The sequence below is a fragment of the Ruegeria sp. YTSC230 genome, assembly GCF_059609665.1.
This window is the reverse complement of the sequence record NZ_JBXWMC010000007.1, coordinates 1-56,621: the sequence shown is the minus strand read 5'-3', so window position 1 is coordinate 56,621 and position 56,621 is coordinate 1. Positions and strand designations below refer to the sequence as shown.

The 56,621-nt window shown below is 56.6% G+C and carries 53 protein-coding genes and 1 tRNA gene; 35 read left to right on the top strand and 19 right to left on the bottom strand.

Annotated features, from left to right (window positions below; genetic code table 11):
* The first annotated feature begins 93 nt into the window (after positions 1–93).
* From AC2FD9_RS14775 to AC2FD9_RS14765, 3 genes are all read left to right on the top strand, one after another.
* On the top strand, positions 94–1,080 hold the full coding sequence (locus AC2FD9_RS14775) for an NAD(P)-dependent oxidoreductase (protein WP_282120198.1): 987 nt from the start codon (positions 94–96) through the stop codon (positions 1,078–1,080).
* Between the two features lie 15 nt (positions 1,081–1,095).
* The gene (locus AC2FD9_RS14770; protein WP_496837563.1) at positions 1,096–1,932 is read left to right on the top strand and encodes a 3-methyl-2-oxobutanoate hydroxymethyltransferase; all 837 of its coding nucleotides are present in this window, start codon (positions 1,096–1,098) and stop codon (positions 1,930–1,932) included.
* Between the two features lie 101 nt (positions 1,933–2,033).
* Entirely contained in the window at positions 2,034–3,071 is a 1,038-nt protein-coding gene (locus tag AC2FD9_RS14765) for a sterol desaturase family protein (RefSeq protein WP_496837562.1), read from the top strand.
* A gap of 110 nt (positions 3,072–3,181) precedes the next feature.
* Here the strand turns inward: AC2FD9_RS14765 and AC2FD9_RS14760 are convergent, their stop codons facing one another.
* Both AC2FD9_RS14760 and AC2FD9_RS14755 read right to left on the bottom strand, forming a co-directional pair.
* Entirely contained in the window at positions 3,182–4,054 is an 873-nt protein-coding gene (locus AC2FD9_RS14760) for an amidohydrolase family protein (protein WP_496837560.1), read from the bottom strand.
* Complete coding sequence (locus AC2FD9_RS14755; RefSeq protein ID WP_496837558.1) at positions 4,051–5,064, bottom strand: nuclear transport factor 2 family protein; 1,014 nt, start codon at positions 5,062–5,064, stop codon at positions 4,051–4,053. Before AC2FD9_RS14755 ends, AC2FD9_RS14760 begins: the two co-directional genes overlap by 4 nt.
* 152 nt (positions 5,065–5,216) lie before the next feature.
* Between AC2FD9_RS14755 and AC2FD9_RS14750 the strand changes: the two genes are divergently transcribed.
* From AC2FD9_RS14750 to AC2FD9_RS14680, 15 genes are all read left to right on the top strand, one after another.
* Positions 5,217–6,290 carry an ABC transporter ATP-binding protein gene (locus AC2FD9_RS14750; RefSeq protein WP_108859137.1) on the top strand — a complete coding sequence of 358 codons (1,074 nt, stop codon included), beginning with the start codon at positions 5,217–5,219 and terminating at the stop codon, positions 6,288–6,290.
* 48 nt (positions 6,291–6,338) lie between these two features.
* On the top strand, positions 6,339–7,550 hold the full coding sequence (locus AC2FD9_RS14745) for an ABC transporter substrate-binding protein (RefSeq protein WP_282153301.1): 1,212 nt from the start codon (positions 6,339–6,341) through the stop codon (positions 7,548–7,550).
* A 66-nt stretch (positions 7,551–7,616) separates the two neighbouring features.
* Entirely contained in the window at positions 7,617–8,639 is a 1,023-nt protein-coding gene (locus AC2FD9_RS14740; protein WP_058273413.1) for a carbohydrate ABC transporter permease, read from the top strand.
* A 1-nt stretch (position 8,640) separates the two neighbouring features.
* Positions 8,641–9,795: a carbohydrate ABC transporter permease gene (locus AC2FD9_RS14735; protein WP_282169729.1), complete on the top strand. Its 1,155-nt coding sequence runs from the start codon at positions 8,641–8,643 to the stop codon at positions 9,793–9,795.
* A 127-nt stretch (positions 9,796–9,922) separates the two neighbouring features.
* Positions 9,923–10,453 carry an ester cyclase gene (locus AC2FD9_RS14730; RefSeq protein ID WP_108859141.1) on the top strand — a complete coding sequence of 177 codons (531 nt, stop codon included), beginning with the start codon at positions 9,923–9,925 and terminating at the stop codon, positions 10,451–10,453.
* 11 nt (positions 10,454–10,464) lie between these two features.
* Positions 10,465–11,796, top strand: a complete 1,332-nt coding sequence (gene hisD / locus AC2FD9_RS14725; RefSeq protein WP_496737666.1) for a histidinol dehydrogenase — start codon at positions 10,465–10,467, stop codon at positions 11,794–11,796.
* Positions 11,793–12,845 (top strand): ester cyclase, encoded by a 1,053-nt coding sequence (locus AC2FD9_RS14720; protein WP_496837554.1) that lies wholly within the window; start codon positions 11,793–11,795, stop codon positions 12,843–12,845. The genes hisD and AC2FD9_RS14720 overlap by 4 nt, the downstream gene beginning before the upstream one ends.
* Entirely contained in the window at positions 12,845–13,609 is a 765-nt protein-coding gene (locus AC2FD9_RS14715; protein ID WP_496837552.1) for an SDR family NAD(P)-dependent oxidoreductase, read from the top strand. The genes AC2FD9_RS14720 and AC2FD9_RS14715 overlap by 1 nt, the downstream gene beginning before the upstream one ends.
* On the top strand, positions 13,609–14,652 hold the full coding sequence (locus AC2FD9_RS14710; RefSeq protein WP_200833237.1) for a LacI family DNA-binding transcriptional regulator: 1,044 nt from the start codon (positions 13,609–13,611) through the stop codon (positions 14,650–14,652). Before AC2FD9_RS14715 ends, AC2FD9_RS14710 begins: the two co-directional genes overlap by 1 nt.
* Positions 14,649–15,638, top strand: a complete 990-nt coding sequence (locus AC2FD9_RS14705; RefSeq protein ID WP_496837550.1) for a nuclear transport factor 2 family protein — start codon at positions 14,649–14,651, stop codon at positions 15,636–15,638. The genes AC2FD9_RS14710 and AC2FD9_RS14705 overlap by 4 nt, the downstream gene beginning before the upstream one ends.
* Positions 15,639–15,830: 192 nt before the next feature.
* Positions 15,831–16,796, top strand: coding sequence for a cupin domain-containing protein (locus AC2FD9_RS14700; RefSeq protein ID WP_496837548.1), 966 nt, complete (start codon positions 15,831–15,833; stop codon positions 16,794–16,796).
* Positions 16,793–17,395 carry a class I SAM-dependent DNA methyltransferase gene (locus AC2FD9_RS14695; RefSeq protein ID WP_282153311.1) on the top strand — a complete coding sequence of 201 codons (603 nt, stop codon included), beginning with the start codon at positions 16,793–16,795 and terminating at the stop codon, positions 17,393–17,395. Before AC2FD9_RS14700 ends, AC2FD9_RS14695 begins: the two co-directional genes overlap by 4 nt.
* Before the next feature lie 10 nt (positions 17,396–17,405).
* Positions 17,406–18,530, top strand: coding sequence for a cobalamin-independent methionine synthase II family protein (locus AC2FD9_RS14690; RefSeq protein ID WP_496837546.1), 1,125 nt, complete (start codon positions 17,406–17,408; stop codon positions 18,528–18,530).
* Positions 18,527–19,222, top strand: a complete 696-nt coding sequence (locus tag AC2FD9_RS14685; protein WP_496698936.1) for an alpha/beta fold hydrolase — start codon at positions 18,527–18,529, stop codon at positions 19,220–19,222. Before AC2FD9_RS14690 ends, AC2FD9_RS14685 begins: the two co-directional genes overlap by 4 nt.
* Complete coding sequence (locus AC2FD9_RS14680; RefSeq protein ID WP_472722927.1) at positions 19,219–19,914, top strand: RraA family protein; 696 nt, start codon at positions 19,219–19,221, stop codon at positions 19,912–19,914. Before AC2FD9_RS14685 ends, AC2FD9_RS14680 begins: the two co-directional genes overlap by 4 nt.
* A 34-nt stretch (positions 19,915–19,948) precedes the next feature.
* On the opposite strand, the gene AC2FD9_RS14675 is transcribed toward AC2FD9_RS14680, so the two are convergent.
* A complete protein-coding gene (locus AC2FD9_RS14675; RefSeq protein WP_496698938.1) occupies positions 19,949–21,121 on the bottom strand; it encodes an adenylate/guanylate cyclase domain-containing protein in 1,173 nt (390 codons plus the stop codon).
* A gap of 282 nt (positions 21,122–21,403) precedes the next feature.
* A complete protein-coding gene (locus AC2FD9_RS14670; protein WP_496837544.1) occupies positions 21,404–22,273 on the bottom strand; it encodes a LysR family transcriptional regulator in 870 nt (289 codons plus the stop codon).
* Positions 22,274–22,392: 119 nt separating this feature from the next.
* On the opposite strand from AC2FD9_RS14670, the gene AC2FD9_RS14665 reads away from it, so the two are divergent.
* The 3 genes from AC2FD9_RS14665 to AC2FD9_RS14655 are packed head-to-tail and all read left to right on the top strand — an operon-like array spanning position 22,393 to position 24,761.
* On the top strand, positions 22,393–23,259 hold the full coding sequence (locus AC2FD9_RS14665) for a HalD/BesD family halogenase (RefSeq protein ID WP_496837542.1): 867 nt from the start codon (positions 22,393–22,395) through the stop codon (positions 23,257–23,259).
* 11 nt (positions 23,260–23,270) lie between these two features.
* Complete coding sequence (locus tag AC2FD9_RS14660; RefSeq protein ID WP_282169715.1) at positions 23,271–23,819, top strand: isochorismatase family protein; 549 nt, start codon at positions 23,271–23,273, stop codon at positions 23,817–23,819.
* Between the two features lie 30 nt (positions 23,820–23,849).
* Positions 23,850–24,761 carry an NAD(P)-dependent oxidoreductase gene (locus AC2FD9_RS14655; protein WP_282169714.1) on the top strand — a complete coding sequence of 304 codons (912 nt, stop codon included), beginning with the start codon at positions 23,850–23,852 and terminating at the stop codon, positions 24,759–24,761.
* 120 nt (positions 24,762–24,881) lie between these two features.
* Here the strand turns inward: AC2FD9_RS14655 and AC2FD9_RS14650 are convergent, their stop codons facing one another.
* On the bottom strand, positions 24,882–25,358 hold the full coding sequence (locus AC2FD9_RS14650) for an Lrp/AsnC family transcriptional regulator (protein WP_348774906.1): 477 nt from the start codon (positions 25,356–25,358) through the stop codon (positions 24,882–24,884).
* A gap of 88 nt (positions 25,359–25,446) precedes the next feature.
* On the opposite strand from AC2FD9_RS14650, the gene AC2FD9_RS14645 reads away from it, so the two are divergent.
* The 4 genes from AC2FD9_RS14645 (at position 25,447) to AC2FD9_RS14630 (ending at position 29,457) form a co-directional block, all read left to right on the top strand.
* A complete protein-coding gene (locus AC2FD9_RS14645) occupies positions 25,447–26,457 on the top strand; it encodes a pyridoxal-phosphate dependent enzyme (RefSeq protein ID WP_496837540.1) in 1,011 nt (336 codons plus the stop codon).
* Positions 26,450–27,574 carry an amidohydrolase gene (locus tag AC2FD9_RS14640; RefSeq protein WP_496837538.1) on the top strand — a complete coding sequence of 375 codons (1,125 nt, stop codon included), beginning with the start codon at positions 26,450–26,452 and terminating at the stop codon, positions 27,572–27,574. Before AC2FD9_RS14645 ends, AC2FD9_RS14640 begins: the two co-directional genes overlap by 8 nt.
* 474 nt (positions 27,575–28,048) lie before the next feature.
* Positions 28,049–28,525: a hypothetical protein gene (locus tag AC2FD9_RS14635; RefSeq protein ID WP_058273394.1), complete on the top strand. Its 477-nt coding sequence runs from the start codon at positions 28,049–28,051 to the stop codon at positions 28,523–28,525.
* Positions 28,522–29,457, top strand: coding sequence for a polyprenyl synthetase family protein (locus AC2FD9_RS14630; RefSeq protein ID WP_496837536.1), 936 nt, complete (start codon positions 28,522–28,524; stop codon positions 29,455–29,457). The genes AC2FD9_RS14635 and AC2FD9_RS14630 overlap by 4 nt, the downstream gene beginning before the upstream one ends.
* Here AC2FD9_RS14630 and AC2FD9_RS14625 read toward each other — a convergent pair whose 3' ends face one another.
* From AC2FD9_RS14625 to AC2FD9_RS14615, 3 genes are all read right to left on the bottom strand, one after another.
* Positions 29,458–32,739, bottom strand: a complete 3,282-nt coding sequence (locus AC2FD9_RS14625; RefSeq protein WP_496837534.1) for an adenylate/guanylate cyclase domain-containing protein — start codon at positions 32,737–32,739, stop codon at positions 29,458–29,460.
* A gap of 33 nt (positions 32,740–32,772) precedes the next feature.
* Positions 32,773–34,560 carry an FAD-dependent oxidoreductase gene (locus AC2FD9_RS14620; protein WP_282120224.1) on the bottom strand — a complete coding sequence of 596 codons (1,788 nt, stop codon included), beginning with the start codon at positions 34,558–34,560 and terminating at the stop codon, positions 32,773–32,775.
* A 614-nt stretch (positions 34,561–35,174) separates the two neighbouring features.
* Positions 35,175–36,179, bottom strand: a complete 1,005-nt coding sequence (locus AC2FD9_RS14615; protein WP_496837532.1) for a helix-turn-helix domain-containing protein — start codon at positions 36,177–36,179, stop codon at positions 35,175–35,177.
* Between AC2FD9_RS14615 and AC2FD9_RS14610 the strand changes: the two genes are divergently transcribed.
* From AC2FD9_RS14610 to AC2FD9_RS14595, 4 genes are all read left to right on the top strand, one after another.
* Positions 36,169–37,719, top strand: coding sequence for a metal-dependent hydrolase family protein (locus AC2FD9_RS14610; RefSeq protein ID WP_496837530.1), 1,551 nt, complete (start codon positions 36,169–36,171; stop codon positions 37,717–37,719). The two genes, AC2FD9_RS14615 and AC2FD9_RS14610, sit on opposite strands and share 11 nt — an antisense overlap.
* 26 nt (positions 37,720–37,745) lie before the next feature.
* Positions 37,746–38,510 carry a DUF3299 domain-containing protein gene (locus tag AC2FD9_RS14605; RefSeq protein ID WP_496837528.1) on the top strand — a complete coding sequence of 255 codons (765 nt, stop codon included), beginning with the start codon at positions 37,746–37,748 and terminating at the stop codon, positions 38,508–38,510.
* A complete protein-coding gene (locus tag AC2FD9_RS14600) occupies positions 38,507–39,685 on the top strand; it encodes a carbohydrate porin (RefSeq protein WP_496837526.1) in 1,179 nt (392 codons plus the stop codon). Before AC2FD9_RS14605 ends, AC2FD9_RS14600 begins: the two co-directional genes overlap by 4 nt.
* 69 nt (positions 39,686–39,754) lie before the next feature.
* Positions 39,755–41,605 carry an amidohydrolase family protein gene (locus tag AC2FD9_RS14595; protein ID WP_496837525.1) on the top strand — a complete coding sequence of 617 codons (1,851 nt, stop codon included), beginning with the start codon at positions 39,755–39,757 and terminating at the stop codon, positions 41,603–41,605.
* 134 nt (positions 41,606–41,739) lie between these two features.
* Here the strand turns inward: AC2FD9_RS14595 and AC2FD9_RS14590 are convergent.
* Positions 41,740–41,815, bottom strand: a tRNA-Val gene (locus AC2FD9_RS14590).
* A 262-nt stretch (positions 41,816–42,077) separates the two neighbouring features.
* Between AC2FD9_RS14590 and modA the strand changes: the two genes are divergently transcribed.
* The 3 genes from modA to modC are packed head-to-tail and all read left to right on the top strand — an operon-like array spanning position 42,078 to position 44,642.
* Entirely contained in the window at positions 42,078–42,851 is a 774-nt protein-coding gene (gene modA / locus AC2FD9_RS14585; protein WP_496837813.1) for a molybdate ABC transporter substrate-binding protein, read from the top strand.
* A gap of 4 nt (positions 42,852–42,855) precedes the next feature.
* Positions 42,856–43,548 (top strand): molybdate ABC transporter permease subunit, encoded by a 693-nt coding sequence (gene modB / locus AC2FD9_RS14580; RefSeq protein ID WP_496837523.1) that lies wholly within the window; start codon positions 42,856–42,858, stop codon positions 43,546–43,548.
* Positions 43,545–44,642: a molybdenum ABC transporter ATP-binding protein gene (gene modC / locus AC2FD9_RS14575; protein WP_496837521.1), complete on the top strand. Its 1,098-nt coding sequence runs from the start codon at positions 43,545–43,547 to the stop codon at positions 44,640–44,642. The genes modB and modC overlap by 4 nt, the downstream gene beginning before the upstream one ends.
* On the opposite strand, the gene AC2FD9_RS14570 is transcribed toward modC, so the two are convergent.
* Both AC2FD9_RS14570 and AC2FD9_RS14565 read right to left on the bottom strand, forming a co-directional pair.
* Positions 44,639–45,544, bottom strand: coding sequence for a Hint domain-containing protein (locus tag AC2FD9_RS14570; RefSeq protein WP_496837519.1), 906 nt, complete (start codon positions 45,542–45,544; stop codon positions 44,639–44,641). The genes modC and AC2FD9_RS14570 overlap by 4 nt on opposite strands.
* A gap of 1 nt (position 45,545) precedes the next feature.
* Positions 45,546–46,058: a toxin-activating lysine-acyltransferase gene (locus AC2FD9_RS14565; protein WP_496837518.1), complete on the bottom strand. Its 513-nt coding sequence runs from the start codon at positions 46,056–46,058 to the stop codon at positions 45,546–45,548.
* A 141-nt stretch (positions 46,059–46,199) separates the two neighbouring features.
* Here AC2FD9_RS14565 and AC2FD9_RS14560 point away from each other — a divergent pair, with 141 nt between their 5' ends.
* Positions 46,200–46,649, top strand: coding sequence for a hypothetical protein (locus tag AC2FD9_RS14560; protein ID WP_234416761.1), 450 nt, complete (start codon positions 46,200–46,202; stop codon positions 46,647–46,649).
* Between the two features lie 4 nt (positions 46,650–46,653).
* Here the strand turns inward: AC2FD9_RS14560 and hemF are convergent, their stop codons facing one another.
* The 4 genes from hemF to clpS are packed head-to-tail and all read right to left on the bottom strand — an operon-like array spanning position 46,654 to position 49,721.
* Positions 46,654–47,538, bottom strand: a complete 885-nt coding sequence (hemF, locus tag AC2FD9_RS14555; RefSeq protein WP_496698969.1) for an oxygen-dependent coproporphyrinogen oxidase — start codon at positions 47,536–47,538, stop codon at positions 46,654–46,656.
* 5 nt (positions 47,539–47,543) lie between these two features.
* A complete protein-coding gene (locus AC2FD9_RS14550) occupies positions 47,544–48,344 on the bottom strand; it encodes an SDR family NAD(P)-dependent oxidoreductase (protein ID WP_058271963.1) in 801 nt (266 codons plus the stop codon).
* 37 nt (positions 48,345–48,381) lie between these two features.
* The gene (locus tag AC2FD9_RS14545) at positions 48,382–49,347 is read right to left on the bottom strand and encodes a class I SAM-dependent methyltransferase (protein WP_496837517.1); all 966 of its coding nucleotides are present in this window, start codon (positions 49,345–49,347) and stop codon (positions 48,382–48,384) included.
* A gap of 32 nt (positions 49,348–49,379) precedes the next feature.
* On the bottom strand, positions 49,380–49,721 hold the full coding sequence (gene clpS / locus AC2FD9_RS14540) for an ATP-dependent Clp protease adapter ClpS (protein ID WP_058271961.1): 342 nt from the start codon (positions 49,719–49,721) through the stop codon (positions 49,380–49,382).
* A 91-nt stretch (positions 49,722–49,812) separates the two neighbouring features.
* Between clpS and AC2FD9_RS14535 the strand changes: the two genes are divergently transcribed.
* Positions 49,813–50,514 carry an HAD family hydrolase gene (locus tag AC2FD9_RS14535; protein ID WP_496837812.1) on the top strand — a complete coding sequence of 234 codons (702 nt, stop codon included), beginning with the start codon at positions 49,813–49,815 and terminating at the stop codon, positions 50,512–50,514.
* Positions 50,515–50,795: 281 nt separating this feature from the next.
* Positions 50,796–52,181 carry a D-alanyl-D-alanine carboxypeptidase family protein gene (locus tag AC2FD9_RS14530; protein ID WP_496837516.1) on the top strand — a complete coding sequence of 462 codons (1,386 nt, stop codon included), beginning with the start codon at positions 50,796–50,798 and terminating at the stop codon, positions 52,179–52,181.
* A gap of 59 nt (positions 52,182–52,240) precedes the next feature.
* Here the strand turns inward: AC2FD9_RS14530 and AC2FD9_RS14525 are convergent, their stop codons facing one another.
* The 4 genes from AC2FD9_RS14525 to AC2FD9_RS14510 form a co-directional block, all read right to left on the bottom strand.
* Positions 52,241–53,488: a hypothetical protein gene (locus tag AC2FD9_RS14525; protein WP_058271958.1), complete on the bottom strand. Its 1,248-nt coding sequence runs from the start codon at positions 53,486–53,488 to the stop codon at positions 52,241–52,243.
* 145 nt (positions 53,489–53,633) lie between these two features.
* Positions 53,634–54,395, bottom strand: a complete 762-nt coding sequence (locus AC2FD9_RS14520) for a LamB/YcsF family protein (protein ID WP_282120239.1) — start codon at positions 54,393–54,395, stop codon at positions 53,634–53,636.
* A 12-nt stretch (positions 54,396–54,407) separates the two neighbouring features.
* Positions 54,408–55,406 (bottom strand): 5-oxoprolinase subunit C family protein, encoded by a 999-nt coding sequence (locus AC2FD9_RS14515; RefSeq protein ID WP_496837445.1) that lies wholly within the window; start codon positions 55,404–55,406, stop codon positions 54,408–54,410.
* Positions 55,403–56,158: a 5-oxoprolinase subunit B family protein gene (locus AC2FD9_RS14510; protein WP_496837447.1), complete on the bottom strand. Its 756-nt coding sequence runs from the start codon at positions 56,156–56,158 to the stop codon at positions 55,403–55,405. Before AC2FD9_RS14510 ends, AC2FD9_RS14515 begins: the two co-directional genes overlap by 4 nt.
* Positions 56,159–56,621 lie beyond the last annotated feature (463 nt).

The following is a 56,621-nucleotide window of genomic DNA, read 5'->3' as shown; positions in this document are numbered from 1 at the left end:
CGCTGATACCTGCCGGTTTTATTCGTTTTACACAATGCCATCAACGTTTGTACTTTTTGCGAAGTAAAATCTTTGCCGATCATCCGGCGGGAAATGAAACAGGGAACCACTCGCATGAAAGTTGGATTTATTGGTCTTGGAAATGTCGGCGGGAAACTCAGTGGCAGTTTGCTGCGGAACGGCATTGATCTAACGGTGCATGACCTCAACACCGAACTTGTGGATGATTTCGTTTCGCGCGGGGCAACCAGGGGGGAGAGCCCGGCCCAACTGATGCGCGATTGCGATACGGTAATCACCTGTTTGCCATCGCCCGCTGCTTCTGATGCCGTCATGCAACAGATGCTGTCCGAGGTGAAGCCGGGCAAAATCTGGATGGAGATGTCCACCACTGACGAAGCCGAGGTCAAACGCTTGGGCGCAATGGTGATGGAGGCAGGAGGCGCAGCCGTGGATTGCCCGGTTTCGGGCGGATGCCACCGTGCGGCGACGGGCAATATCTCGATCTTTGCGGGCTGCGACCGTGCCACGTTTGACCGCATCGCGCCTTTCCTGAAAACCATGGGTCGACGCATTTTGCACACTGGCGATTTGGGCTCGGCTTCGGTTTTGAAAGTGGTGACGAACTATCTGGCCACGGCCAATCTTGTCACTTGCTGCGAAGCGCTTGTCACCGCCAAGGCGGCCGGTATGGACCTCAACACGACCTATGAGGCGATGAAGATTAGCTCCGGCACGTCATTCGTACATGAAACCGAAAGTCAGGTGATCCTGAACGGTAGCCGGGACATTTCTTTCACCATGGATCTGGTCAAAAAGGATGCCGGTCTGTTCCAGCAGGTGGCTGACCGTCACAATGTGCCGCTGGAAATCTCGCCTATGCTGGTTCAGATCTTTGAGGATGGCATCGAACGCTATGGCGAGCGTTGTTTTTCGCCCAACATCATCAAACGTCTGGAAGAGGCCACCGGTCTGGACATTCTCGCCCCCGGTTTCCCGCCGGAAATGACGGATGATGAGCCGGAAGAACCCGGTTACGAGGTGATCCCGCAAGGCTCTGAACGCAAAGCCGCTGAATAAAAAAGGACAGCGGTTTTGAAACGGATCTATACTTTTGGTGGGCATCCGGCGACGCGTAACTTGACGGTGGCGGATATCAAGGCAGGCAAGGGCAGGCGTAAATTCGTGCAGACGACCGCCGTGAGCCGCACCGAGGCTGCTGCGGCTCAGGCCGCGGGCATTGATCATCTATCAATCGTCGATCACGATCTGGCCGAAGTACGCGCCGGTGCGCCTGACACGTTCACCACTGCCGCGTTGATGGCCGGCGATTATGAGACCCACCAGGACATCCTGCGTGCCGGTATACGTGCGGCAACCGCCGGGGCAGACGCGGTTTACACATTGCGCAGTCTCAAAGCCGTGGAACTGCTGGCCGACGAAGGGTTGGCCGTTCAGGGTCATCTGGGCCTGGTGCCCCGCCTGTCCACCCAGATCGGCGGATTGCGTGCCTATGGGCGCACCGCTGATGAAGCAATACAACTGGCCGAGGATCTGCGACGGTTGGAAGACGCTGGTGCTTATGCAGTCGAGTTGGAATGTGTCGCCAACGAGGCGATTGCAGAGATCAGCCCGCGTACCGGACTGATCACCCACTCAATCGGTTCTGGCGGGGCTGCCGATGTGATCTTCCTTTTCCAGGAAGACGCTTGCGGCGACACCCCAAACCCTCCGCGACATGCCAAAGCCTTTGCCGATATGGCAGGTGCCCGTACAAAACTGGAGGCCGAAAGGATGAAGGGTTTGACCGCCTATCGTACCGCGGTTCTGGACGGTAGTTATCCCGACATTGCGACGAGCATCGGCATGAAGCCCGGTGAGCATGAAAAACTACGTGAAGCGCTGGACAAGCGCCGCCCGTTTCACGAGTAGGCCCCACGATGACTTGCCGTCCGTCACGGAAATACCCGTATGAGCCGCCTCCGGCCTCATCCTGATCAAAAAAGGTACATTTGCTCAGGAAAGGACACCCCGTGACGACTGCAGATACGAACGCTCGGAAAACAGCTCATACCTCCGAAGATCCCGCCCCCATGAGCCGCGAATGGCACTGGCACCCGGAACTTCCGGTAAAGCACGCCCCCTATTGGCACTGGCCACCCAAATTCGGCGTCATGGGGAAATGGGCCTGGCAGAACTGGCTGCAATTTTCGGATCGTTCGATCTATCTTGCGCTGGCATTTCTGGTGGCGTTCTGGTTGCAGCCCGTCGGATCCGATCAGGCCATTTTTGCCATTGGCTGGATGTCATGGGTGTTCATTCGCAACTGGGTGTTGCTGTTGGTCGTCGCCGGTGGGCTGCATATGTGGTTTTACGGTGTCGACGGGCAAGGCAAGTTGCTGAAATACGACCCCCGACCGTACATGAAGCGCAAGAATGCGCTGTATAAATTCGGCTGTCAGACCTGGGACAACATCTACTACTCGATGGTCTTTGGTGCGACCATCTTGTCGATGTTTGAATGCTTCCTGCGCTGGATGTACGCTAACACTTATATCGGCACGCTTAGCTTTGTTGCGCATCCTGTGTGGTTCATTCTGCTGTTCCCGATATTGGCGCTTTGGCAAAGCTTTCACTTTTATGCCGTTCATCTATTTCTGCATCAGCCGTTCATATACAGGCACGTACACGCCGTGCACCACCGCAACGTCAACACCGGCCCCTGGTCCGGCATGTCGATGCATCCGGTCGAATCCTTCGGGTATCTCAGTGCTATTCTGATCGTGCTGATCTTACCCAGCCATCCCGTTCACATGATTTTCCTCGGCTACTGGCTGATGCTGGGCGCAGCGTCGTCTCACTCTGGATACGAAGCGATTTGGGCGCGCGATCGTCAGGCTTTGCTGATAGGTGCATTTTTCCACCAGCTTCATCATCGCTATTACGAGTGCAATTATGGCAATGCCGAAATGCCCTGGGATAAGTGGTTCGGAACATATCATGATGGTTCCGAGGACGCCACAAAGCGTACTCGGAACCGTAAGCGTGAAATGAACGCTAGCGGCAGATAACCAAAGCTCCAAATACAGAAGTTTGTTTGCAATGCGTTGGTCGGATTGGGCTCACTTTCGGGAACCTCCGTCGGGAAGACTTCGCTAAAATAGGACTGAAAAAATTGTTCCTATTTAAAGAGATAGAAGCGTTTTGCCGTGCCGTGGAACACATCGTCCTGGTTTGATGCCGGGACGAGTTCCTGGTGCCTGGAAACAACTTCTTTGTAAGTTGAACTGAGGCTGTCGACCGGAAAATTCGACCCGAACATGCAACGGTCGGCACCAAACTTTGACAGGCAGGTGGCAACGATTGGTGAGACGCTTTCAGCGCTCCAGTTATGATCAAACATTCCGAGGCCGGAGAGCTTGCAACAGACTTGAGGGAGGTTTGATAACGTTTTTAACCCGTCCGCCCATCTCTGCAAGCCTTGTGCGGTTCGGTCGTGGGGGGACCCTGCATGGCAAAGAGCAACCTGGGTTTCTGAGGCATGCGACAACACATCTGCGGTCATTTCCATTAACTCAGGCAGCAGTTGAAGATCGAAGGATAGCCCGCGTGAGCCCAGTTGTTTCAGACCAGCCAAGAACTTTGGATCTTCAAGCAGCGTGTTTGTGCCGGTGATTGCATCCTCGCCCGGAGCGCGGCCGATGATCTGACGAACGCCGCGTACAGACGGCAGGGTTTGAAGGCGGTCGAGTTGTTTGTCCAGATCATCAGCGGTCAGATCGCAGAACGCCACTTGCACCAAGGGCCAGTCCGGGAACTGGTCGGCCACTGATTGCACCCATTGCGCTTCGGCCCAGGGGTCAGCCGCGCCCACCTGAATATGTACCGAAGCGCCGAAACCCTCGGCTTCGGCGTCTGCGCGAAATTCCGGCAGCAAATAGTTTCGTTGGATGGGGGAAGGGTCGCCAAAGAACCGAGCGACGCCCTTTTCCATGAGCCAGGGGTAGGTCACGGCAGACAGGTCCCACAGGTGGTGATGCGCATCTATCCTCATGGCGTTTCGACCGCTGTGGTTCGGGCCAGAATGTCGACGCCTTGCCCATTCCAGAAGTGCAGCAAGTCGATGAAGACCCAGTTTTCCGCCAGTTTGTCACCCGCGCGGCGATAGATATCGATCACCCTGAATTCGCCGGGTTTACCAGTTGCGGGCATACCCATGAACCCGCCGGACGGAGTGGCCGTGAAATTGGGCCAGCCAAAGAACCCGCCATAATGCCCCTCGGCCATGCGGCAGACATGATTGGTTTTAGATCGGTCTGAGAAGGCGGCCCGGAACGGTCCAGAGTGTTGTTTTGCATAACGTTCTATCGTGTAGGTCGCGCCGATCCCTTCGGGTCCCCACCAGATCATGTCTTGATGCCAGGTTTGGGCCAATTCATCCTCAAGCGACAACCCACTGTCCCATTGCCCGAGATCCGAGATCATCGCATTGATGATCGCCAGGGTCTTTTCGCCTTCTTCAGCAGGTTGTGCGTTCAGCAGCAGGCCGTCATGGGGTCTTGGTCCGGGTTGCACCAAATGCGCCGCTGTTTGTGGGGGGAACGGATTCTGCCCGGCTTGCACCATCAGGTGCGGTATGTCGAAATACATCGCTGTTTCTACAATCCTGTCACCGGCGACCTTGTAGAACGCGCAATAGCGCAGGAATGCCAGCTTGCCAGTTGGGCGAATGCCCAGCCACGGACGGTCGAACAGCCCCATCAAATGCCCCATAGATACGACCCAGACGTCGGGCTCGTCCCGCAGCGAGTTTTGCCCCGCAAACAGGATATCTACACGGTTCTGCTGGCGGGTCAGGCTGCTCTTTAGTGGTTGCCAGAACTGCCGGGCAACCTGTTCGGCGCCATTAATTTCGTTGAATGGGTGAAAGCCGCGCCACTTCAGTTCCGGGGCGCAGTATTGGCTCATTACCTTCGGGATTTCTTGTTCTGTCGCGGAATCCAGCGCGGTGTGAAACGCAGAGACGAGTTTTTTTTCTGTCTGAAAGGTCACGGTATTTGCCATTGTGATCAAATTTTTACGAGAGGCACGAAGCCGGGTTGAGTCGGGTATTTGTGTCAGTTTTGCATACGTATGCAAAAAAGTCTTGCCTGAATTGACGTATGCGAATTACAGTTTTGCAAACGTATGCAAAATGATTCCTTGCAGGGGGCACCATGGCGGAAATTCAATTGCGGAACGTCGGCAAGCGATGGGGCTCATTCGTTGGGGTTCACAATTTCGACCTGACCATTGCTGATCGCGAGTTTCTGGTCCTGCTCGGCCCCTCGGGTTGCGGCAAGACAACGACGATGCGGATGATCGCAGGGCTTGAGGACGTGACCGAGGGCGAAATCCTGGTCGATGGCAATGTGATCAACGATCTGGAGCCGAAGGACCGCGACGTTGCGATGGTGTTCCAGAGCTACGCGCTTTATCCCAACATGAACGTCTATGAAAACATCCGCTTTCCGCTGAAGGTGCGCGGCATCGACCCGTCGACCCACGACGAGAAGGTACGCCGCGCCAGCGCGATGGTAGAGCTGGACGATTTTCTGCATCGCAAACCCGCCGAGCTCTCAGGTGGTCAGCGACAGCGTGTAGCACTCGCCCGTGCCATTGTGCGCGAACCAAACGTGTTTCTGATGGACGAGCCGCTGTCGAATCTTGACGCCAAACTGCGGGTCTCGACCCGGGCGCAGATCAAGAACCTCAGCCATGAGCTGGCGGTGACGACGATCTATGTGACCCATGACCAGATCGAAGCGATGACACTGGCCGACCGCGTTGTGGTGATGAAACAGGGCGTGGTGCAGCAGGTTGGCAGCCCCACGGAAATCTATGACATGCCGGCAAACACGTTTGTGGCCAGCTTCATTGGTTCACCCGCGATGAATTTAATGGATGGCGACGTTTCAGGTGGAATGTTCCGTGCCGAACACGTCGAAATCCCAGTGGATGCCCCAGACGGTCCTATGACGCTGGGCTTCCGCGCCGAGGATGCCAGCCTTGCCGAAGGGCAGGGCCAGATCACAGCGCCGATCTACACGCTGGAATTGCTGGGCGACGCGACCATGATCTCGGTCCGGGTCGGCGGTGCTCTGGTATCGGTCAAAGCCGATAAAGCCTACCGCGCCGAGATTGGCGAGACAGTCTCGTTCTCGGTGCCGAAAGAAATCTGTCACCTCTTTGAAGCTGAAAGCGGTGCGCGGATTGGGGAACACCCCCACAAACAGCCCAAACGGGCTTAACACCGGTCCGGACGTCGACGACGGACCGATCCTGACAGGGAGAAACGCATGAAACTCAAGACGATCCTAATGGCAGGTGCCATGTCCATCGCCGCCACCGGCGCATGGGCGGAATGCGCCTTTGAAAATGATGTGCCACTGAAATCGCTGTCCGCCGGGTTTGAAGCCTGGAAAGCGGTCACCGATGCAATGGCGGAATGCGGAAACTTCAGTGCTTCGCTGGACCAGGAATTCCGTGAAAAGCAACCCGAAGCCTTTGCGGCCGATCCAGCGCTTTATCAGATCGGCGGTGTTTCGAATGCAACTCTGGTGCCTTTGCTCAACGCCGGTACGATCCGTCCGCTGGACGATCTGGTCGAGAAGTACGGTCAGGATTTGCTGCCCAATCAGTTGATCAAAGTGGACGGCAAGACCATGGCCATCGCGATGATGGTGAATGCGCAGCACCTGATGTACCGCGACGATGTTCTGGCCGAACTGGGCATCGAAGAGCCCAAGACTTATGGCGATGTTCTTTCCGCAGCTGCCAAGATCAAGGAAGCCGGCGTCATGGACTATCCCATTGGTGGGACGTTCAAGACCGGTTGGAATCTCGGCCAGGAATTCGTCAACATGTATTTGGGCGAGGGCGGTTCGTTTTTTGGTGACGGCAACATGCCTGCCATCAATAACGAGCAAGGCGTAGCAGCGCTTGAGACATTGAAGGCCATGACCGAGTATATGGACCCGGAATATCTGGTCTCTGACTCGACCTATGTGCAACAGCAGTTCCAGCAGGGCAAGATTGCAATGGCGAACCTGTGGGCCAGCCGTGCCGCTGCGATGAACGATGAGGCCGAAAGCCAGGTCGTTGGCAAGGTGACCATGGCCGCGGCTCCAATGGGATCGGCGGTTCCGGCGACCACAATCTGGTGGGACGGTATTGTTCTGGCTTCGAACATGAGCGACGAAGAAGCGGATGCTGCCTTCCGCGTCGCACTTGAGGGCATGGACACCGATACGGTCAGTGCGAACAACGATGTCGCAGTATGGCTCAGCACGGCCTATTCGGCAGGTCCTTTGGCTGCAGGTGCTGCAGCGTCCGCTGAAGGCGGTGCCAAGGCTTACCCGGCTTCCGGTCCTATGGGCATCATGCACACCTCGTTGGGTAACGGATTGGCCGACTACCTGACCGGTGCCAAAGACGCGCAGACGACTCTGGCCGATATCGAGGCAGACTACGTCACTGCCGCGAAAGAAGCGGGTCTGATCAGCAACTGATCCTCCCTTGGGAGGGCTATGGCCCTCCCATCCCTTTCCCCCGAGAACCATTAGAAAGGCAGAGCCATGAATTTCCGGACATTTGCTGCTTTTGTCGGTCCCTCTGTCTTTATGATGCTTCTCTTCATCGCGTTCCCGCTGGTCAGCGTGTTCAAGCAGAGTTTCTATATCACCCAGCCGATCTATGAGACGGTTGAAAAAGAAACCTGTACCCCTGGTTTCCTGACCCAGACCTGTGTGACCGAAAAGGTGTCGCAGCCAAAGCTGGACGAGCATGGAGAGATCATCACGCAAACCCAGTATGTGGGGTTGCAAAGCTATCGCAATGTTCTGGAACCTGACCGCGCATGGCGCGCCATAAGTGACGGCAGCTGGCATGTGCTGTCGACGATCAATTTCTGGAAGGCCCTGCGATTCACGCTGACGTTTACTTTGATCACTCTGCCGCTGGTGGTCGGTTGCGGGTTAGGGATCGCGATCCTGATAAACAATGCTGCGCGTTCTATCCGCGGTCCGGTGATATTCGTCTCTCTACTGCCTTTCATCATCACGCCGGTGATCGGAGTTCTGTCAATCAATTGGCTGTTTCGCGGCGACGGTATCCTGACTGCGATGATGGAATGGTGGCTGAACCGTGACATAGCCCTGTTCGCGCAGGCTTGGACGATTGAAGTCCTGATGATGATCTACCGAGTCTGGCACGTGGCGCCCTTTGCGGCCATCATCTTTTACGCCGGTCTGCAAACGGTCAATCAGGACAGTCTGGAAAGCGCGGTTATTGACGGGGCGACCCGCTGGCAGCGGCTGAAATACATCGTCATTCCGCATCTGATGCCGCTTATCATCTTCGTCTCGATGATTCACCTAATGGACAGCTACCGCGTGTTCGAAGAGATCGTTGGCTTCTCAAGCCAAGGCTATGTGATCTCGCTACAGTGGTTGACGTTTGACTACCTGACGCCGGATCAGGCGGGCAACCGGTCGATCAGCCGGGCCTCAGCCAACTCAATGCTGACCATGATTGGTGTTGTCATCCTGCTTATCCTTCCGCTGCGCCGCACATGGCGCGATCATAAAGGAGGCCACTGACATGTCCTCGCGCGCGCTTCGCCAACCGCTCAGCCTGCGGCTAACCTCGAACATCTTTCTGGCGCTTTGGTGCCTGATCGCGGCCTTCCCGATCTTCTGGATCGTGGTGATGAGCTTCAAATCGCCGGTCGATGCGTTCGACAGTAACGCGCTGAACGTGATTTTTGGCCCGGCCACGCTGGGCGTCGGCAAGGGGCTGTCGCTGCTGGATATCATTCTGGGCGTCGCGGTGATCTGGGCGACGATAGTCATCGCCACCAAAACACTGCCGTCGATGGTAAAATCCTACTCGAAACCCGGACAGGAATGGTTCGGCTGGATCATTGGTGTGCTGGTCGTTTTAGTGGGCTTTCTTTTGGTGTTCTTTGTTGTCCTGCCTGCCGTTCTAAACGTACTGAACCCGTGGTTCGGGCCCTTGGGTCGGAACGTGCTTGGCCTCACCACCGAACACTACAAGACCGTCTGGATTGACCGGGGCTTTTCCAACAACTTCAAGAACTCACTGATCGTGACAACAGGTGTGGTGACCGTGTCGCTGACCGTCGGGACGTTGGCGGGCTATGGTCTGGCACGGTCTGGATCGACTTTGGCTTTCTGGATCCTGATTGTCGCCTTGGTGTTCCGGGCCCTGCCGCATTCGGTACTGGTTGCCGGTTATCTGCCGGTGTTCATCAATTCGGCTGAATGGCTTGCCCCGATCCTGGGTGAAAATGCACCGACACTTTACGGCAAGCCCTTTGCGGTGATTGCTGTTCTGGTTGCGATCAATCAGCCATTCACCATCTGGATGCTGCGTTCGTTCTTCCAGAATATCCCGGCTGAACTGGATGAGGCCGCCCGTGTCGATGGGTGCAGCCATTTCCAAGCCTTCCGTCGTGTCATCATGCCAGTCATGTGGCCGGGGGTGATCACCACAGGCCTGTTCAGCTTCCTGCTGGCTTATAACGACTTTCTTGTCACTGCACTGCTGCTGGATGCGCAGAACCAGACCATGGTTCCCGCCATTGTCGGCATGTTCAACCGTGAGACGACTACAACAGACCAAGTGGTTGCCGTGGCTGCCGCCGTTTCGATCACCGCGCCGCTGATCTTCCTTGTTCTGATCTTCCAACGGCAGATCGTCAGTGGTCTGACAGCCGGGGCGGTCAAAGGCTGATGAGCAACCACGCCCACCATAACGCCATGTCGCGCCACCCGGCGCTGAACAGGATGCCGAGGGACTTTCTGAGTATTGGGGCTGCGATCCCCAAACTCTCTCTCTGGCAACCTGAAAGGACATAGACATGAAAGGTTCCCGTCCCGAACAAGCGGTCCTGACCCGCGATACGGACATGAGCAAAACCGAAGACACGCGCCGCGTGATTGAAACCATGGTGGATGGTCTGAACGATCACCGCATTGATGACATCGGCGAATTCTTCACCCAAGGCTTCCGCTGGATGGGCAATCAAGGCTGCGGCACCAAAACCGGGCTGAAAGAGTTTCAGGAAAACTGGCAGCGCCCGTTTCAAGCGGCGTTTTCGGACAAAACCTGCATCGATGAGGCCCGTCTTTACATGGGCGAATGGGCAGCAGCCTTCGGCCGTCAGGAAGCAACCCATACGGGTGAGTTTCTGGGCATCGCCCCCACCGGCAAGCGGGTCGAGATCCGCTATATGGATTTTTGGAAAGTCGTTGACGGCAAGATCGTCGACAACTGGGTGAATGTCGATTTCGCACATGTCGCGGCGCAACTGGGCGTCGACCTGTTCAACGGCGAAGGCTGGGAAGCATTTGACCGGGGTGAGAAATGTCCACCCCGGCCCGAAAACTGAGGATTGGAAACATGGCAATCGAGTATCTTAAACGCGGCAAATCCGATGCGGACCGGGCGGAAGATGATGCCAAAACCCGCGCCGTGGTTGAGGCGACCCTGAAAGACATCGAAACCCGCGGTGACGCTGCGGTACGTGAGTTGAGCGAGAAGTTCGACAACTACTCGCCAGCCTCGTTCCGCCTGAGCCAGCAGGAAATCGATGACTTGATCGGTCAATTGACCGATAGGGAACTGGCCGACATAAAATTCGCACAGGAACAGGTGCGCAACTTTGCGCAGGCTCAGCGGGATTCAATGCTGGACATCGAGGTCGAAACGCTGCCGGGCGTGATCCTTGGCCATAAGAATATCCCTGTGCAATCGGTCGGATGCTACGTCCCCGGTGGCAAGTTCCCAATGGTGGCCTCGGCCCACATGTCCGTGGCCACGGCTTCGGTCGCGGGTGTCCCTCGTATCATCGCCTGCACGCCTCCGTTCAAAGGCAAGCCAAACCCAGCAGTGATTGCGGCCATGCATTTGGGTGGCGCGCATGAGATCTACGTTATGGGTGGCATACAGGCCATTGGTGCGATGGCTTTGGGCACCGAGACGATTGATCCGGTCCACATGCTGGTTGGCCCCGGCAACGCCTTTGTTGCCGAAGCCAAGCGCCAGTTGTTCGGGCGCGTCGGCATTGATCTGTTTGCAGGTCCCACCGAAACCATGGTGATCGCGGACGAGACCGCGGCAGATGCTGAGCTATGCGCAACCGATCTGCTGGGACAGGCCGAACACGGATACAACAGCCCCTGCGTGTTGCTGACAAACTCTGAAAAGCTTGCCAATGAGACGCTGTCTGAGGTGGACCGCCTGTTGGGCATCCTGCCGACTGCAGACACCGCGAAAGTGTCCTGGGATGAATATGGCGAGGTGATCGTCTGCGACACGTATGACGAGATGCTGCAGGTTGCCGATGATATCGCCTCGGAACATGTGCAGGTGATGACGGATCGTGACGACTGGTTCCTTGAGAATATGACCTGCTACGGCGCGTTGTTCCTTGGTCCACGCACCAACGTGTCAAACGGGGACAAGGTGATTGGTACGAACCACACCCTGCCAACGAAGAAGGCCGGGCGCTATACTGGTGGGCTTTGGGTCGGGAAGTACCTGAAAACGCACAGTTATCAGAAAGTTCTGACCAACGAGGCGGCGACACTAATCGGCGAATACGGCTCGCGTCTGTGCATGTTGGAAGGTTTTGTAGGCCACGCAGAACAGTGCAACGTCCGCGTGCGTCGCTATGGTGGCATCAATGTGCCCTATGGCGAACCCGCGCCGTATCGGGATGCCGCTGAATGAGTGACAGGCATACACAGCATAAGGCCCTGATCGCTCCGCTCAGGGCCGCGATGTATGATTTTTCCGAGGCCGGTGTTCGCGCGGCACTGGCCGAGGTAACGGCCTCGGACGCCGTTTTCCACCTATGCCATCCTTTTGGCGACAGCATTGGCAGCGACGCTTTCTATGACCGCGCCTATAAAGACCTGTTGACGGCCTGGCCCGATCTGGAACGCCGCGACTACATTGTCATGGCCGGCCCGGATGAACATGGTTCGGACTGGGTAGGGTGCGGCGGCTACTACACGGGCACATTCACCGGCCCATGGCTGGACATCCCACCGACTGGTCATCAGGTTACAATGCGGTTTCACGAATTTTACCGTTTCGAAAACGGCAAAGTTGCTGAAATGCAAGCCCTTTGGGATATCCCCGAGGTGATGATGCAGGCAAGTGCCTGGCCCATGGCCCCCAGTCTTGGCCGCGAATGGCACGTGCCCGGGCCGGCCACGCAGGACGGGTTGGTGCCTGGGCCCCATGATGAGGTCAAAGGTAAAGAGACCTGCAAACACATCATCGACATGCTGGAGCACCTCAAGAAACACCCGTCGCAAGGCGGCCCCGAGGTGATGGAGATGGAGCGGTTCTGGCATCCCCGTATGAATTGGTACGGCCCCTCAGGCATCGGCACCGGGCGTGGCTATGCAGGATTCCGCAACTGGCACCAGATTCCGTTCCTGAACGGGATGCCGGATCGCGGGAAATACGTCGAGGACATCACTTACCATTTCTTCGGCGATGGCGAATACGCAGCCGTGACCGGATGGCCTAACATGATACAGACCGTCACCCATGACGGATGGATGGGGATCGCGCCTGCGGGCAAGAAGATCACTATGCGCAGCCTCGATTTCTGGCGGCTGGAAAACGGGCGCATTCGTGAAAACTGGGTGCTGGTCGATCTTCTGGATGCGTATCGCCAGCTAGGCGTTGACGTCTTTGCCCGTCTGCGGGAATTCAACAAGGCCCGAAACATTGGGCGCATTGATATACCGGATGGAATGAGCTGATGACTGAACTGCCGCGCACCCCTTCGTTTTCCCTCACAGGAAAGACCGCCCTGGTGACAGGGGCCTCTTCGGGCATTGGGCAGGGCTGTGCCGTGGCGCTGGCCGAGGCGGGCGCGCATGTCGTCTGTGCGGCCAGAGGCGAATATCGGTTGAATGCAACTGTCGCTGCTCTGCAGGCAGAGGGGTGGTCGGCCGAGGCGCTGGTTCTGGATCAGGGCGATCTGGATGCGCTAAAGCAGCTTTTTGAAACGCGCAGCTTTGATGTCGTGGTGAATTCGGCCGGGGTTGCACGGCACAGTGCTGCTATTGAGACAACGCCTGAGGATTTCGATGTTGTCACGGGCGTCAATCTGCGTTCGGCTTACTTCCTGTCGGCCTATGCCGCTCGTGCCTTGATCGAGGCTGAAAGGCCAGGTTCGATCATCCACATCTCCAGCCAAATGGGGCATGTTGGAGGGGTCGAACGGGCGCTCTATTGTGCGACCAAGCATGGGCTTGAGGGGATGGTAAAATCGATGGCCATCGAATGGGGCAAACAGGGCATTCGGATCAACACGGTCTGCCCGACGTTCATTCGAACGCCTCTGACCCAATCCACCTTTGACAACCCAGAACGCGCCGCATGGATCATGGACAAGATCAAACTGGGTCGCGTGGGCGAGGTCGAGGATATCATGGGTGCGGTACGCTACCTTGCCTCGGATGCCTCAGCGCTGGTTACAGGCACTTCGATGTTGATTGACGGAGGTTGGACGGCAGACTGATGGCTGAGAAAGTAACATCACTTCAGGTCGCCCAGCTTGCAGGTGTAAGTCAGTCAGCGGTTAGCCGCGTCTTCACGCCCGGTGCCTCGGTCAGCAAGAAGACGGAAGAGAAAGTGCGCAAAGCCGCGACCGAACTTGGCTATCGCCCCAATGTGTTGGCGCGCGCGATGGTGTCGGGCAAAAGCCGCATCATTGGTTTGGTCGTCGCCTATCTGGACAACTATTTCTATCCCGAAGCGCTTGAGAAGTTGTCGAACGAGTTGCAGGAGCAGGGGTATCACGTCCTGATCTTCATGGCCTCCAGAACCGCCGGAAACATTGACGACGTTATGGAGGAAATTCTTGATTATCAGGTTGATGGCGTGATCCTGGCCTCGGTCGCGATGTCGTCCGATATCGCAACGCGGTGCCAACAAGCTGGTGTGCCGGTCGTACTGTTCAACCGTAGTCAGGATATCGACGGGATCACCTCGGTGACCTCTGACAATTACTCCGGCGGTCGCAAGGTCGCTGAATTTTTTGTTGCCGCAGGCCACAGTCGCATCGCTTACATTGCCGGTTGGCAGGGTGCCTCAACCCAGCGAGACCGCGAGGCCGGTTTTCGGGCCGCACTCGGCGATGCGGGCCAGGATCTGTACGCCTACGAAATCGGAGAGTTCCTGACCGAAAATGCGCGATTGGCCGCGCGCCGCATGTTTGATGTTGAACCGCAAAAACGACCCGACGCGGTATTCGTCGCCAATGACCATATGGCGCTTGCCGTGATGGACGTCATTCGGTTTGAACTCGGAATGCATATACCAGAAGACGTTTCTATCGTTGGATACGATGACGTACCGCAGGCCGGATGGCTTGCCTATAACCTCACCACCATTCGTCAACGCGCCAACCTGATGGTTGCGGAAACCGTTGATGCCTTGTTGGACCATATTGAAAACCCGGCAGTTGCCGCAGCCCGCAAGGTCGCGATTGATGGACCGTTGATCGTGCGCACTTCGGCACGGCTGCCCAAAGGCTGGACCCCGCAAAGGATGAAAACATGAAAGGCTTTGATCCCAAGTTCCGGGATTTTCCCGACTATATCATCGGAATTACCAAAGAGATCTGGGAAGACCGGGGCATCGCAACCCTGCACGAGTATTACAGCGAAGATATCGTCGTTCGCTCACCCGGTTCGATGGTTTTGGGAAATCAGAATGTGATCGGCGCCACGATGGCGACCCTGGCCGAGTTTCCGGATCGGCAGTTGATGGGTGAAGATGTGATCTGGTCGGGCACGCCGGAAGAGGGCATGCTGAGCTCTCACCGCATCCTATCTACGGCCACGCATCTGGCCGAAGGGGTTTACGGCAAACCTACGGGTACAAAACTTTGCTATCGGATTCTGGCCGACTGCCACGCCATCGACAACCAGATTAACGACGAATGGTTGATCCGCGATCAGGGCGCGATTGTGCGGCAGATGGGCTGGGACCCAAAGGAATACGCCGCTGATCTGATTGCGCGCGAGGGCGGTAAGGACAGCTGCACCAAGCCTCTGACCCCCGAAATCGACCAGCCCGGCCCCTACAAGGGTCGCGGCAATGATAATGAGTGGGGGCAGCGATATGCTGATATCCTGACCCGGATCATGAGTGCCGATATGGGCACTATCGCGGCTGAATATGACCGTGCGGTGCAGTCTGAGTATGTGGGCGGCGTCACGGGGCACGGCCGGGATGCCGTCGACCGGTTCTGGATGGGGCTGCGGGCGAGTTTCCCGAATGCTGAATTCAAGATTGAACACCAGATCGGGCGCGACGATCCGGATATGCCGCCGCGATCAGCAATTCGCTGGAGCCTTTGGGGCAAGCATGACGGCTGGGGCATGTTCGGGGCGCCGACAGGGGCACAGGTTTATGTCCTCGGGATCAGTCACGCCGAGTTTGGCGCGTTGATTGCGGGGCAGCCGCAGCTGCGCCGTGAATATACTCTGTTCGATGAAACCTCGGTCTGGAAACAGATCCTGTTGCAGAGCGGAGAGGTCTGAGTGGCCCGGCCGGTCGCATATCGCATCCTTGCAGGTGGTCTGCGTGAAACCGGAGCATGTCGACGTTTCCATATGTTTCGTCAGAGCCTGCGGGCGCGGCGACTGAATCTGCGCCCGCCAGGGGAGTGAACGCCTGTGCCGCCAGAGCACACGAGCTTGCATTCCTGAAAACAAAATATCGGATCATACGTCATGACCAAATCAGCCATCACTTCCCGCATTGTCCGCTACGGCGAGCTCCAACCCTGTAAAACCGCATTTATCGATGCACATACGCCGGGCAGCGATCAGAAAGAGAATTTCACGATCATCGGCGGCGGCGTCTCGGAATCTCCGGATCAGCACGTGCACATCACCGACAAGATCGGCTTCAACATCGGTGCCGCCGGTCAACCGCCGAAATGCCGGAACTCACTGCACAGCCACACAACGGCCGAGGTTTTCTTTGTTGCCAAAGGACGCTGGCGCTTTTTCTGGGGCCGTTATGGCACCGCCGGAGAGTTCATCGCCGAAGAGGGTGATATTTTCAACATCCCGACCGGCATCTTCCGTGGTTTTGAAAACGTTGGCCAGGACTACGGTATGATCATGGCAATCCTGGGCGGAGACGACGCGGGCGGAGGCGTCACTTGGGCCCCTCAGGTCATTGAAGATGCGCAGGCGCATGGTCTGATGCTGGGCGACAATGGCGTTCTGTACGACACCAAGAAAGGTCAGGAGCTGCCTCATAATGTGCACCCAATGCCCTTGCTGACCGAAGAGCAGTTGAAGGGCTACCCTGAGGTTCCGGTTGAGGATGTCGTCGGCAAATATGTTGCACGGTATTGGGATCTGATGGCGTTGTCGGCCAATAAGCCTGCGCAGGTGATTGGTGAGAGCGGGTTGATCAAGGATAAGCCGGGGTTTGCGGTAGACTTCCTTGGCCGGGGGTCCTCTGTGACCGAACCGATTGCGGCGGATAAACCTGTGGTTCTGATGCCAGCCAGCGGTCACTGGTATATCTCGATCGACGAGCACGAAACCACAATTTCGACAGGTGACACGGCTCTGGTTTTACCCGGTGAATCCTATAGCGTTCAGCCATCAATGACCGGGCAGGCGGGCCTGTACCGGATCACTGCAACCGATGAACCGGCAGGAGCGACCTGGACAGGATGAGCGCAGACCCGAACGACACCCAAGCCATATATGAGCGGCAAGCCACAGAGTATGACATGCGCCGCTCAAAAGCCCTTTTCGAGGCGCGCTGGCTGGCGCGCTTCACGGCCAGCCTCAAACCGGGTGACCACGTACTGGATCTGGGCTGTGGCACAGGCGATCCCATTGCGCGCTGGTTTATGGCCGAAGGGTTTGATGTCACGGGTGTCGATTTTTCCGCAGCCATGCTGAACATCGCCAAAGAACGCTGGCCGGACGGGGATTGGCGGAAAGCTGACATGCGGGATTTTGAGCTGGATCAGCAATTCGATGGGATCATCGCCTGGAACAGCTTTTTTCACCTGACGGCAGATGAGCAGAAGGGCTGCATCACCCGCATGGCACGCCATTTACATAACGGTGGAATGCTGATGCTGACCGTAGGTCCACGCGCCGGGGAAGTCAGCGGCACGGTCGGATCAGAGCTTGTCTACCACGCCTCGTTGTCCCCGGCCGGTTATGCAGCGTGCCTTGAAGAGAACGGGCTGCAATTGACCGGCTTTTTGGCCGAAGACCCCGAAACTCAAAGCCATACTGTGCTGATGGCACGAAAACTGTAAGGAGGTCTTTATGGCCGTAAAAACCACACATGTTGGGTCTTTGCCCCGAACACAGGACGTCGTGGATCTTATCTTTGCCAGGGAAAACGGCGAACCTTATGAAGCAGCCGCGTTTGACACGTGTATGACCGCCGCAGTCTCTGAAACGGTGCGCAAACAGGTCGAAGCCGGCGTTGATATAGTCAGCGACGGTGAGACTTCGAAGATTTCTTATGCGACCTATGTCAAGGACCGCTACACCGGGTTTTCCGGTGACAGCCCTCGCAATGCGCCGGCAGATTTGAAGATGTTCCCTGGCTTTCTGCAGCGGCTGGCCAATGACGGAGGCACGCCGCAATACGCCCGACCAATGTGCACCGGAGAAGTGCGATCAAAAGGGCAGGGTGAGTTAGAGAAGGACATCGCCAACCTTAAAGCGGCTATGGCGCAGCATGGGGTCGAGCGCGGTTTCATGAATGCCGCGTCCCCGGGCGTGATCTCTCTGTTTTTGCAGAACGATTTCTACCCCACACGTGAGGCATATCTGGCGGCGCTGGCCGATGCCATGAAAGAGGAATACGAAACTATCGTGGCCGCTGGTCTGGATCTGCAACTGGATTGTCCCGATCTGGCCTTGTCGCGCCATATGCTGTTCACAGACCTTTCAGACGACGCGTTCGTCGAAATCGCCGATATGCATGTCGAGGCGCTGAACCACGCGCTTCAGAACGTCCCGCAGGATCGCGTGCGGGTGCATATCTGCTGGGGCAACTACGAGGGTCCGCATTGCTGCGACATTGCGATGGACAAGGTGTTCAACACCCTGATGGCAACCAAATCGCGCTATGTCCTGTTTGAGACCTCGAACCCGCGTCACGCCCACGAGTGGACCGTGTTCCGTGACCGCAAATCTGAGATGCCAGATGACAAGGTTCTGGTCCCCGGTGTGGTCGACACCACCACCAATTTCGTCGAGCATCCCGAGCTTGTGGCCCAACGGATCGAACGTTTTACGGGAATCGTCGGCGCGGACCGGGTGATAGCAGGCAGCGATTGCGGCTTTGGCACCTTTGCGGGCTTCGGCGCGGTTGACCCTCAGATCGCCTACGCCAAGTTGGCCGCGCTGTCTGAGGGGGCCAAGCTGGCCTCGGCATGATACCCGTGATTTTCTTGCCGGGCATGATGTGTGACGCCCGCCTTTTTGGCCCGCAAATCGACGCACTGTCTGGCAGGATGCCTGTGATGACATTCCCGTTGTCGCGACACGACAGCGTGCAAGCCATTGCAGATGACATTCTGCAAAACACGCCGTCTGAATTCGCGCTGGCAGGATTGTCGATGGGCGGTATCGTGGCAATGGAAGTATTGCGTCAGGCCCCGGAACGTGTTTCGCGCCTGGCTTTGCTCGACACAAATCCACTGGCTGAAAAGCCAGAGGTCAAAGCCCGCCGCGCGCCCCAGATTGCAGCCGTTCGCGACGGCAAGCTGAGGTCGGTGATGCGGGACGAGATGAAGCCCAGTTACCTGTCGGACGGGCCCAACCGGGGGGCTATCCTGGATCTATGCATGGCAATGGCCACCGACTTGGGCCCTGCCGTATTCTTGCGCCAATCACAGGCTCTGATGAATCGCCCGGACCAAAGCGTGACGCTGACAGCTTTCACGGGAAAGGCTTTGGTTCTGTGTGGGCAAGAAGATCGGCTGTGCCCCGTGGAGCGCCACCAGATGATGCACGATCTATTGCCAGACAGCACGCTGGAGATCATCGAAGGTGCAGGGCATCTGCCGACATTGGAACAACCCCAAAAAACCACAGCGGCTTTGGTCCGTTGGTTGGAGGACACATGACGCCATCCCTTTTGTCCCTGCTTCGCAAGGTCGATACCCCCACCGTCTGCAATGCCATTGAGGTGGCGCAAGGCAAGCGCGGGTTCGATGATTTCACGCGCGGAACCATGCTGTGTTCAGCGCCTGAGGAACCTCCGATCGTCGGCTATGCCCGTACGGCAAAAATCGCGGCAGTCAATCCACCGACCGAACCGCCTGACGTCATCAAGACCCGGCGCATGGCCTACTACAAATACATGGCCGAAGCGGTCAATCCGTGCGTCGCGGTGATCGAGGATATGGATTATCCGGATTGCATCGGAGCCTATTGGGGTGAAATCAATACATCCGTCCACAAGGGTTTTGGTATGTCCGGTGTCGTAACCAATGGCGTCATGCGTGATCTGGGAGACTTACCCAAGGGGTTCCCGGTTGTTGCCGGTTCCGTCGGGCCAAGCCACGGTTTCGTCCACGTCCGCGAGATTGATACACCGGTTTCCGTTTTTGGCCTGACAGTTAATCCTGGCGAATTGGTGCACGCCGACCGTCATGGCGCGTTGGTTGTACCCGATGATGTCGTCGACCAGTTAGAAGCAGCAATCCAAAAGCTATTGGTGACAGAACGCATCGTCTTGGATGCAGCCAGTCAGCCAGGGTTTGATTTTGACGCTTTTGAGACCGCTTGGGCGGCCTTCGAAAAAGCCAGGGTCTGACTATAGGGGCCGTCATTCCGCATGCCGCCGCGCCTCAGAGCTTCTGCTCGACGAGGGCGAACAGCTCAATTGGATGCGCAACGCCACGAATGTCGTGAAACCCGCAAGAAGCAAACAGATCATCCGAAGCGCCAGCAACGACTGACGTTGCCAAAACTCTTCGGCCAATAGATTTTGTCAAACCCTCAATTCGGCTGGCGACGTTCACCGCGCCACCAAGTACAGTAAAATCCAGTCTTCCGGGGCTGCCGATGTTGCCATAACTGACTTGCCCTGCGTTGATCCCGATACCAACGTCTAGAGCCGGTTTTCCGGCTTCCGCGCGACTGCAGTTGACGGCGGTCAGACCAGCCAAAACACTTTGCGCTGCATACGCAGCTTTGCGACATCGGTCAGCGCGATCAGCTTGCGTGGCGATGGTGAAAATCGACAGAATACCGTCACCCATAAATTTAAGAACATCGCCTCCATTCTCTTCCACTGACTGAACAACTAGATCGAAGTATCCGCTCAGCGCGTCAAAAACTTCCTCTTCAGGTGCGCTGTCCGATAGCGCCGTAAAGCCGCGCAAATCTGAGAACATGACCACGGCCTCAAGCGTTGTACGTTCCCCTCGTTTGATGCGCCCGTTCCAAACGCTGTCCGAGGGCCCATCGCCAAGGTAGGTTCGCAGAAGGCCTTTGGACGATTTGCGCATTGTGACAGGTTCCAAAGCCGAAGACAGCGCGGGCAGCGCGTCCTCGATCAATTTCAGATGCAGTGGCGAGAACCCTTCTGGTGCTTGGGTAACAAATGTGCAGCCGTGTAGTGATCTGTCGCCGTAATAAAGCAGGGTGGCATAATAGTCGGTGCCGCCCTGCTCGGCGAAGTCCAGGTAGGATGAATGCTCTGTCTTTGAATCCAGCTGGCGTAGACATTTGTGAAGTGGCTTTCGGTGTTCCAGAATATACTCAAATGAGCTTCCTACGTACCCGTCGGTCAACATCGTCTCATGTGTGACGTCATAGCTTTCGGTTCCATCAGGTGTCCAAACCACACCCCAAGCAATGAGTAAGGGATTGGCGAAGCGCTGGCCAATATTGACCCGCCAGAGCGGGACACCCGCCTTTATTAAGGAGGAGCAGAAATGCGACACCACTTTCACGGGATCGCCTGATTGGCGCCCTTCAGTGATCATCCAGTTTGTCAGTTGGGCTACGGAGTCCATTATTTCAAACTAGTCGCTAGGGCTGGATGCACAAAGGAAATTGGGCCTGTGATGGGCCGATTTGAACCAAATGAAGCCCGCGCATGATGCCAGGCGCGTTTAGGCTTGGCGCAAATTCAGGAGGCGATCCATCGAAGATCTCAAACCACAAACAGCTTGTTTTGCACGACCTGGCCCCAGATTGGGCTACCCGCTTCAAGCGCCTTGCCAAGGACGGCTTGGCAAGGCCGTGGTCATGTCCCGCTTGATCCCCAGGATGCATTCGCGTTTTAAGGGCGGTCGTCAAAAACGGGTTTGTAGCCACTCGCAAAAAGCGGTCGAAACGTGTGATCCCGCCGTACCTGTTTTGTGTTGCAAGACGTAGTGAGCCTGGCCTGTATCAACGGGGGCACCGACAATTCTGATCTGGCGGCCGCTTGCGATGGCCTGCTGCGCGAACCGGTTGATCATAATGGTGCAGCCGCTTTCCGCAGCCACCAATTCGCAGGCGGCAACCGAGGTATCGACGATAAGGCGCGGGGATACATCTGCGTTGGGCAGACCACGGGCCGACAGATACCGCGCCCAATGATCGTCAAACCCCAGAACGTGGATGGAAGCGTGGGCCAGCAGATCCTCGGGTGTTTTGATCATTGGCGCGGTGCGCACACCGCAAACCGGAACGATGAACTCATCGGAAAGCTTGACCATGCGCGTGTCGGAATGGGTTTGCGGAGCCAACTGGATGTCAACGTCCACGGGATGCCCTTCCTGGCCGCTCTGCCACAGAGAGGTGACAAGTTTGATCCCGATACCGGGATGGGCTGTCTGAAAGCTCGCAAGTTGCGGCGCCAGCCAAATGATCATAGCCGCCGACGCCCGCACAACGATCGTCGTCTCCAAGGCAGGCCCAAACAGCCCGTTTGTGGAAAATGCGATGTGCTCCAGTGAATCCCGGACCGATATCAAATAGGCCCGGCCGATTTCCGTCAGTTGCAGGCTTTTGGCCTTGCGAATGAACAGTTTCTGCCCCAGCTGACCTTCCAGCGCCTTCATGTGCTGACTGACAGCCGTTTGTGTCAGCCCCAGCTCTCGGCTGGCGGCGGTAAAGCTTAAATGACGTGCGGCGGCCTCGAAAGTGCGAAGCCAGTTCAGGTTGAGATTGCTTTTCATTGCCCATTCATAAGTTTTTTATGTGCATGGACGCAAATTGTTTCATTTTCCTTCATTTCGGTCGGCAGATAGACAAAAGCAACTGACGACGAAGTCGACCAGACAAAAGGGAGCGATCTATGCCGGAGGTCAATCAAGATACAGACACCGACATGGTTTTGAGCCTTGTGGATCTGGAGCGCTATCCCATTGCGGATCTGGAAAGTGCCGAAGGCGCTGCGTTTCTCCAGACCTGTCAGGACCAGATGGAGGAACATGGCTGGTGCAATCTGGATGGGTTCATCCGTCCCGAGGCACTGGCAGCACTGGCCGATGAATCCAACGCCTTGCTGCCCACCGCTGACGTGCTGACTATCAAGCGCAACATCTACCAGGGCGCAATTGATCCGTCGCTGCCCAAGGATGATCCGCGCCGTAAGGAATATACGCATGTGGCAACGCAATTGGCGGACGATCAGCTGCCAAAGGAAACGCTCATCCAACAGCTTTATCAGTCGCCGCGTTTGACGGACTTTGTGCGCCGCGTCCAAAAGAAAGAGGTGCTGCATCGCTGCGCTGATGAGTTTCAAGCGCTGAATGTCGTCGCCCTGCATCCAGGAAGCTGGCACGCCTGGCATTATGATACGACGGAATGCACCGTGACGCTGTTGTTGCAGGCCGCTGAAACCGGGGGTGATTTTGCCTTCTTGCCGAACTCGCGCACCGACGAAACCGAGGACCGCGAGGCGGTGGATCGTTTGCTTGCTGGCGATATGTCCCATGCACAGAAGTTTGACCGGGGCGCCGGTACATTTACCCTGTTTCGCGGTGGCTATTCATTGCACGGGGTGACAGAGGTCGAAGGGTCGACCCCTCGTGTCACCGCGATCATGACCTATGACGAACAGGAAGGCCGCGTGATCAGCGACGACATCAACATCCGGATCTATGGTGATCGTGTCAAAAATATCCTCGCGGAACGCGCAGCCGCCACTATCAACGCATAAAGGACCACGCCATGAAAACTGCTCTACTCGTCATTGATGTGCAAATGGCGCTGGCCCATGAGGATGCCGCCGGTGCCGTGCGATCTTGCCCCGAGGCAGGCGACAATATTGGCCGACTTCTCAGCCGGTTTCGCGCGCAAGGTGACAAGATCGTCCATGTGCACCACCACGGGCTTGACCCGGATGATCCATTTCATGCGGACGCGCCTGGCGCGGCTGTTCAACCCTTTGCAGCACCGCAGGGGGACGAGCCGGTGATCATCAAATACGTCTCCAGCGCCTTTGCCGGAACTTCGCTCGAGGCCGATCTGCGCGCCGACAATATTGAGCGTGTGGTCATCTGCGGGGCCACGGCCAATCACTGCGCCGAGTCCGCCGCGCGCTCTGCAAGCAGTCTGGGCTTTGAGATGGTCTATGCCTCAGATGCCGTCTGGGCTTATGACGCGACCGGGCCGGACGGGGTGACCCACAGCGCCGAACAGATCCATTCCGTCACGCTTGCCAATCTGCAGGGTGAGTTTGGTGAGGTATGTTCGACCGACACCATCCTGAACGCCTAAGCAATATAACTAACCCCGAGGACGGCGAAGATGCGCATTGGATTTATTGGGCTTGGCACCATGGGCGGCCCGGCGGCCCTGAACCTGATCAAGGGCGGGCATGACCTGACGGTCTGCGACCTTGATCGGAACCGGGCAGAAGAGCACCTGGCGCTTGGGGCGACGTGGGCAGAGACCCCTGCGGCTGCGGCGCAAGCGGCGGACATCGTGTTCACCATGGTCTTTGGACCAAAGCAAATCGAACAAGTGGCAGGCGGCGACGATGGGCTGCGATCCGCCATGTCCGCGGGGCAGGTTTGGGTGGATATGACAACAAACAAACCCGCCTTTGTGCGCGAGCTTGCAGCCACCTTTGCTGAAAACGGTGTACAGTTGATTGATGCGCCGGTCACAGGCGCCGTCGATGGTGCACGCACCGGCAATATGCCTCAATTCGCAGGTGGGGATGAGGCGACTGTCGCGCGTATTCGCCCCGTGATGGAACTGATGGGTCCGCTTCATTACATGGGCCCCAGCGGTAGCGGGTCCGTGACGAAACTGGCCAGCAATCAGCTTTGGGCCATCCACGCGACAGCCATGGGTGAGGCACTTGTCATGGCGGTGAAATCAGGTGTCGATCTGTCACGAGCCTGGGACGCGCTTAAGATCGGGGCCAGCGAAAGCTGGTGCATGCATCACGACGCCCCGTCCGTTTTTGCCGGACATTATGATCCGTCTTTCACACTGGATCTGTGCCAAAAGGATCTGGGCCTGATCGTTGAGGCCTGCGACGACGCCGGCACCGCCGCCCCGGCCACACGGCTGGTGTGCACGCAATTCGAAGCAGCCCGCGAAAAATATGGGGGTGACAAGGGCGAATTGCATGTGGTGAAGCTTGAAGAAGACAATGCTGGCGTGTCACTTCGCCTTGACGGGGATTGGGTCCCGCACTGGGAAAAATAACGAGGGGCCCAATCTGGGCCCTAACCCGGAGGACGCGTGGCGCTGGTTCATGAACACATCTGCTGCCCACCATTCGAAGGGCCGCTTTGAAGCGGTAGCTGACGCAAATGTTGATTCTTATTATTCTAACCCAACATCCTGAACAGGAATGCCCAAACCGACTTTCTTTCTCCCCATGACAACAGATGTGCGAAAGCGACGGACGTTTGAGTTGTCGAAGAACAGTCGCTTCGTGAGTTCCTGAAAATCATCCATATCCTTTGCTGTGCAGACCAGACAGAAGTCGGCGTCTCCGGTGATGTAATAGCACTGCTGTACCATAGGCTCTGATTGCGCCTGACGTGAGAATGCGTCGATCTGATCCTGACGTTCGCGTTCCAATTCGACCATGACAATGAAGCTCATCGCGACACCCAGCTTTTTAGGATCAACGATCGCGACTTCCGAAAGTATTGCGCCCGAGGTTCTGAGCGCCTTTAACCGCCGCTGAATAGAGGCCACAGACAAGCCTGTCTCGGACGCGAGCGTTTCTAGACCCATCTTGGCATCGGTTTGCATCAACTGAAGCAGGTTTCGGTCATACTGATCGAGTTTCATGAGAATTTCCCTATCTGGTAAGAAAATTTCCCGAAAATTCGGAAAAATTGACCATAATAGGTCACACTTTGCGAGTACAACTTTCTGCATGAAAAATCCAACGATACTCGATGTCGCAAAACCGCTGGCTCTGCTGGCTGCATGCCCCGCCTATAAACCAAGTCCGTTGGAGACACGCAGTCTCCAAGACAGACCTATTCTGATAAAGGATGAAACCAACAGGATGGGATTGGGCGCTTTCAAAGCGCTCGGAGGCGTTTACGCTGTTGCCAAGCTGATAGAAGCGCGCGTCGGTCATCCTTTGGAACCAAACGCCTATTTGGACGATTCCGTAAAAACCATCGCACGCACGATGACTTTTGTCTGTGCCAGTGCAGGCAATCATGGCATGGCCGTGGCGGCCGGAGCGCGGCTGTTTGGCGCAAAGGCCCGCATTCACCTTTCTGAGACAGTGCCAGAGGATTTTGCAATTCGCCTGCGGGAAAAAGGCGCGGAAGTTGTCCGATCGGGTGACGATTATGAGGCGAGCGTTGCGGCAGCCATAGCCGACGCCGAGGCGTCCGGCGCAATCCACCTCGCCGATGGATCTTGGCCTGGATATACCGAACCTCCGCGGTTGGTGATGGAGGGCTATACCGTCATCGCCGAAGAAATGCGGACAGAGTTGGAAAGCTCTGGGAATTGGCCCAGCCACGTTTACTTGCAGGCAGGCGTTGGTGGGCTGGCTGCGGGGATCGCTTACATGATCCGGTCCACCTGGGCGGTTCAGCCAAAGATCATAGTGGTCGAACCTGATGCGGCCCCTTGCCTTGCCGAAAGCGCCCGGGCCGGACAGATCGTAACGGTTGAGGGCCCGGTGTCCAATATGGGGCGCTTGGACTGCAAAACGCCTTCTATGTTGGCTTTGGAAATTCTTGAACGGTGCGCCGACGACTGGGTTACGGTCACTGACCTGCAGGCCGTGGACGCTGTAAAACATGCGCGCGATCTGGGCTTTTCCACCACGCCGTCTGGCGCAGCGGGGCTTGCAGCCTTGTTGACGGACGAGGCTAAATTGCCGTTGATCGTGCTGTCCGAAGGAGACGTTCCCGATGCTTGATCTCGTTGCGTTTCGCCGTGATCTGCATGCCCACCCGGAAACAGGCTTCGCTCTTGACCGGACGTCGGATCTGATCGCGGCGGAGTTGGAACGCGCGGGACTTGAGGTCACCCGGGGTGTGGGCCGCGCGGGAATTGTGGCCACCTTGCGCCGTGGTCCGGACGAAACCGCAATCGGTTTTCGAGCCGACATGGACGCGCTGCCGATACACGAGGCCACCAACTTGCCGTACCGCTCGGGAACGGAAGGCAAGTTTCATGGATGTGGCCATGATGGCCACAGCACCATGCTGTTGGGTGCCGCGCTGGAGCTTGCGGCAGACCCGTCTTTTGACCGCACCATTCACTTCATCTTTCAGCCGGACGAAGAGAACGGAAACGGGGCAGCCGCGATGATCTCGGACGGTTTGTTTGAACGTTTCCCGATGGCCGCAATCTTTGGCCTTCACAACATGCCCGGAATGGAGCTTGGTCACTTTGCCACTCAAGCGGGCTCATTCTGCGCGTTCGAGGATAATTTTGAGATACGCGTTCAGGGTCAGGGCGGGCACGCGTCGATGCCGGAAAAAGGCGTTGATCCGATTGTGACAGGTGCCGCAATTGTGCAGCAGTTGCAATCGATCGTCTCTCGCTCGGTTCCGGCGAGCGAGCATGCGGTGGTTTCCGTAACGGAGTTCCTGACAGACGGCGCGCGCAACATTCTGCCTAGCAACGTAACTCTAAGGGGGGATTGCCGGGGCTTTTCCAGAGATGTGTCCGAGAATATCAAGCGAAGAATGCGCGCCATAGTCGCCGGTGTATGTGCAGCACAAGGCGCTGAGGCGGAGGTTGATTACTCAACTTCCTTCCGGCCATTGGTGAACGATGCCAGAGCCACAGACATGATCGCGGATGCTGCTCGTGATGTTGGTAGCGTTGATGCGGATTACGGTCGGGTAGGATTCTCTGAGGATTTTGCAGAGTTTCTTGCGCACCGCCCCGGGGCCTTCATCCTGATGGGCAACGGATTGGAGGGGAACAATTCGATGCCGCTTCATAACCCGTCGTATGATTTTAACGACAAGGCGATCAGACATGGGATCGCGTTTTGGACCAGCACGGCGCGGCGGGAATTTTGATGGCAAGCGATGCCTGAATAAGCCCAAATAGCGAGCAGTTTATCCACCCCGCAGTTCCCAGTCGAACCTTCGGTCGATCCCATGCCGCGAGTGTTTTCTTTGCTGGGGCATTTTATCTGGTGACCACCGCCAGGGCCGCATCGAGACCCAGAAACATTGCGTGACGCAGTTGTCGAAAAGCCTCATTGTCACGAACTTCGCCCCGGCGGATCGCGGCAAATCTGTTTCGTATCGCCCTTCGCGTAACGTGAACCAAAACCCGTGGGGCGGGTGCTTTTTTCTTATGCAGACGGCAGATCCCCAAGGTTAATAGATGGTTAACATATCTCGGTACTTGATTGCGCGGCGATCTTCTTGTTTTACTGAAAATCAAATCAACCCATGCTCAAACGCGGTGTGAATATACAGTGAAAATCGGTAGCAAAACACTGAATCTACAAAACTTTATGACGATGGGGGCAATGGAGTAGCAAGATGGATCAAGACGACGGATCATCACGCAATGAGTTTGGGAACCCTGGCTCGATTGACGATATGGTGGCGATGTATCTGGAAGCGCTTGAGGGTGTTCTGGGGTCGCTGCGGGACTACAGCGAAAAGGGTGCACGGGTCGAGCCCGATGTGATGTTTCTGCTTGCGCAGGCGCAAGCCCGGTGGCTCAGTTCAGCTTTGCGGTATTGGCAGCAGATTGCGACCATTGTCTCGACCCAAGGGACAGACGCGATCGAAGCAACCATACCCAGTGCGGATGGCCCGTCAGTGGAAGCCAGACAACTGATCGTGTTGGACAAGGCCCGTGCGGTGTTGCGCGAAATATCGGATCTGTCGCTGAGCGAGGCAAAACTGTTGCAACGTGATCTTATGGAAATCGAGGCTGAGCTTCGTAAGTCAGTCGGTCCCGAGGGTGACGACCGGGAAGGCCCCCATCGCTATGCAAAATCCAAACCATGAATAACGAAGGTGCCCGTGCCGATTGGGTGATACCGGAACTGGGATTTGAGGCTGAGACCGAACGGTTGCGCACTGCCATCGGCGCGTGGGTTGAATCCACACCCGACGAGATGCGGCCGCAGTTGGAAGAACAGTTTCTGGCCGGCTCAAAGTATTTTCGCCCATTGACCATCTTTGCCTGTCAGACGGCTGTCGGCAGCGAGGAGATCACGGATGAAACCATACAGGCAGCCGTAACGCTTGAGCTGTTTCATAACATGACGCTGGTTGTGGACGACATACTGGACCAGTCGGACGAACGGCGCGGCAAACCGACCATGCACACGGCCTTTGGGCAACTTGCGGCGCTGATGACGTCCGGGTTCATGGTTGCGGAAGGCTATCGGATGATGGCGACCGAGCCGCAGGTGGTCGCGTTGTTGTCCGAGCTGATGTCCCGGCTTGGCGCGGCCGAGATCGCGCAGTGGAACAGCCGCACGATGCCGCGCGGCGTCGAGGATTGGCGCAAGCTGGCGCAGGAAGACACCGGTTCGATGTTCGAGGTCGCTGCTTGTCTCGGCGACCGTAGCGAGGGGTTGCGCCATTTCGGTGGTCTGCTGGGCACCCTGTATCACGCCTGCGATGACGTGTCCGACGTGCGTGGAACCGAAGCCCTGGGCGGCGGCGGTGAAGAGGACATTCGCGACGGGATTCTAACCCTACCGGCCGCGATAGCTGTACGCGAACCTGCAATTGCCGAGATGTTCCGCGATCCGAACCCCGGCAATTACGACGCGCTCGCCGAGGCCTTTCGCGCCGCTCTGCCCGAAGCCGAGGCCGAGTTGGACCGGATCGCCGCCAGCGCAATAGCCGAGGCCAAACGATTTGCCCGGAACCCGAAGAAGTTGATCACGCTTGTGGATCGCACACGGGCTTTGGGCGAAGCGCGCTGATCACAAATAGGTGCGCGCTGCCTTCAGATACTGGCTGTCGAACCCTTCCTCGAACTGCGCCATTAGCGGTTCGATAAGCGCGCGTTGTGCGTCTTTGGCGGGCAGCAAAGACGCCAACCCAAGCGCGGCGCGCAGTTGCCATGCCAAAGCTGACCGGTTTTGGGCTGCGTCGAAAGCAGCGCGATAGTGCTGCTCGGCGCTGCTGGTGTCGCCACGCTTCTGTGCCAATTCCCCTTTGACTAGGCTCAGGTCCAGTACGTGGTTCAATTCGCCCCCAACCTGCAGTGGTTGGTCAAGATCGTCCAGAACCCGGGTGGCATCCTCGATCCGGTCCTGTGCCAACAGCAGGCGTGCGTGATTGGCTTCAAAACAGACGCGGTGGTAATGAACGCCGGCATTCTTGCAGGCGGCAACGGCCGTGGCCGTGATCTTTTCGGCCTCATCCAGTTGACCGAGTTGCGCCATTGCCCGGGCGCGCCAGAAGGAAGCCCAGACACCCAAGAACCTGTACCCGTACTCTCCGGCAACTGCGCTGCATTCTTCGGTCAGGTCCATGACCTGTTCCCAGTCACCGTTCCAGTCATGGATACGGATCACCCCGTTCGACAGCGCATAGACAAGCGAATAGGGGTCAGGCAGCGACCGGGTGTAATTTAGGATGTCGTTCCCGACCTTCACCGCCTGATCCGGTCGCCCCAGGGACCAGAGCGCTGCCGCCCGAAAGCATTCTGAAATTACCTTGGGTTCTGCGGCCGACAGGCGTGGTCCCGGCTGGTCCCAGATGCCGTCATCGTAGAGCTGTAGAACCCGTTCGCCAAAGCGCACCGACTCGGCGTAATCGCCGCGGTTGAAGTGCGACCACGTCTGCATTGAGGCGGAATAGACTTCATAGCGGGTATTGCCGCTGCGCGTTGCCTCGTCAGCAAGCGCCGCAAAGGTATCATGCCCTGAGCTCACGTCGCCACGCATGGTTTCGAAGGCCCCGATCCCGTATAGAACCGCGACGCGTAGGTCTGGATCTTCAACATCCACAAACAGCTCGCGGGCGCGTTCAAAAGCGGTCTGCGCCTGTGGCGAGGCGTAGCTGGTCGCCGCAAAATGCACCACGCCAATGGTCGACTGCAGTTGCAGCTCCAGCTTTGCGCGATCCGTCAGGTCATCGACCTCTCCAACATATTCCAAACCATTACTCAGCTGAGCGAGCGCTTCCTTCATCGAGGCCCGGCTCCAGGCAGATTTACCAGCTGTCAGCCAGTAGGGAACTGACCGGTCGCCCAGACCAGCGGCCACAAAATGGTTTGCCACTTGTTCCGGTCCGGACTTGCAGCGTTCGGGGAATTTCTCTTCCAGTGTTTCGGCAATCTTGCCATGCAATTGTTGCCGCCGCCGCCGCAATATAGATCGATACGCGGCCTCCTGGATCAACGCGTGGCGGAACATCAGACTTTGACCGGTTTGGTCCGGGTATGCGAGGTCTGCGTCACCCAGTTGCGAAAGCGAGTCCGAGAGATCGGTCAACGGAGTTCCGGTCACCTGAGACAGCAGGTCGACATCGAATTCCCGACCGATCACAGCCCCGATCTGGGCGTATTCGCGGGCGGCCCCCAGCTTGTCGAGACGCGCCATCAAACTGTCTTGCAGGGTTTCAGGCACCAGATCCGCACTGTTTCTGAATTCCATCGCAGAGCGGGTCAGCTCTTCGGCAAATAGTGGCACGCCGTCCGACCGTTCCAGCAGTTGCTGGCGTTGTTCAGGAGAAAACGTATCCGACCCTGTCATGCTGTCCAAAAGCTCTTCGACTTCTGCGGGTTTGAGGCGCGCCAGTTCGCAGGTGACCAGGTGATCTGCCTGCCAGTCATGGGTAAATTCCGGTCTGCAAGTAACAAGCAACAAGATCTGATGATCGGCGAGTTTGGCGGCGAATTTGGTCAGCAAATCCAGCGATGTGGGGTCGATCCAGTGCAGGTCTTCGAAATGCACCAGAAGAGGTGCCCGCTTAGACTGCACGATGACCTGTTCGATTAGCATGTCGATCGTGCGGGTCTTTTGCAACTCGGGCGAAAGGTTCAGCGGCGGATACCTGTCACAGGGCAGCGAAAACAAAGACGCCATCAGCGCGCGGGCTTCGTTCAGATCGTCTTCGGCAACGACCAGTTTTTCCAGCTTGTCCAGCCTGGCTTCGCTGTCATCGTCTTCCTTGAACCCGAGCACGGTTTCGATCTGACGGCGGATAGGGTACAGGGCCGTGTTCTCAAAGTAGGGTGCGGATTGCAGGTGAAGAACGGTGGCACCTTCGCCCTTGGCCTGATCCACCACCTCATATGTGAGGCGGCTTTTGCCGATGCCAGCCTCACCTGAGACAAGGCAAACACTTCCCTTCTTAGATTTGGCATCCTCCCAGGCCGACATCAGGCGCGTTCGTTCCGGCGTGCGCCCGACCAGAGGCGTAAGCTGCCGCCGTGCTGAGGTAACGGCGAACCGGTCCTGGCGCTGTGCTGTGGATATGACACGCCAAGCCACCTGGCCGGGCTCAAACCCCTTCAGATGGATGTTTTCCAGCGCCTCATAGACGAACATATCCCCCAACAGAGACTGAGTTCTCTTCCCAATGACAATTTGCCCTGGCTTTGCCAGACCCTGCAATCTGGCTGCAAGGTTGGGCGTATCGCCGGCCACTGCTGAGGTTGAATTTACCCCGTTCTGGTCAAGATCACCGGCCACAACCAACCCGGTTGCAATGCCGATGCGCACCTGTAGGCGTTCACCGGCTGCAGTATCCAACGCGGCGACGGCCTCGACAATTTCCAAAGCCGCGCGGCACGCGCGTTCTGCCGCGTCCTCCTGCGCAACCGGGTAGCCAAAATAGACTACAACGCCATCGCCAAGGTATTGGGCCACGTGCCCTCTGGCCTCTTTAACCAATTGCGAGACCGTATCCTGATACAGCGCCATGAGGTCGCGATAGTCTTCGGGATCAAGCCGCGCCGACAGGGCGGTCGAGCCGACCAGATCGCAAAACATAATGGTGAGGTGTCGCCGTTCGGCGCTTTCCTCGCCCGTCATGGCACCGCTGGGTCTGGGCTGCGCCGCATCCGGTTTCAGCGCGGTGATTGCCTTGCTGATCTTGAGTCGATGACCCAGCACCGTGACACCCATTTCTCTGAGATGGTCGCCGGTCACATCTTCAAGAATGTCCAGGTCGATACCGTTCTCATCAAACAGTTCGGTGTATTGTGGCAGGCCAATTTCGTTCAGCCATGCCGCAATCGATTTAGTAGTCATCAGTCGTCTCTTACTCGTGCGAGGTATTCTTGGTTACTTTTTACGGGGCTTGCCGTCTTCTGTATAGTTCCAGAACATTGGACCCAGGCCCAAAGTCTTTTCGTTCCACTTACTTGCAGGCAGCCAATCCGTAAACAGTGAACCAAGGTCCTCGGGATTCGGTGTGAATTTCGACTTCGGAAACTTGAAGTCCTTCGGCGGCCAAAGCTTATTAATCCCCAGCGCCTTGTCCGCAAGCGTCCAGGCTTTTGCACTGGCGGCATAGGGTGCCCAGGCGATCTTGAGCGTCTGAAACATCTGGCTGGGATAAAAATCGGGTGTGATCACTTCTACCGGTTTACCCGCATCGCCTTTGTCCGGTTCTCTTTGCGCGGCCTGACGTACGCCTTCAGCCGCGATCAATCCTGTTGCACAGGCGCCTTCGACGGTCGAAACATCCGCGAAATTTCTGACGTAAGTCCCGGCAAGAAACAGGTTCTCGAACTTGGTGTTGACCTCGGGGCGATGTTCCCAGCTGCCGGTGAGATTGGCGAAAAGCTCTTCGCCAGTATTTGTATCGACCGAAGTCTGGAACAGATCGATATCCGCCTCGGTTATCTCTAACTTGGCAGTGATTTCTCGCAGAATATAGTCGATCGCGGTTTTGGGATTTTTGAGATCCAGAATGAGGTTCTGGTTTTCGTCCCGGCGTTCGGGTTTTACAGACAGAAGCGATTTGAAATCCGAAACTGTCACATAAAGGAAGGTGTTTTTGAGGCCCCACGTCGCCGAGTAGTTGAGGAACGTCATCTCATAGGGTGTATCCATGAACACCACCACATCCGAAGGGATGCCGGGTAGTTTCCGCTTGAGATAAAGCTCGACCGACGCCATCGGTTCGGCCTCCAGGTATCTCAGCTGCCCAAGATCCGGGTCGGCGTTGTAGAGATCATCAGTTACCATTGAGGCCATCGCACCGGGGGTGATGCTGATGATCACATTCTCATCGCTGACATCCACTTCGATGTCTTTCTTTGCGATCCCCCATTTGGGGTTAACTGATGGCGATTTGGTTACCTTGTCAAACACCAGCCGTTCGATCCGAGTGCCGTCTGCGTTGGGATGCACTTCGCGAATTCGGTGGCGGTACTTGAGCTCAAACCGGTCTCCGAACTGATCGAGCTTTTTGTGGAAGGGATCAATCAGAGTTTCTTTCTTGGACCCATCAAACAGCCAAAGCTGCGGAACCGGAACGCGGTTGCCGTACTTCAGGAAGGTTTTGTAGCTGCGCGCCGAAGCTTGCCAGCTGTCAATCGCCCACACGGTTTGCCAGATCTTCTCATGAAGCTTCGCCACAACATCAGTGCAATAGGGCCGCCCGCGCAGCCAGCCGTTGAACGACATCCGGTCAAGCTTGTCATCTTCACTGTCCGGGATCGAAAGCAGATCGACCATCGAATACATGAACAGGAAGAGTTCAGCAGGCGGCGCTGCGCCACCGGTGAGGTTGCGGTAAAAATCCTGAATGCCGCCGGGGTTCACCATTTCGGGCATGTTGTCGAGATCACCGTCATAGAGGAACTTGAAGGCTTCGCGTGGTGTGAAGTTGTCTTCAATTCCCAGGTCTTCTGCGACCGACCAGAAGTTGTAATACCAATTGCACAGCATGTGATAGCTATGTTCGCGCGGATAATCGCCGTGGTCGTGCTCCTTATGGGACCGCAACATTCCACCAATGAAATTGTCCTGCTCATACAGCGTGACGTGGTATCCCCGCTCCAACAAACGAAGAGCTGCGGTGAGCCCGGCGATCCCGGCCCCGACGATAGTTACCTTATGCATGCTCACTCCCTCGGTTTTCTGCGTCACAAGCCTGCAAACCCAGACCGGCGCCGTCAAAACTTATCTAAGGTTACGCTGCTTGGGGCATCAAAGGAAACTATTTCAGAGTGTTGCAGGAAAATGATCCGCAGGACGAAGGAGAGCGGTTTTACAATTTCGCAAGACCACACGGCGCGCGCAACGGGCAAACCTCTCACGAAGCCCTTTGATACATGTTGCAGCAATCCGAAAAGTGTCCCGCGGGTCCTGACCCTGGTCTGCGTAGGCCGGGCGTTTTGGGATTGTTGCCATGGCCAATATCTCCTGTGTCGGAGACATCTTTTTCGTTTCAGGGCAGCCGAGGCGTAGCGGACGCAGTTTCACGCGCAGCACAACACTAGGTGCCAGTCGCGTAGGTCCTTGGTACATTGTAGGGAGAGAATGGTGGGTGATGAGAGACTCGAACTCCCGACATATTCGGTGTAAGCGAAGCGCTGCATGCACCGCCGCAGGGGCAATGGGGGCAATTGTCCCTCTGTGATCCTTAGATAGGGGCTCCAAAAAGTGTGTTGCAAATCCTTGTCGGCCCGCACTTGGTGTGTAGTGGAGAAGCAGTCCAAGTATTCGCAACGTAACTATACGCCGAGGCGGAAATTGGTCGGTGTCATTCCGGTTTGACCTCGAAAAAAGCGAGTGAAATGGGACTTGTCGGAATAGCCGAGCATCAGACCAATCTCTGCAATTGTCATCTGGTCTTCTTTGAGGTGCTCCTTGGCGACATCGACACGCAGCCGTTTGATTTCACGGGGTAGAGTTGTGCCTTGTTGCTGAAGCGCTTTCAGAAACCGTTCCGGGCGTATTCCCAGCATTCTAGCCACCATCTCTGGCCCCAAATTGGTTTCATCTAGCTTGTCCCATAAGACAGAGCGCAAAGCTGCCACCACGGTTACTTCTTCCTCTTGTTGAGGTGAAGCTATGGGCTTGGCAGAGCCCTCAGAGACATGGTGCAAAAACAACCATTCCACAGGAAAACTAATTTGCATTCCGGGATCAGTCCCAAGGCCAACCTCGATCCCTTTGTAGTCGATGGGCAGACCATTGATGTATCTGCTTTCCCATCGCACAAGCGAAGAGTCCCAAGAATCTCCGACGACGGTCTGCAATAGGCGTACATAGATTGCGGCACCAAAACCGGTCACCTGAAGGGGGGGGACAGTTGGTTCCTGTTGTCTCTCGATACGATAAGTCGCTTTGTCTGCTTCAATGACGAGGCTGTGCCGCACAGAATTGGATTCCTGCGGTACGAGCCCAACAAAGCGAGTAAAAAACTCGAATAGCGTTTCTGTTGATTGCAAGGCTTGAGCGAACGGCGGCCATCCTTGTAGGTCGAACGTCTCCCCTACATTCAGTCCTAGGTATCGATTCCCTGATACTTCTGAGAAGGCATTCACCAAACCGTAGACCAGCTCTGAGTGAACGAACACGGATGGGTCAGACAACAGTTCGGCCTTCAATCCGACCTGGTCCAATGCTGGTTGCGGATTGATCTTACGTTCGGTGAGATATTGCAAAAACGGAGCGGCTAAGGAGAGGCGAATAAAGCCCTCGCTATGCTCTTGAGAGGTGGAGTTGAAAGGCAAGCTCGTCACCCTTGTGATGATTAGTAGCTTTGATTGGTGGCCATTTTTACGATCACATTCGAACATGCCAATTCAAAAGTGGCAACCGAGGCAAAGTTTTCCGGACTACAGTTGGCAAAACATGAATATGAAGGGAGTACTTATGTCCGGTCTACGAATGTCGCTTTGCTCGACGGTAATTGTCGCTGCAGGTCTTTCTTTTCCAGCGTCCGCGCAGGCTCAGGATCAAGAAGAACCCCAAACGTTGTTTACCAACGTGCACATCTTCGATGGCGTGAATGAACAGCGCATCGAGAATGCCAGCGTATTGGTCGAGGGCAACCTGATTAAGTCCGTATCAACCGATGCGATCGATGCCCCCGACGCTACGGTCATTGACGGAGAAGGGAGGACACTGACCCCCGGCTTCATCGAAAATCACGCACACCTGATGCTGCCAGGACCCACGTTGCCCGCAATGGAAGCCAACAGCACTTGGGAAGACCTCGCGATTCACGGCACTCAAATGGCTGAGATGTACTTAATGCAAGGCTTTACCACCGTAAGAGATGCAGGTGGCGCTAATGGAGGTCTTCGCCGCGCAATCGACACCGGGACCATTGCCGGGCCGCGTTTCTACCCTGCGGCTGCTTTTCTAAGTACGCGTGGTGGCCATGCTGATTTCGCCAACTTTACGGCGCCTGTTGGCCAGTCTTCGAACTTCAGCCGTCTGAATATGGCCCAAGAAGTCGACAGCGTCTCTGACATGTACAAGTTTGCTCGTAACAACTTCCGGATGGGAGCAACACAACTGAAGTACATGCAATCAGGCGGTGTAGTTTCAGTGTTTGACCCGTGGCAGTTATTGGCAGGATCGACGGCAGAGTTAGAAGCGGCCGTGCAGGTTGCCAACGAATACGAAAGCTACGTCATGGCCCATTCCTACCGCAAGGAAACGATCATGGCGGCACTGAATGCTGGTGTGCGATCAATTGAACACGGGTTCATGTTTGATTGTGAAATATCAGCGCTGATGAAAGAGAAAGGAGCCTACATCACGACCAATCTCACCGCATTTGATCCAAATCTCTTCGATATTCCTGCCATTCGAGATGTCCCAGCCAGCTTACGAAAGGCACAGTCAGCTACGCAGGCTTTTGGCGACTACATAAAAAACATGAATGAGTGCCCAGCTAAAAGAGGGTTTCACACGGATTGCGTAGGTTCTGTAGCCGCCTGCAATATTCAAATTGCCTATGAAAAACATCTCAATAATGAGTTCTTTGGCTCTCACGCCTCGTTGGTCGCAATGACATCTACTGGCGGTGAAATCGCCGCTTTGTCCGGACCATTCATGAACCCCTATCCCGAGGGCAATCTGGGTGTGATTGAGGAAGGAGCCTATGCGGACATCCTGCTGATCGACGGTAACCCACTAGAAGACTTCTCAGTTGTGGGAACTGGTGATCAGTGGTTTGGCGCCGATCCGAGACCGGAAAGCCCTGAAACGATCCGGCTGATAATGAAGGACGGTGTGATATACAAAAATACACTGAATTGACTCCAAAACTCGACCGGAGAGTATTCATGTTCTTTTGGTTTCGCTCCATCTTGCTCGCGGGTTTGGTCTGTTACGGTCATTCCGCCATGGCAACGCCAGGAACAGCGCTGGACTGGGTCGATCTTCCAGACCCATCTGTGCAGGTATATGAAGATCCCTATCGGGACCTCAGCCCCGAACAGTTCGACGACGTCCTTTTCGTTGTGCGGATGCGTGGCAGACTGCAGCAAGACGCTGGCAGCGCGGAAGAAAGACTGAAATGGCAGGAGCTTCTGACCGAAACCGAGGATGCCTTGGCGGGAGTTGACGTTGATGTCGATTGGTTGCTCGATCAAAGAGAGATTGTGAAAGAACGGCGAAGAAAGGCAGGAACAAACGGAAATCCAAAATTCGACGGTCAAACAATCACACTCGCGGGCTTTGCCATTCCTGCTCCGGGTGATCCGGACGGTCAGTCTGTGGCATATTTGGTGCCAGAACGAGGGATGTGCAGTCACATGCCGCCACCTCCGCCCAACCAGATGATACGTGTGCGGCTGAATGGCGACTGGGCGCCCAGCTATTACCACGAACCCGTTCGGCTGACGGGCACGCTGACTATCGATCCTTCTGTTCAGAATATGATGGTTGTGGACGGCCTCATGCCTATGAATGCGACATTCCAGCTGGATACGGAACGTGTCGAAACTCTGGAAACCGAAGCAGACGGGCTGGAATGGAAGCAACGTGCTGCTGATCGCATCCGAGCGGCGGGCCATCGCAAGACCGGCGGGGCAAAGGCGTTTGAATGATAAGATTTCTCGTTGTCGCACTGAGTATTGTCTTTGCTGGCGCAGCGTCGGCTCAGGGACTATCCGGGCCATCTTCGGTTGAAGCTGATCTAAAGCCCGGAGATGGGCTAACCGATCCGCAATACCGTTCCGATTTTCCACGCAATTTCGCTCCGGGTTGGTTTCAGTGGAAAGACCGACTGGCTGAGGGTGGGTTTCGGTTCAACGTGGACTATTTGGCGTTGGGCCAAACCACGAACGCGAATCTGGGGGAGGGCGAAGCTTCCAGTGGAATAGCGCGGTTCTATGGCAGTTGGCAGGCGACTGAACGGGGGTCTCTGACATTCAAGATCGAAGACCGGCACAGTTATACCAATGTTGCCCCGCAATTCCTTGGGCTAGATGGTGGAGCCCTTTCGATCACAGGGACAGCCTTCAACGATAATGGTTTACTGCTGACCAACCTGTTCTGGACCCAAAGGGCCGAGAACGGCGCGTGGACGCTGCAAGTCGGGCAGATTGATGTAACAGACTTTGTGGATATCTATGGGTTGGTCAGCCCCTACAGCGGTTTCCAAAACCTGTCTTTTAATACCAATCCGACAATTAACACGCCCAACCAAGGTCTTGGCATTGCCGGTGGGGTAAAGCTGAGCGAAAACTTCTACGCTGTTGCGAGCGTCTCAGACGCAAACGCCGACCCGTCTGATCCAAACTTTGATGTGTTTAGCGACGGCAATCTCTTTAAATCGCTCGAACTCGGCTACACCTCCGGGTTTGACCGCATCTATTTCGACAATATCCATCTGACCCTCTGGCATGCGGATGCGGCCGACGATGGCAGCCGCCCTGAAGACTATGGGGCTGCATTTTCAGCGGCATGGTTTGTTGGTAATAAATGGATGCCATTCTTTCGGGCAGGGGCCTCAAAAGGAACAGCGGCGCTTTACGATCGGTCCATCTCTGCAGGTCTGGGATATTACGGTCGCAATACTGACCTGGCCGGGCTGGGCCTGAACTGGGCCGAGGCAAGAGGCATAGACGGTGACCAGTTCACGCTCGAAGCATTCTACCGTTTTTCAATCTCGCCCGGACTGCAGATCACGCCGTCACTGCAGTTCATTTCTGACCCGCTGCAGGACCCCACTCAGGACCGTATTACGCTGTTCGGCCTAAGAACCCGGATCGTTTTCTAATGTGAGTCGAAAGCAGACGCCAAAAACAACAAAACACTCAGTTTTGTCGACAAAAGAGAGGATCAATCCATGCGTACCTTGTTTCTGGCATGCACGTTGTCTGTGTGTTCGACTTTGTGTTTCGCGCAGACTTACGACGTTGTCATTCTCAACGGTCGGGTAATGGACCCGGAAACCGGGTTCGATCAGATCGCTAACGTGGGAATAAGCAACGGCTGGATCACTGCAATTACTGACGAAGAAATTAATGGTAGCGAGTCCATCGACGCAACAGGGCACGTTGTTGCCCCCGGGTTTATCGATCTCGAGCAGCACGGGCTGGACCCTTGGGGTATCAAGGTAAACCTTCGTGATGGCGTTACGACTCAAATGGATTTTGAGGTTGGGGCAGCGAACATCGACGAATGGTATAGTGCGCGCGAAGGCGCAACACAGGCAAACTATGGCACGGTCGTTGGGCAAGAATTCGCACGGATGCGGGTTCATGACGGCCTCGTGCTTGAAGGTGGGGATATAGACTTCCGGAACTTCTTCGCACTGCGGGCACAATCCGTGGAAGATGGCGTCGAGGGGTGGTCTTCTGTTCCAAGCAACCGTGAGCAGATGAACGAAATCACTGCCCAGTTGGATGAGGGACTACGTCTTGGAGCACTCGGTGTGGGATCGACCATCGGCTACGCCCGCGAAGGTATTACCACCTATGAGATGTTCGAAGCGCAGCGGGCTGCGGCGCGTTACGGTAGACTGACTTCCGTCCATCACCGATTTCATCCCAGTGCTTCTACACCGACAGAAACACAGACGGGTGTAAATGAAATCTTGGTCAACGCGATGGTGCTTGGCGCACCGCTCCACATACACCATGACAATGACTATGGCTGGTGGGAAAATCAGGAAAAACTCCAAATGGCCCGCGATCAAGGCTACAATGTCTGGTCCAGTTACTATCCTTGGACCGCCGGATCGGGAAACTACGGAGCCTCGATCATCGCCCCTGAAAATTGGGAAGGTTCGATGGGGTACAAATACGAAGACACCATCTTTGACCCCCAGCTCGATCGCTTCGTGACAAAAGACGAGTTTTTGAGCTTCGCTGAGAATGAACCGGGACGGACGGCAATTGTTTTTAGCCCGCCAAGGGAGCAATGGCTGAATGATTGGATCACCATCGCAGGCTATGGTATCTCGGGCGACGGTATGGCCGGGCTGGATATCGAGGGCAATCTGATGAGTTGGGATGCCCCCTATGAAGACTATGCGGGGCATCCTCGGTCAGCAGGCAGCCACGCGCTTGTCTTGAGACTGGCGCGCGAAGCGAATGTGCCGCTTATGCTCACACTCACTCAGCTAAGTTACATCCATGCGAAGCGATTAGGTGACACGGGCTTGCGGGCAATGCAGGTGCGTGGGCGAATGCAAGAAGGCATGGTCGCGGACATCACGATTTTTGATCCGGAGACTGTGACCGAAAAGGCGAACTATACTCTCGGTCAGCAAGGTCTTCCGTCGGAAGGCATTCCGTATGTGCTCGTTAACGGATCCCTTGTTGTTAAGAACAGTGAAGTGCAGCGAGATGTTTATGCCGGACAGCCGGTCCGGTTTCCGGTCGAGGAGAGCGGGCGTTTCGTTCCGGCTGGTCGCGAGCAGATCATGGGTATTCTCACACCGGATACCGGCACGGCCCGTCCAACGCTGCTCGATGATATTACAAATAGTGAAGCCAATTTGGCACCTGTTGCGCCTCCAACTAGCCAGTTTGCATCGGTAGAGCTGACCGAACCCTTTGATTGGTTTACACCTCGCAACGGTCTAGATGACAGTACTCTATTCTATTGCGTCGTGCATGCTCGCTTCGAGGACAGCGCAACAGCAAAACGTGACTATGCGAAGGCTATGTTGTCTAAAGCTGGGGGGCAATAAACTCGAGCTAATAGAGAAATACAGAGCAAACTACCTACCAGAATGCAAAGACGATGCGCAGCAAACACAGTTCCACGGGCGGCACAACAATAAGTGCTAGTCGCTTAAGGGCTTGACACATTGTGGGGAAAGGATGGTGGGTGATGAGAGACTCGAACTCCCGACATCTTCGGTGTAAACGAAGCGCTCTACCAACTGAGCTAATCACCCGTGACGGTGCATTTAGCTAAGCCTGCGCCCGGGTGCAAGAGGGTCTGGCAGAATTTCTTTCCCAGAATCTGATTTGTTGGCCACTGACAATTCAATCGGGCAGGAAATTCGCCGTGCCTCGTGTTGCGGGGTCTTTTCGATTGTGAGGGGCTTATCGTTTTGCGTTCTACGTCGTGGGTGATTGCAAAGGCGCTTGCGTGTCACCTGCCGCCTCAGATATCCCCAAAGGAACTGCAACTTTCCAGGCGGGAGAAAACCGATCCTGTCCCACGCGCGCCGAGTTCTGATAGCGGCCCTGGTTCTGGGCGCTTTGACGCTGGCCCCGCTTCGCGCGGGGGCCGAGGGAATTTTGGTGTTTGCAGCGGCCAGCCTCAAAACTGCCCTTGATGAGATTGCACCTGAATTTGAGCAGGAAACTGGACAGGGCATAACTATATCCTACGCGGCCTCGTCCGTTCTGGCGCGCCAGATTCAGTTGGGTGCCCCGGCAGATCTGTTCATCTCCGCCAACGTTGATTGGATGAATGTGCTGCAAGATCAGGGCCTAATTGACCCCACAACTCGTGTAGATTTGCTGGGCAATGGCCTGGTTCTGGTCGCTGGGAGCGAAGGGGCTGACATTGGCGAAATGCGGCCCGGGGTCGCTTTGGGCTCCGCACTGGACGGTGGATATCTGGCCATGGCGCTGGTTGATGCCGTGCCGGCTGGGATCTACGGAAAGGCGGCGTTGGAAAGCCTGGGGCTGTGGCAGGGCATTCAGGGTCAGATCGCCCAGACGGATAGCGTGCGCGCAGCCCTTGCACTTGTTGCCACAGGTGCTGCCCCAATGGGGATCGTCTACCGATCCGACGCGCAGGTCGAGGGACGGGTTCGTGTCATCGCCGAATTTTCGCCCGACCTGCATCCGCCCATCATCTACCCGGCGGCTCTGACGGCTGCCGGTGCTGAATCCGCGCGGGTGTTTCTGAATCACCTGCAATCTCAGGCCGCGCGGGCTGTTTTTGAAAAGCAGGGTTTCACCCTGCCGAACGGATAGCGGTATGGGGTGGTTGGGACCTGCAGAGCTTGAGGCGCTGAAGTTGTCGCTACGTGTGTCGTTTTGGGCAACACTGGTGACATTGCCGTTGGGCATATTCGTTGCCTACGCGCTGGCACGTTGGCGGTTTCCGGGTCGGCAGGTCTTGAATGGGCTGGTGCATCTGCCGTTGATCCTGCCGCCGGTGGTGACCGGCTATCTGCTTCTTCTGACATTTGGAATTCACGGGCCGCTGGGCAAGTTGCTGGCAGAGATCGGAATTGTCGTGGCGTTTCGTTGGACTGGCGCCGTCCTTGCCGCGGGTATCATGGCATTTCCGCTGATGGTGCGGGCCATACGCCTGTCGATCGAAGCTGTGGATCCCAAACTGGAACAGGCCGGAGCCACACTGGGTGCATCACGCCTGTTTGTGTTTGCCACGGTGACCCTTCCGATGATCCTGCCCGGCGTCATCGCCGGTGCAATACTGGCCTTTGCCAAAGCGATGGGAGAGTTCGGGGCAACGATTACCTTTGTGTCGAATATCCCGGGTCAGACGCAAACCCTGCCGTCAGCGGTCTATGCCTTCCTGCAAGTTCCGGGCGGCGAAGCCGCGGCCACCCGTTTAGTGGTCATCTCGATCGTGGTTGCTATGAGCGCGCTGTTGTTGTCCGAGTTCATTGGGCGACGCGTTGCAGCGCGGGTGGCCGGATCATGAGCCTGTCCGTTCGTTTGCAGCACGATTTGCCTGACCTCAAGCTGGATCTGAGTTTTGATGCCCCACCCGGTGTGACGGTTCTGTTTGGGCGGTCCGGGTCTGGAAAGACAACCATCGTAAATGCCGTCGCCGGTTTGGTGAAACCCATGGCCGGTCGGGTTGCTGTAGACGGGTGGGAGCTGTTTGACACCGCGCAAGGCCTCTGGTTGCCACCGCACAAAAGACGGCTGGGTTACATCTTTCAGGAAGGTCGTCTTTTTCCACATCTCACGGTGCGCCAGAACCTGTTCTACGGAAAATGGTTCGCGCCCAAGGGTGCGCGCCGCGAAAGCCCGAACAAAGTGATCGAAATGCTGGGGATCGGGCACCTGTTGAACCGGCGGCCTTCAGGGTTGTCCGGCGGGGAAAAGCAGCGCGTTGCCATTGGCCGCGCTCTTCTGGCCAGCCCACGGTTGATCCTTGCGGATGAGCCTCTGGCCGCATTGGACGACGCGCGAAAGGCTGAGATATTGCCGTATTTTGAACGGCTGCGGGATGAGGTTTCGGTACCGATTTTGTACGTCACACACTCGGCCGCGGAAGTTGCGCGTTTGGCGACGTCGGTTGTCGCGTTGCAAGAGGGCAAGGTCGTGCGGCACGGCCCGGCCTCCGATGTACTGGCCGATCCGTCGGTCGCACCGGCGGGTGTGCGGGCTGTCGGTGCGGTGTTGCAGGTTCGGGTCGTCAAACATCATTCGGACGGGCTGACCGAGTTGGACGCAGGCGGGTCGTCTTTGTTTCTGCCCCGGATACCCCTGCAAATTGCGGAAGAACTGCGAATCCGCATTCCCGCGCAAGAGGTTATTCTGTCCAGCAAACGCCCCGAGGGTCTTTCGGCTTTAAATGTTCTGGAAGGTACGGTCGACACGATCCGCGCGGGCGAAGGGCCGGGTGCTATTGTGTCCGTAAGAACACCCGCGGGTTCTGTTTTGGCCCGGGTTACTCGCCGTTCCGTCGAAGCGTTGGGATTGGAACCGGGCAAACCCTGTTTTGCGGTCATCAAAACGGTCGCACTGGCACCGCAAGACGTGGGTGGGCACTTGCGCGGGGTCTAAGCCAGCGCGCGGGCTTCGAATTCTCGCAGGATCAGGCGGGCTGCTCGGCCGAATCCTAGCCCATTCGGCATGGCTGTGTCCGGGAAAATGGCGGCGAGCTCCTGCAATGCGTCCGAGGACAGAGTGTACAGGGATTCTTCGCCGAGATAGAGGCTTTCAGCCAGTGCGCCCTCGGCTGTCAGTATTTCGTGGCTATCCAGCAGGATGTGAAAATACTCGACCGGGTCATCCGAGGTGTCAATCGCGATACCTGGCCAGGAACAAAGGTGCTTGGCCGCAACCAGCGCGTCGGGCGCGCCGAACAAAAGCTCGACCTTTGGGCCGCTGACCAGAATGCGGTGTTGCTGTGATACCAGCAGATCGCGTTCGGGCCGTCCTGCGCCAAGGCTGCCAGCTTTGATCCGAACCGGGCGCATGGCCGGATTGTCACGTAATCGGTCCGGCGATAAGGCGCTGCTTTCCACCCACCGGATCGGTTGCAGCCCGCGATCTACGGTCATCACCTTGTCGCCAACGTTCAGGGTTTCTATCATTCGACTGCCACTTTCGGCCTGGATCAACGTGCCCGCAGTAAAGCACACGCCTTCAAGAGTGATGGTGATAACCTGGGTCAGGTTGTAGGGAGCGATATTGAGGGAACTGTCAATTTCAAGCCCGGTGACTTGCACGGTGAAGGTATCGGTGACGATATCTCCAAACGGGATATCGTCAAAATCGCTTTGGTTGACCGTATAGGTCCACTCGCCGGTATTGGGATCAATGGATGCGACACCCAGCAACGGTTGTTGAGATATGGTCCAGTTTTGCGACAGCGGAAAACCGTCCAGACCCAAATCTCCGGTTGCCACATTTGGAGGGTCTCCGGTTACAAAGCCAGTTGTTGTCCCTACGATCGATACCATTTCAAGACCCCTCCATTTTCAGGACCTCACGAAATTCTTTCTTCCGGTAAAGCTTCATGTGTAAGCCCCCCGCGTCGTCGCGGGTCCACTCCACGATGCGATTTCGGGTCAGGTCGCTGTCCATCCGATTGGTTCGAACCCGAGGGTGGGGGATTTCTTTTTTCAGTGTTTCGACGATCTGGTTGGTCTGTCCAAACGGGGCCACAAGGTCGACGATCCAGAAGGACGTGCCGCTGGCAAAGTCCGTATCTTTCAGCGGTTTTTCCTGAATGGCGTACCGACGCTCGGCTTCGGGGCTGAGGCCGGCGAAGGTCACAAACCCGCGTGGGAAACCGTTCTGCCGGAAAATGTGGTACTGGTTCAGCCGAAAAGGCGTTTCAAAGGCATAGAGCACCTGCCCGAGGGTGCGCGGCCTGTGTGTATTGGTCAGCGATGCAAGATAGAACATGGCGCCGAAATCCGCGTATTTTTCGGACGGGATATCAAACCAGTCATTTGGAAACGCTTTGCTCAAAACAAACCCCAGCCAATATATGCCTTGATCCTAATTGCTTATAATCAAAAATGATACTGATTTGCCTGTATGTGCTGTGTCGGGGTCCTGTCGGCCGAATTCCCGAAAATGGTGCCGCTTTACTCGGACCACGTGTCCGGTATGATCTTGAATAAGTGTTTCGAAACAGGAATTGCCATTATGCGAGTTTTGAAAATAGCGGCCCTGGCAACATTTGCGGTGTCGCCTTTATTTGCACAGGGAATTGGGATCGGAATCGGCGCTTACCCGGGTTTTAAAACCACAGTCACTCCTATGAACAACGGTGTTTACGAGGTCGCCGTCAGTGGGTCTTCGGCCCCGGTCGCGTATTGGTGCGGGATAGGCGACTTTGCTATTCGCAGCCTGAGAACAAAAGCAACCCAGCGTATCTATATAGTTCGGGCCTACGAAAAAGGCGTGCGCACGGTGCAGTTTTCACTCACCCCACCCGATGGTGTCGATACCACGCCGGGATATTCGATTACCGTAAAACGTGTGGGTGAGAACATGTCGGCGGGGTCCGCGCAGGGCTATTGCTTTGACAACTTCCTGGATTTTGGGTTCCGCTAATCTATCAGGCCCATTTTGCCATTGGCGGAAGGCTCATCAACACCGCATCCGGGTCATGGCCGGTTTCCAGCCCGAATTTTGTGCCCCGGTCGTAGACGAGGTTGTATTCGGCATAAAGGCCCCGATGCACCAGTTGCGTGTCTTTGGCCGCTTCGTCAAAACCCTGGACTCGGCGCTTTTCCACCAATGGCAGGAAAGCAGGCAGGAACGCGCGACCGATATCCTGGGTCAGCGCGAAATCTGCGGCCCAGTCTCCGGTACAATAGTCATCCATGAATATCCCGCCTACGCCTCGGGCGCGCTTGCGGTGAGGGATATAGAAATACTCATCAGCCCAGTCTTTCAGGCGAGGGTAATGGCCGGGACCATGTGGATCCAGATGCGCCTTTTGGGTGGCATGAAAATGCGCTGTGTCCTCATCATATTCGATGCAGGGATTCAGGTCCGAACCGCCGCCGAACCACCATGCGTGCGGGGTCCAGAACATGCGGGTGTTCATATGAACGGCCGGTACATGCGGGTTTTGCATATGCGCGACCAGAGAAATTCCCGACGCCCAGAAACGCGGATCTTCGGCCATCCCCGGAATCCCCTTACGCGCCGCCATGGCCTGTTGCGCTCGCGCACCCAAAGTGCCGTATACGGTCGAGACATTGACGCCGACCTTTTCAAAGACCCGCCCGCCACGCATCACGGACATCAACCCGCCGCCCGCATCGCTGCCGTCCTCGGATTGGCGTTTGGTTTCCTTGACCTCGAACCGGCCAGGTGCTGCGTCTGCAAAAGGGCCAGAGTTGTGGGTGTCTTCAAGTGCCTCAAACGCGGCGACAATCTCATCGCGCAATTGGCGGAACCACGCGGCGGCGGTTGATTTTTCGGTATCGAACATAGGGATTAATGAGCCGGAGCTGCGACGGGGTCCAGCAAGGTGCGGCCGCCATCAATTGTCAGAATTTGTCCGGTGATAAAGCCGGCTGCATCCGAGGCCAGGAACTGTGCCGTTTCGGTCAGTTCGTTCGGGGCTGCGATCCGGGCCAAGGGCGTATGTCTCTCGATATCGTTGCGAAAGTCCCGGTTTTCCTTGAGCGTGGACTGCAGCGAGGCGCTCATGACCGATCCCAGCGCGATGGAATTGACGCGGATTCGTTTCGGGGCCAGTGCAACGGCCAGCGAACGTGTCATCTGATCCAGTGCGGCGGTGGATACGGAATAGGCCATCAGATCAGGGTGCGTGCGCCGCGCCGCGATTGAAGACAGGTTGATGATCGACCCGGCGGGGCCTTCGTCAGTGTCACCTGCTTGTTTTATCATGCGTTTGGCGACCGCCTGGCTTAGGCGCAGCGAGGGCATCAGGTTCTGATTGAGCAGCATGCGCACGGAATCGTCGTCCGCGTCCAGTGGATCGGACGGGATCACCTGGCGCGCGCCATTGATCAGGATGTCCACCTGATCAAACGCATCAAGCGTGGCAGACAGCAGGTTCGCGATGGTCAGCTTTTCCCGCAGGTCGCCAGCAAAAAACCGGATGTTGCTGTCATCGGCCTGTTCGCCAAGCTCGTCGGACAGCCGTTTTTCGTCCATGTCGGCAAACATGACATTGGCCCCGGCATCCGCAAAGTGGCGCCCGATGGCCAGTCCGACACCATTGGCGCTGCCTGTGACAATGGCGGTCTTGCCGGCTATGGAAAAGGACATGCGTTGTCTCCTGATTTGCGGCAGAGGTTAACCGGGATCACCGTCGAGGGCGAGAGGCGTGAAACACCTTGAACCGATTGTCGCCGGACACCTCCTGAACCTGTACGAAATTCTCGGCCAGCGTGACCTCGTAGGGCAGGTGGCGATTTGCGACCATCCACAGATTGCCGCTCCGGGTCAGGTTTCGAGCTGCGGATTTGATAAAGCCCTGACCCAGCTCAGGGTCGGCGGCGCGCGATTTGTGGAACGGAGGGTTCATGATCACCGTGTCCAACGGTTCTGGCGCGTTCCACGCGACGGCGTCGGCCCAGTGGAACTGCGCGCAGGTCTTGGCCAAATTGACGCGTGCGCAGGTAAGGGCGATCTGGTCAGCCTCGACAAGATGTAACGCGCGCGGATTGGCGGCCTTTAGCACACCGGCTGCGAGATACCCCCAGCCAGCGCCCAAATCAGCGATCCTTGCACCCAGCTTTTCGGGTAATGCGCCCAGCAGCAGGGCCGAGGCAGGGTCAATCCCATCAGCCGAGAACACACCGGGCGCGGTCTGAAAGCCATCGACTGTCTGATTGTTCGGGGCGGCCCAGTCGGCAAAAGCCTCGGGTGCGGATTGGAACCAGAAGATCTTGCCATGCGCCTTGGCGATGGGCCCTTCGACTTCAACGCGTTTGCGGATGTCTTTCAGCAGGCTATCGACGCCGTCGGTTTTGGCACCGTCTATGACAATCAGTCCGCTGGCCCGCTGACAGGCCTGATGCACCATGCTGCGCGCCAGCGCCTTGGCGCGGGGCAGGATCACGATGGCATCCTGACAAGGGTCTTGGGCTTCCGGCACAGCGGCAAAGCCCTGTCCGGCAAAGTGGTCGTGAAACGGTTTGAATGGCTGCACCACCTGCGTTTCACGCGGCAGGGCCGACAGATCGCTGTCGGATGATGGTCCAAGCACGCTGAGTGGTTGCGACAGCTCAAGGCCGCTTTGCAGGGCAAGATCAAGACGAGGGGACATCGGCAAATATGAGAGAGAAGGCTAAGGTGGCCTTACTCTTCCCGTTCCATTGTGCATTGCAGGGGGTGCTGGTGCCTGCGGGCAAAGTCCATGACCTGGCCCACTTTGGTTTCGGCGATCTCATGGCTGAACACGCCAACCACGGCGACGCCTTTCTTGTGGACGATCAACATGATTTCAAACGCCTCGGCATGGGTCATGCCAAAGAAACGCTCCAGCACATGCACCACGAATTCCATCGGCGTGTAGTCGTCGTTCAGCAGCAGTACTTTGTACAACGGCGGGCGCTTGGTCTTAGGGCGCGTCTGCACCAACAGCGACGGATCATCGTCGTTGTCCGGTTGGTCAGACATCATCCATTTGTGTTCAGTCATTGCGCCTTTGTCCGATTCAGGCTTCGGTTTGTCTGATCGGTTATATAACGTGCATGGGGCCAGAGAAAAGAGCCAGCAGGACGTAATCGAAATGGAAAAAGCGCTGACCACAATTGGGTTCGACGCCGACGACACGCTTTGGCACAACGAGCGGTTTTTTAAACTGACGCAGACCCATTTCACGGAATTGCTGGCCGATCACGCTGATCGCGATCACCTGTTGGATCGGCTGCTTGCTGCGGAAAAACGTAATATCCGGCACTACGGCTACGGAATCAAAGGCTTCACCCTGTCGATGATCGAAACCGCAATCGAAGTGACCGACGACCGTGTTCCAGCCTCGGTTATCCGCCAGTTGGTCGAAGCGGGGCAGGACATGCTAGCCCACCCGATCGAGCTTTTGCCCCACGCGCGAGAGGCCATCGAAGCGGTGACTGATACGCATAAGGTGATTCTAATCACCAAGGGCGACCTGATCGATCAAGAGAGAAAGCTGGCGCAATCCGGTCTGGGAGAATTGTTTGACGAGGTCGAAATCGTGTCCGAAAAGTCAGCGCAAACCTACCGCGATATCTTTGCGCGGCATGGTGACGGACCCGAATCTGCAATGATGGTAGGCAATTCGATGCGGTCCGATGTCGTCGCCCCAATTCAGGCCGGATGTTGGGGCGTCTATGTGCCCCATGGGTTGGTCTGGGAGATTGAGAAGGCAGAAACCCCTGCGGACAATCCGCGCTATCGCGAGATGCGGGATTTGGGCGAACTTGCTGATCTGGTTCAGCGCCTAAATTGATGTTGCCAATTGGTCTCAGTTTCCAAAAAACGAGGTGGGAATTACGTTAAGGGGTTCAATTTGCGTGGATGTGGTAGGTTGCGGGCTGCGCGCGTCTACATGTAGTGTCGGTTTGGACGCTTAACAAAACAGCGAATTTGCACGCTTTCGGTTTATTTCATTGGGTCTCTGTGTTAGCCTTGTAGGCAATAAAAAATAATTAACGCTGACCGGGAAAACCCGGCGGCCTGAGGTAGACAGAGGCAAAGATCGTGCAGGTTCGGCGGACAGTTCCGGCCCGGATGGGCTTATTTCTTATAGCATTCTTGTGGCTGCTCTCCTTCGCGCCGTTGCAGGGATTTGCGGCACCATATGCGGCGATGGTCATCGACGCCCGGACAGGGGAGGTTCTGCATTCGCGCAATGCTGACACCCGACTGCATCCGGCCTCTCTGACCAAGATGATGACACTCTATATTGCATTCGAAGCGGTGCGGAATGGTGAGATCACCTTGGACACGCCCGTTCGGATTACAAAAAAGGCCTCTTCTGAACCCCCCTCGAAGCTGGGCCTTCGCACCGGGCAAACCATTGCGTTCCGATATCTGATCAGGGCAGCTGCCGTGAAGTCCGCCAATGATGCGGCCACGGCGATTGGCATCGCGATCAGTGGATCCGAAGCCGCATTCGCCCGTCGTATGACGCGCACGGCCAAGGCCATGGGTATGAGCCGCACAACGTTCAAGAACGCACATGGGCTGACGGAATCGGGTCACTTGTCGACCGCGCGGGATATGACCACGTTGGGTCGCCATCTGCTTTATGACTATCCGCAGTATTACAACCTGTTCTCGCGCCAATCCACGCATGCCGGGATCAAGACGGTTCCGAACACGAACCGTCGCCTATTGGCGGCCTATAAAGGTGCGGACGGTATCAAGACCGGATACACGCGTGCTGCGGGCTTTAACCTAGTTGCATCGGCCAAGCGCAAAGACGAACGCATCATCGCGACTGTCTTTGGCGGCAAATCCGGCGCATCGCGGAATGCAAAAGTCGCTGAGTTGTTGGACATGGGATTCCGCCGTGCCCCTTCGCGTGCCCCGATCCGCAAGCCGGCCCGCCCCACCTATGCCGGGAACGCGGGATTGGGCGCAACCGTCGCGGCCCTGACCATTGCGCCAAAATCCAGTCTGCGCCCCGTTCTGCGCCCTGGACCGGGTGCCGCAGTTCAGGTTGCTGGCACTGTGGCTGAGACGGCTGCCAAAAACGGTACGCGTATCAAGGACGGAATCGCTGCGGCGATTGCAGCTGCCGACATCCAACCGTCTGGTGATAGCGACGCAACCCGCCCCGCTGCGCGCCCGGCCGACCTGGTTCTGGCCTCGACCGATCCGGCAGTGCAGCCCGAACCCGAGCAAGAGATTGTGACCCGACTGTCAACATCGGGCGGACGGCTATGGGGCGTGAACGTTGGCCGCTATACCACCCGATATGAGGCGGAAAAGATTTTGCTGAAAACGGCCCTGTCGGAAATGACCACTCTGGAAGGCACGCTACGCAAGGTGAACCAAAGCGCGCGCGGCTTCGACGCGACATTCCAGGGCATGACCCGCGAACAGGCCGATCTGGCCTGCCGCCGGTTGCAGGCCCGGAATGTGACTTGTTTCATGATCGGGCCGTCATAAGGCTCGACATACTCTCCTGAATGGATCTGGGCTGCGAGGAAACTCGCAGCCTTTTTTTGTCAGTCGAAAACGTGGCCATGTTCGTATTGTTCATCCTGACCCGCCGCAGCGGTCAGGGCGGCAACGTTATCCTTGGTAAAGAACCCGTCATAGTGGTGGCAACGTTCGATATACTCGGTGATCAACAGCGTGTACTTCGAATGCTTCGAGAAGATCTGTTTGAGGTTCGGATCATCCTTACACTCGCCCACCACATGGGCCAGGAACGGCACCCCCTCATCCTTGAGTGTGTTGACCACAAAATCGACGTTCTTTTCACCCGCGCCGTGGTCGCCGTCCTGGATCTCGATTGCCATGTGGTGCAGGCGACGGCCAAAGTTCCGCACGAAATCCTCGGTTGGCATCGGCAGCTGTTCAAAGGAATTGACGAAGGAGGGCGTGTTGTTCGCGGTGAAGACCTTGGCGGGGGATTTCTTGTCATCATCCACATTCGCGTTTCGGTTCACATTGGTAGACGAGTTCATCTCAAAGATGTTGTACGCGCCCCAAAAGTAATAGGGCACCATGGTCAGAAACTCGAGGATCGCGTCCTCACGCTCGCCGGCCAGAATGCGTGTTGCAAGGTGGTCGACCCCCAGCATCAAAGGCGCGATTTTGCTGTCTGCCCCGAACGCCGCCGCCTGATCCAGTCGCGCCTGTTCGTCATTGCTCAGCAATATCCGGTCACCCAAACCGAGGCTGTCGGTGTCGTTGAAATCCAGGGATGAGTATCCAACCCTGTTACAGGTGAAATCGGACGGCGACGTAAATCTGAACCCGTCCGAAGTGTAGAACGGGTTTTCGGTGTCTCCCTTGTACTCAAACCTGATGTTCTGATCTTCAAGTGTTTTGGTCAGGGTCTTGAGGTCCGTGGCGCCATAAATCTCTCCGACATAGCGGGTCTGGGGGGTGTTGCGGGCCAGCGGGTACATACGGTTGATGCGCGGGATATAGTCTTCGAAGGTCGGGCTTAGTGGCGCCATGACGATAATCGCGGGATAATCGGTGTGTGAGTGCATGACCGCAAATTTGTGCGTCTGACCCAGATAGCTGGCCGTATGTCGGTAAGGTGTCATGACATAAAGCTCGATCAGCGTGTCGAACATCGCGTCCGGTTCAACCTGAATGACGATCGCCTGCATCGCCCCGACCTGATCCGCCACGCCCGAGCTTTGGCGGCGTTCGTAGATCATCGGTAGGTATTGGTGAAAGAACTCAGAGTTCTTTTTGTCGCCGCGCGGTTCGTAATTCATCAGATCAAAAGACATTGGCCAACCTCCTTGCCTATACCGGTTTGGCATCGCGTTGCTTGGAATTGTGGTATTCAGAACATGCACTTGTCGGGCATGCTAGGGTCTGTATTCCATACAGGCAACAGTCAGAGGATAGATCGTCAGGATTACGCCCTTCTTTCTACCGCATGAATTTAGTCACATCGACCCCGCCGTCGATCAGGGATGTGCGAACCGAACGGGCGATTTGTACCGCGGTTGGACCGTCGCCATGCAGGCAGATCGTGTCGATGGATGTCTCAAGCCGCTGGCCGCTTTCGGTGATGATGGCACCTTCGCGCACCATGTTCAGGATGCGCGGTCCGGCAATTTCGGGGTCATGAATAACCGCGCCGGGCAGGCCGCGGTCGACAAGAGTTCCGTCGTCGTTATAGGCCCGGTCCGCAAAGATCTCGCCGACCCACTTGCACCCCAGTTTGCGCACGGCTTCTTCTTGTTTGGTAACGGCCAAAACCATGATGATGATGTCCGGATCGACATCCAGCGCGCCCTGATAACAGGCTCGGGCCATGTCGATATCGACCGAGCACATGTTGGCCAGCGCCCCGTGCAGTTTCAGGTGCCGCACTTCGGTGCCAACGGCCTTGGCCATTCCGATTGCCGCCCCCAGTTGATACCGAACCAAATTGCGCAGGCTGGCATGGGGCACTTTCATGTTGCGTCGGCCAAATCCTTGGAGATCGGGGAAGCCGGGATGCGCGCCGATCCCAACGCCGCTTTCGGCGGCCAAGGTCATCGTCTTGGCCATCACATCCGGGTCACCGGCGTGAAAACCGCAGGCGATATTGGCGGATGTGATGATTTTCAGAAGACTTTCATCATCGCCCATATTCCATGGGCCATAGCTTTCGCCCATATCGGCATTCAGATCGACGCTTGGCATGGGTGATACTCCTTAGTCGGTGGCAGAGATCATTCCGCCGATCAATTGGTAGGACAAGAGGTCCGGGATGTCATGCGGATCGCGGACCAGCGGTTCGACCCGCATAGGTAGCCGGGCAAGTTCGGCTTTGTGGGCGGTTTGCAGGGCTGTGGCCTCGTCCAGTGACACGAATTCGAACTTGATCTGCCCGCCCGCCGGGGTTTGTGCCGCGCGCGGAAGGTCACAGGGCAGAACCGTCGCGATACGGGGATAACCTCCGGTGGTCTGACATTCAGGCAACAGGATAAAGGGGCTGCCTGTTCCGGTCATCTGTATGTCACCGGGGGTAATGACCTCGGACAGAATGTTCAGCTGACCCTGGGCCGCGAAACCTTCGCCCTCGCTATCCAACTGCATCCCCATTCGGTTGGCCCGACTGCCACGCCGAAACTCGGTTTGCACAAAGCGGTCCAACGTTCCCTGATCAAACAGGAGGGTCTGAAAGCTGGCGATCACGCGTAGAACGCCACCCGAGAAGCGATCATCCGGGTAGAGTTTCATGCCCGTCACGCCTGATCCGTCGGCGACTGGCAATGTATCTCCGGTCTGAATGGTACTTCCGATCTTGGCGGTCAAATGCGCTGAGCGTGATCCCAGAAAAGCTTCGGACGCGATCCCACCGCTGACATGCAGGTAGCCATAGGTCCCGCGCGTCGCAGCACCAATCACCAGCCGCTGCCCGGCTTCCATCTGGTGCGACGCATTCCAGACCACAGGTGCGCCATCAATGCTGGCCTGCATCGGAGCACCTGTCAGAGCGATGCCGAGAGATTGCGTTGCCTCGAATTCGCCACCCATTCCAGCCATTTCCAAAGCGGCAAGTCCCGGGCTTTGACGCAGCAACGCTGCGCCCTCGTGCAGGGCCAGTTGGTCGGCGGCGCCGGATCGGGACAGCCCCTGATCCAGATACCCTACACGACCGTGGTCTTGTATGGTGCAGGCCGGGCCAATGCGATGAACAATCAGACTCATCCCACGATCTCCTCGCAGGTGGCACCGCCTGAGCCGTCCGAGTTGTTGGCGCGGATGGTTTCCAGTTCGTCGCGCGAAACGGACAGGAACTGCATTTCATCCCCTGGCTTCAACGCAAAGCTCTGCGGTGCGTCAGGGCGAAAGCAGCGAAATGCGGTTTGGCCCACGTGCCGCCAACCGGTCGGAGTGGGGCCCGAGAACAGTACGAATTGGGAAATTGCCATTACCAAGGCCCCCTCTGGGACCATAGGAGTCAGTTCCTTCAGACGTGGAATATTGAACTCAGGACTAAGCGGACCAAGATACGGCTGCCCTGGTGCAAAGCCGATGGTTAATACGCGTACCTTTGTGTCGCTCAGCCGCCGAACGGCTTCCATGGAATCCAACCCCGCCGCCGCCGCTGCCTCGTCCAGTTGCGGAGCAAGCTTGCCGCCATAGACTGTGGGGACCCGCCACAATCTGCGACCGGCAGGCAGTGGTGCCTCAAACCAATTTTGCTGTGCAAGTAGGTGTCGCACTTTACGCTGGATTTCAGTGCGAGGCAGTTTGTCGGGATCGAACCTCAGATAGGCCGATGCAAGGGATGCAGAGGTTTCGACAACACCGTCCCAGGATGCCGCGTCGATTGCGCCCCTAAAGGCCAGCGCCGCCCGGTTCGAGGGTTCGGCCATGGCATCGGCAAAGGAAACAAGAAGGCCGTCATAGCCTACGGTATTTATGCGTGGAAACATGTCGGCTGTATCGGTGGTCATTTCACGGCTAACCCGGGCATCTTACAGAGGCGACCACACATCATCCCGGGCCAATGCGCAAGCCCGGCGTAGGTAGACACGCGCGGATTCCATACCTGAATTGAGTACTAGCACCGTTTTTTAGGCCGGTTCCGACTCATTGAATCGCTTCCGACTCGATTGAGTCTTGTGGTGTGATGGGGCGCCCTGTCTATATATAGGGGTACGATTACTGGAGGCGCAGGCAGGTGTAGGTCCGACTTGTATTTCAACTGATGAGATCGCCGTTCGAAGAGGTGTATGATACAACTTAAGATATTGATAAAAAACAAATAAGTAGAAAAATGGAAAAAATTCGCCCAGGAGGTCATTTTCTGCTTGCGGACTTATGCGGTTATACTTAGAACCCCCTTCACCGGCGCTGCTGAGGCGGCGCTGACGGGTCGGAGAGACGGCCGGACGCATCGGAGAGACGGTGGAGACG

What these genes read in the sequence shown, in the direction of transcription:
- AC2FD9_RS14775 (WP_282120198.1), top strand. Translation starts at nt 94, where the DNA reads ATGAAACAGGGAACCACTCGCATGAAAGTTGGATTTATTGGTCTTGGA.
- AC2FD9_RS14760 (WP_496837560.1), bottom strand. Translation starts at nt 4,054, where the DNA reads ATGAGGATAGATGCGCATCACCACCTGTGGGACCTGTCTGCCGTGACC.
- AC2FD9_RS14755 (WP_496837558.1), bottom strand. Translation starts at nt 5,064, where the DNA reads ATGGCAAATACCGTGACCTTTCAGACAGAAAAAAAACTCGTCTCTGCG.
- AC2FD9_RS14750 (WP_108859137.1), top strand. Translation starts at nt 5,217, where the DNA reads ATGGCGGAAATTCAATTGCGGAACGTCGGCAAGCGATGGGGCTCATTC.
- AC2FD9_RS14745 (WP_282153301.1), top strand. Translation starts at nt 6,339, where the DNA reads ATGAAACTCAAGACGATCCTAATGGCAGGTGCCATGTCCATCGCCGCC.
- AC2FD9_RS14740 (WP_058273413.1), top strand. Translation starts at nt 7,617, where the DNA reads ATGAATTTCCGGACATTTGCTGCTTTTGTCGGTCCCTCTGTCTTTATG.
- AC2FD9_RS14735 (WP_282169729.1), top strand. Translation starts at nt 8,641, where the DNA reads ATGTCCTCGCGCGCGCTTCGCCAACCGCTCAGCCTGCGGCTAACCTCG.
- AC2FD9_RS14730 (WP_108859141.1), top strand. Translation starts at nt 9,923, where the DNA reads ATGAAAGGTTCCCGTCCCGAACAAGCGGTCCTGACCCGCGATACGGAC.
- hisD (WP_496737666.1), top strand. Translation starts at nt 10,465, where the DNA reads ATGGCAATCGAGTATCTTAAACGCGGCAAATCCGATGCGGACCGGGCG.
- AC2FD9_RS14720 (WP_496837554.1), top strand. Translation starts at nt 11,793, where the DNA reads ATGAGTGACAGGCATACACAGCATAAGGCCCTGATCGCTCCGCTCAGG.
- AC2FD9_RS14715 (WP_496837552.1), top strand. Translation starts at nt 12,845, where the DNA reads ATGACTGAACTGCCGCGCACCCCTTCGTTTTCCCTCACAGGAAAGACC.
- AC2FD9_RS14710 (WP_200833237.1), top strand. Translation starts at nt 13,609, where the DNA reads ATGGCTGAGAAAGTAACATCACTTCAGGTCGCCCAGCTTGCAGGTGTA.
- AC2FD9_RS14705 (WP_496837550.1), top strand. Translation starts at nt 14,649, where the DNA reads ATGAAAGGCTTTGATCCCAAGTTCCGGGATTTTCCCGACTATATCATC.
- AC2FD9_RS14700 (WP_496837548.1), top strand. Translation starts at nt 15,831, where the DNA reads ATGACCAAATCAGCCATCACTTCCCGCATTGTCCGCTACGGCGAGCTC.
- AC2FD9_RS14695 (WP_282153311.1), top strand. Translation starts at nt 16,793, where the DNA reads ATGAGCGCAGACCCGAACGACACCCAAGCCATATATGAGCGGCAAGCC.
- AC2FD9_RS14690 (WP_496837546.1), top strand. Translation starts at nt 17,406, where the DNA reads ATGGCCGTAAAAACCACACATGTTGGGTCTTTGCCCCGAACACAGGAC.
- AC2FD9_RS14685 (WP_496698936.1), top strand. Translation starts at nt 18,527, where the DNA reads ATGATACCCGTGATTTTCTTGCCGGGCATGATGTGTGACGCCCGCCTT.
- AC2FD9_RS14680 (WP_472722927.1), top strand. Translation starts at nt 19,219, where the DNA reads ATGACGCCATCCCTTTTGTCCCTGCTTCGCAAGGTCGATACCCCCACC.
- AC2FD9_RS14675 (WP_496698938.1), bottom strand. Translation starts at nt 21,121, where the DNA reads ATGGACTCCGTAGCCCAACTGACAAACTGGATGATCACTGAAGGGCGC.
- AC2FD9_RS14670 (WP_496837544.1), bottom strand. Translation starts at nt 22,273, where the DNA reads ATGAAAAGCAATCTCAACCTGAACTGGCTTCGCACTTTCGAGGCCGCC.
- AC2FD9_RS14665 (WP_496837542.1), top strand. Translation starts at nt 22,393, where the DNA reads ATGCCGGAGGTCAATCAAGATACAGACACCGACATGGTTTTGAGCCTT.
- AC2FD9_RS14660 (WP_282169715.1), top strand. Translation starts at nt 23,271, where the DNA reads ATGAAAACTGCTCTACTCGTCATTGATGTGCAAATGGCGCTGGCCCAT.
- AC2FD9_RS14655 (WP_282169714.1), top strand. Translation starts at nt 23,850, where the DNA reads ATGCGCATTGGATTTATTGGGCTTGGCACCATGGGCGGCCCGGCGGCC.
- AC2FD9_RS14650 (WP_348774906.1), bottom strand. Translation starts at nt 25,358, where the DNA reads ATGAAACTCGATCAGTATGACCGAAACCTGCTTCAGTTGATGCAAACC.
- AC2FD9_RS14645 (WP_496837540.1), top strand. Translation starts at nt 25,447, where the DNA reads ATGAAAAATCCAACGATACTCGATGTCGCAAAACCGCTGGCTCTGCTG.
- AC2FD9_RS14640 (WP_496837538.1), top strand. Translation starts at nt 26,450, where the DNA reads ATGCTTGATCTCGTTGCGTTTCGCCGTGATCTGCATGCCCACCCGGAA.
- AC2FD9_RS14635 (WP_058273394.1), top strand. Translation starts at nt 28,049, where the DNA reads ATGGATCAAGACGACGGATCATCACGCAATGAGTTTGGGAACCCTGGC.
- AC2FD9_RS14630 (WP_496837536.1), top strand. Translation starts at nt 28,522, where the DNA reads ATGAATAACGAAGGTGCCCGTGCCGATTGGGTGATACCGGAACTGGGA.
- AC2FD9_RS14625 (WP_496837534.1), bottom strand. Translation starts at nt 32,739, where the DNA reads ATGACTACTAAATCGATTGCGGCATGGCTGAACGAAATTGGCCTGCCA.
- AC2FD9_RS14620 (WP_282120224.1), bottom strand. Translation starts at nt 34,560, where the DNA reads ATGCATAAGGTAACTATCGTCGGGGCCGGGATCGCCGGGCTCACCGCA.
- AC2FD9_RS14605 (WP_496837528.1), top strand. Translation starts at nt 37,746, where the DNA reads ATGTTCTTTTGGTTTCGCTCCATCTTGCTCGCGGGTTTGGTCTGTTAC.
- AC2FD9_RS14600 (WP_496837526.1), top strand. Translation starts at nt 38,507, where the DNA reads ATGATAAGATTTCTCGTTGTCGCACTGAGTATTGTCTTTGCTGGCGCA.
- AC2FD9_RS14595 (WP_496837525.1), top strand. Translation starts at nt 39,755, where the DNA reads ATGCGTACCTTGTTTCTGGCATGCACGTTGTCTGTGTGTTCGACTTTG.
- modB (WP_496837523.1), top strand. Translation starts at nt 42,856, where the DNA reads ATGGGGTGGTTGGGACCTGCAGAGCTTGAGGCGCTGAAGTTGTCGCTA.
- modC (WP_496837521.1), top strand. Translation starts at nt 43,545, where the DNA reads ATGAGCCTGTCCGTTCGTTTGCAGCACGATTTGCCTGACCTCAAGCTG.
- AC2FD9_RS14570 (WP_496837519.1), bottom strand. Translation starts at nt 45,544, where the DNA reads ATGGTATCGATCGTAGGGACAACAACTGGCTTTGTAACCGGAGACCCT.
- AC2FD9_RS14560 (WP_234416761.1), top strand. Translation starts at nt 46,200, where the DNA reads ATGATCTTGAATAAGTGTTTCGAAACAGGAATTGCCATTATGCGAGTT.
- hemF (WP_496698969.1), bottom strand. Translation starts at nt 47,538, where the DNA reads ATGTTCGATACCGAAAAATCAACCGCCGCCGCGTGGTTCCGCCAATTG.
- AC2FD9_RS14550 (WP_058271963.1), bottom strand. Translation starts at nt 48,344, where the DNA reads ATGTCCTTTTCCATAGCCGGCAAGACCGCCATTGTCACAGGCAGCGCC.
- AC2FD9_RS14545 (WP_496837517.1), bottom strand. Translation starts at nt 49,347, where the DNA reads ATGTCCCCTCGTCTTGATCTTGCCCTGCAAAGCGGCCTTGAGCTGTCG.
- clpS (WP_058271961.1), bottom strand. Translation starts at nt 49,721, where the DNA reads ATGACTGAACACAAATGGATGATGTCTGACCAACCGGACAACGACGAT.
- AC2FD9_RS14535 (WP_496837812.1), top strand. Translation starts at nt 49,813, where the DNA reads ATGGAAAAAGCGCTGACCACAATTGGGTTCGACGCCGACGACACGCTT.
- AC2FD9_RS14530 (WP_496837516.1), top strand. Translation starts at nt 50,796, where the DNA reads ATGGGCTTATTTCTTATAGCATTCTTGTGGCTGCTCTCCTTCGCGCCG.
- AC2FD9_RS14525 (WP_058271958.1), bottom strand. Translation starts at nt 53,488, where the DNA reads ATGTCTTTTGATCTGATGAATTACGAACCGCGCGGCGACAAAAAGAAC.
- AC2FD9_RS14520 (WP_282120239.1), bottom strand. Translation starts at nt 54,395, where the DNA reads ATGCCAAGCGTCGATCTGAATGCCGATATGGGCGAAAGCTATGGCCCA.
- AC2FD9_RS14515 (WP_496837445.1), bottom strand. Translation starts at nt 55,406, where the DNA reads ATGAGTCTGATTGTTCATCGCATTGGCCCGGCCTGCACCATACAAGAC.
- AC2FD9_RS14510 (WP_496837447.1), bottom strand. Translation starts at nt 56,158, where the DNA reads ATGACCACCGATACAGCCGACATGTTTCCACGCATAAATACCGTAGGC.